The organism is Wolbachia endosymbiont (group B) of Cyclophora punctaria (assembly GCF_964028235.1).
Lineage (GTDB): Bacteria > Pseudomonadota > Alphaproteobacteria > Rickettsiales > Anaplasmataceae > Wolbachia.
Genome location: NZ_OZ034749.1, coordinates 1037941 through 1095611 on the forward strand (window position 1 = coordinate 1037941; position 57671 = coordinate 1095611).

Consider the following 57671-nt stretch of genomic DNA (forward strand, 5'->3'; position numbering starts at 1 on the left):
AAAAGCCTTATAACTTAAAAGCTTTACAACACTTTAATAAAAGAATGAAGTACAGCATGAAATGAATAATCGATATTGAAATATAGCAATAACTATGTTAGTTAGAATGTTATTAAAGGGTAACTGTGGAAAAAAGTGTGAAATTGACTGAAGATAAAAAATTGGCCTCTGATATTCTAAAAGAGGTTGCAGATACTAATAATAACGATAATGATAAAGTAACATTATTTGATATTAAAACAGCTTTACATGAGCGTGGTTTTGGTATTTTAATAATCATCTTCTCTTTACCGCTATCAGTACCTATACCTGTTCCACCTGGCTATACAACCATTCTTTCTATACCTTTAATCTTATTTTCACTGCAGCTTCTATTTGGGTTTGATTCTCCTTGGATGCCTAATTGGCTAGAAAGGAAATCTTTTCAACGTTCAACACTAGCTCTCGTGGTAGAGAAAACTTCACCTACATTAAAAAAAATAGAAAAGTTCATGAAACCAAGAATGTCTTTCATTTTTTGTGGTCCTGGTGAAAATATTTTAGCATTTATAATGCTGCTTTGTGCATTATCGATAGCAATCCCACTTCCTTTAACTAACTTCATTCCTGCAATTGGTACAACTCTCATTTCACTGGGTATCATGAGCAAAGATGGATTTCTTTCTATAATGGGAGTATTAGTATCATTGTGTGGGTTATTACTTACTCTTGTCGTAATAGTTAAAGGACCACAGCTTATATTTGGAGCATTTTCTTTTCTAAAAAGCTTTGTATATGGTTAAGCTTTACAACACTTTAACAAAAAAAAAAGAGCCCTTTACACCGATCGATAAAGATCATATAAAAATGTACGTTTGTGGGCCAACAGTATATGATACAGCACATATAGGTAATGCACGTTCTATTGTTGTTTACGATGTATTATTTCGACTGCTTAAATTTTGTTATGGAAAAGTTACTTATGTGCGTAATATAACCGACATCGATGACAAGATAATCAATGCAGCAAATGAGAAAAATAGTAATATAGAAAGCATTAGCAAATATTACACTAAAACTTTTCATGAAGACATGGAAAGCATAAATTGTGCAGAACCAACATATGAACCAAAAGCAACGGAAAACATAGATAACATTATCAAGTTAATTGAGTCTTTGCTGCAAGCTGGTCATGCTTATGAATCCAATAAACATGTATATTTTAGTGTAGAATCTTACCCTGAATACGGCGTTTTATCAGGAAAAAAAATTGATGAATTAAACTACGGTAGTAGAGTTGAAGTTGGTGAAAATAAAAAACACCCAGGAGACTTCGTACTTTGGAAACCTGCAAACGAAACTGACTATAAACTTTCAAGTCACTGGAATAGTCCATGGGGAGAGGGAAGACCAGGGTGGCATATAGAATGTTCAGCAATGTCATATGCTTACCTTGGCAAAGATTTTGATATTCACGGTGGCGGTATAGACTTGCAATTTCCTCATCATGAGAATGAAATTGCGCAGAGTAAATCTGCATTTGCTGAGTCAACGTTTGCAAAATATTGGATACACAACGGTTTTCTTACGGTAAATGAAGAGAAAATGAGCAAATCATTATTTAATATAGTCAAAGTAAGGGATTTGCTAGATAGTGGAGTCAGAGGTGAAGTAATACGTTATGCACTGCTCAAAACTCACTATAGAAAACCACTTGATTGGACAGAAAATGTTATCTCTGAGTCGCAAGAAACTTTAAACAAGTTTTATCGGTTATTACGTAGTACATGTATTAAGGAAAGTGATGCAGAAGTCTCTAAAGATTTTATAGAGGCTTTGAAAAACGATTTAAACATTCCTGAAGCTGTAGCCATATTGCATGAAATGGCCACAGAAATCAATAAGACAAGTAATGAATGTGAGAGGCTCAAATTAACTAAGAAGTTTGTTAAAAGCGCAAGGTTCATTGGTCTTCTTGAGTCAAGTTATCAAGAGTGGTTTGCAAGTGGTGTGAGTCATCAAGAAATAGAAAGGTTGATAGACTTAAGAAAAGTAGCAAAACAAAATAAAGATTATGATACTGCAGACAAAATAAGAGAGCAATTGAAACAAATGGGGGTTACAATTTCTGACAACGAAGATGGTACAACAACTTGGTATGGAAAATTATCTCCTATTGTTTATAGATAGCCTAGTATCATCGCTTATCTTACCCATACATCAAGGTTTTGTACTTTACACTATGTTATGCTTTAGGTCAAACTACGATCAACTACTTATATTACTTTTTGGAGTATTAGGATCCAGTCTTGGTGGAATAGCTAACTGGTATTTAGGTAGAATAACAATTTTTATCAGAAGATCACATCACAAATTAGAGAATGAAGACAAAACACCAAAAATTGTAAGGCACCTACTGATTTGTGCAGTTGCATTGCTTTCGTGGGTACCACCACTTGGAAGTGTGACTCAGATTTTATCCGGTTACTTCAAGTTAAACCTTTATATTCTTGTTCCCTTAATTATTTTATCTAACTTCCTCTGTTTGTTGTATCTAACGTTTACCATCTAACTAAACATCAATAAACAACTTTTCTTCTGGTCATATTGAGCTAAATTTCTTCTTCAAACTACCTTTTAAAATGCTTTTATTAGTTTTTGTCATAATACGATCAAATACTCCTAATAACCTCTTAAGTAAGCTTGGGGTTAGCGAAGAGATAGGATTAACAGATACGTTGTTGTTTTTATCATCACCATTTGCTTTGTAGTCTATTGAAATAATCCCCCTACTCTTCCCACCAGTCAGAAGTTTTCCGATTATAGGGATTTTCAACAAAGATTTGTTAATTGAGTATGCCGGTATTACTTGTCCTTCAACCTGGAATTTATAACCCTTAATATCGAGCGTACCACTAGTGCTAATGCCTAGTTCCGCTCCTTCAAGCCAAGATTCTTCAATTTCAACAGTGCCATCTTTATATGAAAAAGGTGCATTACACTTATAAAAATGTACACCTTCGTTCTTTATAGCATTTACAATACCAGGCAGTGAAGACATTGATAATAAAGTGGTAAGCAGTGGAGCATCTTTGATATAGAAATTGCTGATAGATAACATACCATAATGTTCTCCATTTTCTCTCTTAGAAGATAGATAAAGAGATAATTTGCCATTTTTAACTGATTTACCAATACCTAAAGAACGCAAAAGCATACCTGAATTATCCGCGTATATTTCAAGCCCTATTTCACTATGTTCTACTAGTATATTACTGTTATCTTCTAAAAACTGTCCTGTGAATTGACTTCCACTACAATCACCTTTAGCACAAGTTACATTTAGCTTAGCATCTTTTATGATAATTCCTTCTTTCATAATTATATTATCAACATTCATAGTAACTTCTATTTTGTTATTTAATCGATTACTATCTTTGCCAAGTAAACCTAACACATCACTTAAGTTGATTTTCTCACCGTGAATAATTATGACATTTTTCTCCTTACCTGATTCAATTTCTACACTAAAATTATTATCAGGTAATTTAAAGTTGCTAGAATTTAAATATAGATTTCCATTTTCTACTCTTCCGCTAAATTTTATGTCTAGATCATTTCCTACAACATCTAGTTTATCTATTAGTAACTTACCTGCTCCTTTTAGCCTTGTAGAAAATAAAACTTCATTGTGATCTTCAAAATGGTTTTTCCACCCTAAGTAGCTTGAACGCAACTCGAGCTCTGATAAATCTATATTACCATTAACATACCCTGTTTTGTCTTGATACATTACTGACTCTATATTTGCATTGATATAACCATCACCGAAATTAAGTATTTGAGCAGGTAAACCTCCAGTCAAACTCCAGGCAAAATTTTCATTTTTATTGCTACTTTTGAGGTCAAATAGCAGCTGTGTATTATTTACCATACCACTGCCATTTAAATCAATAAAATCTCTGCCGAAATCAAGCTTAATATCATACTTACCAAGACTTTCATTATATACGACCAAATTATCAATTTCAGAATAGAAATTTGCTGAGAAGTCCACTTTTTTACTATCACCATTTAGATTAAAAATACGAAAATTGAATATAGAATTTGCTATTCCACCTACTTTATCTCTTTCAAATTTTACCACATCATCCAGCTTAAATTTTATAGGCTCATATAACCCATAAGCATCACTTACAGCCTGACCATTAATGGTAAGAACAGAATCTTCTTTATTGAGAGAGTTCATTTCAATATGACCACTATTGATAGTAAAATTCTGAAACTTAGCTCTATTTACAATAATTTTGAGATTGTTATCCTTGAGAGTTAACTCACCGTTCAAGTTCTCTACTCGTTCAAAATCCTCATCAAATTGAACGCTGCCATTTTCTATATCAGCAACAATTACAATACCTGACAGATCATCATTTATTAAACTATCGATTTTACCGTTAAAACTTATAATTGTATTTATAATATTCCCATCAATATTATTACAATACCACTTTCTAAATTCATTGTTCACTAGACCATCTGGTACATAAGTACATAAATCTTTTGCAACAAGTTTACTAATATTAACTCTAAGCAAAGCATGATTTGTGCCAAAGTTCATTTTGCCAATCAAAGAAAGGTAAGTATCATTTAACTTAAAATGAAAGTTTTTTACGCTAATGATTTCATCACTATATGTCAAATTTACATTTACATTAGTCAAGGCTAAGTTTTTACCTGAGTGACTCTCTGTATTTAACACGTATATGTTTCCATCCATAACTTCATCCTTTCCATTAATTCTCATTGAGAAGTTCCCTTTGAACCCTATTTCTTTGTCCAAATTGTAACTTTTAACTAGTGTGGAAAACTCGTTAAATAGCCCCAACTTTAGGTTATAAAATGTTCCATACAAATTTAACAAATTATTGCGATTTTTTATCATAATAGATAAATCATCTAGAATCCCCTTTTTATCTTTTGTATGAACACGAATATCCAAAACATTAAAATTTTCCTCCTTTCCTACATATACTTTATCAATGAAGAATTCACCTTCCATATTTCTATTGATAGCAATGTTAGTAATTTCAATCCTTGAGTCTGCATTTAAGTAGAAAAAAATTTTTCTTATTGTCTTCAGCAGATTTTTTGTACTACTCATCTTATCTGTCATTACAGATGTTGTTATTCCTCTGGTCTCTTCCTTTTTGATATATATGTGTACATTACCAGCTAAAACCTGAGAGAACTTTTTGGAACTTAACTTAAAGTGTACGAAAAGCTCAGGAACTTCTATGGTAAAGTCAGGATTTGTTATTTTTAAATCTGTAATGACTAGCTTGCCATCTTTCTGCCAAATAACCGAGGTACTCTCCATGCTGACATCCGAATTGGTAAATATCTTTAATATTTTTTTCTTTATATAAAAATTAATATAACTAATATTGATTTCTAAAGGACCTTCCCCTTTAAAAGGGATAAAGAAGCAGAATATAAATAATAAAATTATAGAAAATGATAGAGCTATTTTTTTAAGCATCGATTATTGCTTTTCTTGCTAAGCTGTCGGCTTCTTCATTGTATTTATCACCATTATGCGCTTTCACCCACTTCCAGTTAATCTCATGTTGCAAAGCAACATCGTCTAATTCTTTCCATAATTCTATATTTTTTACTGACTTCTTATTACTTGTCTTCCAGCCGTTCATTTTCCACTTATTTATCCATTCTGTTATACCGTATTTAATATAGAGGCTATCCGTATACAAACTGATATTACAAGGAAATTTTAATACCTTCAGTCCATTGATCACTGCTGTTAACTCCATTTTATTATTTGTAGTATTTTCTTCTCCACCACAGATGTTCTTTCTATGATTTTGAAATAATATGATTGCTGCCCATCCTCCTGTCCCTGGGTTACCAGAGCATGCTCCATCTGTGTATATTGTCACTTCCTTTTTCTTCATCTTTAACTGTAGTGAATTAATAAAGTATATCGTTGCTTCTATAAAATCACAATTTTTATAGATATAGAGGCAATTTAAGCTGCACCTTTAAATTTTATTATGGAAATAAAAAAAAGTGCTACAACGAGCATTATTAGAAGAGAAAGTAAAAGATAGTTTTTATGTTCTTTCATGGTTAAAACAAATCAATAGAGCAGTAAATAACGCTGGCAAACAGAGAAAATAGATAAGAAATCGAATAAGAAAACATTTTTTTCTGCGAGCTATGACTCTTAAGCCTTATAACGGATGCAGCAAACCAAATAAAAACACACCCTTCAATAATTGCCATACTGAGGTAAAATAGAGCCTTTTTCAAAAATAGTGCTGGAAGTAAGCTAGTTAATACGAGTAACACGCTATAGATTAATATATATTTCCTCGTTTTTTCTGGACCATAAACGATATTGAACATTGGAATCGATGCTTTTGTATAATCTTCAGATCTATTTAAGGATAGAGCCCAAAAATGTGGTGGAGTCCACATAAAAATTATTAAAAATAGAATACAACTTTCCCAGCTTACAGAGTCAGTTACAACCGCCCAGCCAATCATTGGAGGAAAAGCACCTGCTGCACCACCAATAACAATATTCTGCGGAGTACGCCTTTTGAGCCAAATTGTATACACAAAAACATAAAATAATATGCTAATTGCAAGCAAAGCAGCAGAAACATGGTTCACTGCTATTGCCATGATAAATACTGACAATATTCCAAGAGTTATGCCAAATTCAAGCGCGCTTTCTGCAGAAACTCTACCTGAAGGTATAGGGCGGTTTTTTGTTCTCTCCATAAGCAAGTCTATATCTCTGTCATACCACATATTTATTGCACCTGCAGATCCTGAACCAAGAGCAATGCACATAAGAGATATTAGTGCAAGGAAAGGATGAATGCTACCTGGTGCAGCAACCATTCCAGCAATTGCAGTAAACACTACAAGGTACATTATCCTTGGCTTCAGCAAATGCCAAAAGTCCAATATTGTCGATTCAACGTTTAACAAAGCACTTATATACACTTTATTTTACCACTGGTGGCTTTTCGAAAGTATGAAAAGGTGGTGGTGAAGATACCGTCCACTCTAAGGTATCACCCCCCCAAGGATTATCTCCAGTTTTTTTGCCCCACTTAAAGAGATGTATAACTATAAATACAAAGAACATAACTGAAACAAAGGACATATATGAGCCAATTGAGGATATATAATTCCAAGGGATAAACGCGTCGGGATAATCAGGTATACGCCTTGGCATACCTGCTAATCCCAGGAAATGCTGGGGTAAGAAAGTGACATTGGTGCTAATAGAAGTGAGCCAAAAGTGTATCTTTCCTAAACACTCGTTATATTGCTTACCTGACATTTTGCCTATCCAATAATAAAAACCGGCGAAAGCTCCAAATAATGCAGCAAGCGACATGACATAGTGAAAGTGAGCAACGACATAATAGGTATCGTGCAAAAGCTTATCTATTCCACCGTGAGAAAGAATTATCCCTGTTATACCACCTCCAACAAACATGAAAATAAAACCTAATGCAAATAGCATTGGTGTCTTCAATTCAATCGCTCCACCCCACATAGTTGCAATCCAACTAAAGACTTTTACACCAGTTATAACACCAATGAAAATTGTGCTAGTGCTAAAAAATATAGCAGCATCCTCGCTAAGCCCAACAGTAAACATATGGTGAGCCCAAACCATAAAGCCAAACGTTGCTATTCCTATCATAGCATAAACCATTCCCATATAACCAAATACTGGCCTATGAGAAAAAGTTGACACAACCTGACTGATGATACCAAATGCAGGAAAAATAATTATGTAAACTTCTGGATGACCAAAAAACCAAAACAGATGTTGAAATAACACAGGATCACCACCACCAGCAGGATCAAAAAAGGAGGTACCTATATTACGATCAGTGAGCAGCATAGTTATAGCACCAGCAAGTACCGGTAAGGCAACAATTAACATAAATGATGTGAGTAAAATAGACCAAACAAATAGTGGTATCTTAGTGAGTGACATACCTTTTGCACGCATATTGAATATGGTAACTATAAAGTTGATCGCCCCAACAATTGATGACATACCAGCAATATGAAGTGCGAGTATAGCAAGATCAACTCCTGCACTTGGGTGGGACATAATTTGCGACAAAGGTGGGTATAAAGTCCATCCTGTTCCAGGACCTTCGCCAGCAAATACCGAGAGGATAAGCAAAATAAAAGATGAAACTAACAACCAAAAACTTAAATTATTCATACGAGGAAATGCCATATCTGGTGAACCAATCATGAGAGGTACGAACCAATTACCAAATCCTCCCATTAAGGCTGGCATTATCATAAAAAACACCATTATTACCGCATGCCCTGTAATCATTACGTTATATAGCTGGTAATTATTGTTAAGTATATTAATATGCATTAGCTGAGTACGAATAATTACCGATAATAATCCACCAATAATTCCAGCTAATATGGAAAAAATAATGTATAGTGTCCCTATATCTTTGTGATTAGTAGAAAACAGCCAACGTCTTATACCTTTTGGTGCATCACTCATATCTATACTCCAAACTTAACTTACTAATTTTTTATCTTCAATCCACTTATTAAAATCTTCTTTACTCACTGCTTCAACAACAATTGGCATAAATCCATGACCTTGACCACATAGTTCATAACATTGCCCATAATAAATACCGGGCTTCTTGACGTTAAACCATGCTTCATTCAGCCTACCTGGTATTGCATCAATTTTTATACCAAAAGCCGGTATTCCCCAGCTATGTATTACATCTCCTGCTGTCACTTGTAAACGAATATTAGTATTGATAGGTAAAATAACGTTATTATCAACAGAGAATAGTTTTAAATCTCTTTCGGTAAAGTCTTCTTTTCCTTTTATATAGCTGTCAAATGAAATACCTTGATATTCTGGGTACTGGTAACTCCAATACCATTGATGACCAATAACTTTTAGTGTTATGTCAGCTTTTGGCACTTTCTCCTGTAGTTTAATTAATTCAGCATTTTTAAAAGCCAATACCCCAACAATAATCGTTGGTATAACAAACCAGATAATTTCTACAAAGATATTATGAGTTATTTTACTAACATTTTTCACTTTGCCCTTACGAAAGCGAAATACTACATAAGCAAGCAGGGCCCATACAAAAAGCATAATTGCAATCATTACACTCATCACAAACGAATGTGACTTAACTATAACCTCCATTATCTCAGTTGCAGGCGCAGGAAATCCAAATTGCCAAGAAGTAGGAGCAGAAGCAATTGATATGTTTGAGTAAAACATTATCAATAATGCAAATAACTTCACCATATTTTTTGCTGTAAAACTAACTGTATAATAATATATATAAACTTACTATGCAAACAGAGATTATAGAATGTACACAAGTGTTTTGCTAAATATTGAATCAAAAGTAAATGATGATTAATGTTTTTTTAGCATTTAATAAATATAATAATACGATACTAACTTGAGGAAAAAGCATTTACATGAATCTATTTTAAGTTAAAATATTATAATATTTTAAGTTAAGTATTTACTTTAAGGAAATTCTATAATAAGTTTAATAGTGTCTGTTATTGCTAATAACCCTCTAGCCTCACACCTAAAAGCAGTAACAGACACTATTAAACTTTAGGTAAGTTTGTCTATTTATAATTCATTAAGGTAAAAATCTTACTAATTCCTTTAATTCTATTATACAGCTGAGTTTACTAATTAACCTTTAATGTTTACGTTAGCATTTGCATCTTAAATCAAAGATTTACATATTATAGAAAATAATTATAAAATAATACACTACTTGTGTGTAAATTTTTTTGCATATCAAACTCTGTAAACAAATTTTTTAGAAAAGCCAAATAAATTATCTCTCTATGAAAGATCTATCGAATGTTGCAATTATAGGTGTAAACAAGAACGATAAAAGAGTGCGGGATTGAGTAACTATATATACTTCTACTGGCATACCAGGATATAGGTATACGTTTTTAAATTGAGCAAGTTCTGATTTTGGTATCACCACTCGCACTGAATAATAACGCCCCATCCTTGGATCATCAAGAGCATCAGGGGAAATATGGTTTACTATACCGTTAATTAAACTTAAGCGACGTGCACTATAAGCGCTCAGCCTTACTTTAACTTTCAGCCCTTCTAGTCCGTCGATAGAGACTATATTGCTATCTTTCTTTTTTGCTGACAGTATCTCTTCTATGTTTCTGGTTAGAACTTTAGCATCTATTATTAGATCATCATCTGATGGTACTATACTCATGATTGGAACTCCAGATTGTATAACACCACCTTCAGTGTGGTATCTTATATCTGTAACTATACCATCTTGAGGTGATTTAATTATTGTACGTGCTAACGAATCTTCAGCAACCATCAGCCTCTCTTTTAAGTCTGCAATAGATGTATTAACTTCCTTAAGCTCAGCATTTGCTCTTTCTTGAGCATCATTCTTCACATTTATAATCTCTAACTCATTTTCTCCAATCTTTTGCTGTACTTGAGATATTGCAGAACGGTAATGTCCAACTCTACCCTCAATTTCAGCAAACTGTTTTTCTAAAGCTAAAATGTGTGGTTTGCTTATATGGCCACTATCAAGTAATTGTCTTTTTGTTTCTAACTCCTCCGTTATCAAGTCATATTGCTTATGGGCTGCATTTAGTTGAAAATTTAGCCCTGCTAATTCATCATTTAACTGCTTTATACGTTGTTGCAGTATGTCAGTTTTTCCTAATATACTCTTTCTCTGAGAGTTGAACAACTTTACCTGATTCTTTATCGCTTTATTTACAGGTTCATCGTTAGATAATCTTTTAACCTCATCAGAAAATTCTAGCGTATCTAAGTCTCCCCTAATTGCAATAAGTCTTGCTTCAGTTGCCAAAAGTGATAAGAGTTTTTCTTTAATTATACTCAAATTTGCCTTTTCGTTAACATCACTTAATAAAACTAAAGGCTCATCTTTTTTAACTGCTTGACCTTCTTTTACTAAAATTTTGCTTATTATTCCCCCACCCAAGTGTTGCACTATTTTTCTATTTGAAGAGACAATAACTTCTCCACTTGCATGCACTGCTCCGTCAATTGGAGCTATAGCTGACCAAATACCACCTATTCCAAAAAAGATGAATATCACCACTAAACCAAAAAATAGTGGTCCCCATGTGACTTTTAGGACTTCATTTACGTTATTACTCTCACGTTTAAAAATAAAATTTATCATCGCATCAATCCATGCGAACGTCTTATCCAAAAATTGATATTTCTTCTTTCTATTTCCTGCCCTTTGCATATCTATATCATCACTACCAATCAGGCCTGTCAAAGAAAGTCCAGCACTAAGCTTTTTTAACTTACTCATTATAATACTACTGCGAATTCTTGTTAACCAGGATAACACACAAAAACAAAGAATCTATACCTTAAGTACTTTACTTAGACTACGGAACATCAGAATAAACTATTTAGTAACAATTCTTATACTCCATTCAATGGTTCAGCATTAGGCTAGAAAATCAAAAAGGTTTTACAATAACCATAATAACTATAATTATTATTAACACTGTTACTGCTTCGTTTAAAACACGAAAATAAACGTGAGTTTTCTTATTCAAGCCCACTGCAAAATTTTTCCTATGATTTGCAAGTAGGACATGAATAGCAAACATTAAGAATAATGCTAGCGCTTTTACATGAAACCACCCTTCGCGATATGCTTCCCTAATAATCATTAGCATAATTCCAAAACTAAGGGAGAAAAGCATTGCAGGGTTTATGATATATCTAAGGAGTCTCTTCTCCATTATTTGAAGTAAGCTGTCATTTTCTGACCCTGGTTTTACAGATGCATGGTAAACATAAAGCCTTGGTAAATAGAGCATACCTGCCACCCACATAATTACAGAGATAACGTGAAAAGCTTCAAGCCAGTGATAGTAATCCATATAGATAGTATTATAAAATGTTAAAAATTTCTGGTATGATCTCAATTTAATAAAAGAAAGTCAATATGAAAGCAGAAAATTTCACTAAAGAACAGGTGATTGGATTCTACAGAAAAATGCTTCTCATACGCAGATTTGAGGAAAAAGCAGGACAATTATACGGAATGGGATTAATAGGCGGATTCTGTCACTTATCAATAGGGCAAGAAGCAGTTGCAGTTGGGACTCAAGCTGCATCAAAATCTGGTGATGCTTTTATCACAAGCTATAGAGACCATGGCTTAATGCTTGCATGTAACTCTGATCCGAATGTTGTGATGGCAGAACTAACCGGCAAAGAAACAGGGTGTTCAAAAGGCAAAGGTGGCTCCATGCACATATTTGATGTTGAAAAAAATTTCTTTGGTGGACATGGAATAGTAGGTGCACAAGTCCCAATTGGCACAGGAATAGCATTTGCTAATAAATACAAGAAAAAAGATAACGTTGTATTCACATATTTTGGTGACGGTGCTGCAAATCAAGGACAAGTATATGAATCATTTAATATGGCATCTTTGTGGAAGTTACCTGTGGTTTATATCATAGAAAATAACGAATACGCAATGGGAACTTCTGTACAAAGATCAACTTTAGTAACTGAACTATATAAAAGAGGAGAGAGTTTTGGTATTCCTGGAAAACAAGTTGATGGAATGGATTTTTTCTCTGTCTATGAGTTAACAAGTGAAATAGCTGAGCATGTACGTGGGGGAAAAGGACCTCTCTTGCTTGAAATGAAGACATATCGATATCGTGGCCATTCAATGTCAGATCCTGCTACTTATCGCTCAAAAGAAGAAGTTGAAGATATGAAGCAAAATCATGATCCTATAAGCACCCTAAAGCAGTATATAACAGACAATAAAATCGCTTCTGATGAAGAATGCAAAGCTATTGATAAGGAAATACGAGATTTAGTAAAAAAGTCAGAAGATTTTGCTAAAAATAGTAAAGAGCCAGGCATTGATGAACTATATACTGATGTTTATAAATTTGTTAGCTAATCAGTTGCCATCAAAATTATGTTTTGGCCTACTATAGATATTTTTTGGCAGCACTTAACTTTATTATATAACAGCCTAGTCAATAGAAACTGTAGTAACTCTTATATTATTGATATACAACGCTCTTGGATCATAGGTTAAATGAGTTTTATTTGACTTTTTGTGCTAGTTTGCAGAATATAAAGTTATTAATTGAATAAAATACATGACAAAAGAAAACTGGGAGACAGTAATTGGACTTGAGGTACACGCTCAGGTTTCTTCTAAGACAAAGCTATTTTCTAGTTCACTAACGGAATTTGGCACTGAGCACAATACTCAAGTTTCTCTAGTTGATGCAGCAATGCCAGGTACATTGCCAATATTAAATTATTTCTGCATAGAGCAAGGAATATGTACCGGTCTTGCACTTTCTGCAGAAATTAATAAATGCTCTTACTTTGATCGTAAAAATTATTTTTATCCCGATTTACCACAAGGTTACCAAATAACCCAGTTCTTTGAGCCAATAGTTAAAAATGGTAAAGTGTTTATCAATAATAATGAAAAAGAAATAAGAATCGCAAGAATTCACTTAGAGCAAGATGCAGGAAAGAGTATTCATGAAGAAAGCAAAACTTACGTAGATTTAAATCGTGCAGGTGTTGCTTTAATGGAAATTGTTTCAGAGCCAGATCTTCGTTCATCTGCAGAAGCTGCAGAATTCATGAAAAAATTGAGGCAGATTTTGCGTTACATCGGTTCATGTGATGGTGATATGGAAAAGGGGTCACTTCGCTGTGATGCAAATGTTTCTGTTCGCCCAAAGGGTAGTAGCACATTTGGCACTCGTTGTGAAATAAAAAACTTAAATTCAATACGTTATATTGTACAAGCTATAGATTATGAAGCACAAAGGCAGATCAAAATTTTGGAAAGCGGAGGAGAAATAAGTCAAGATACCTTATTGTTTGATGTCACTTTAGGAAAAACAAAAGTGATGAGAAGCAAAGAAGATTCAAGTGACTATAGATATTTCCCTGAACCTGATTTGCTACCTGTTGAAATAAGCCAAGACAAAATTGATTCTATTAAATCATCTTTACCCGAGTTGCCAGATCAAAAAAAACTTCGATACATAGAGGAATTAGGTATCAATGAATATGATGCAGACGTTATCACTTCTGATAAAGAAATTGCCGATTATTTTGAAAAATTAGCAAAAAAGCATGATTCAAAGATTGCAGTTACCTGGTTAACCGTCGAGCTTTTCGGTCGTTTAAATAAAACAAATATTGATATTGTTAGCTCTCCAATTAAAGCAGATGCTTTATCCGAACTCCTCGACTTTATCGTCGATGGAACGATCTCTGCTAAACTTGGTAAACAAGTTTTTGATATTATGTTTGAAACTGGAAAGCCTGCATCCCTTATTATAGAAGAGCAGAATCTCAAGCAAATAACTGACACATGTCAAATCTCAGAGATAATAGATAAAATCATCAATGACAACCAAGATAAAGTTCAAGAATATAAGGGTGGTAAAACAAGATTGTATGGGTTCTTTGTTGGTGAAGTCATGAAATCCACCAAAGGAAAAGCCAGCCCTGATGTCGTAAACTTGGTTTTGAGTGAAAAATTAAAATTGAGTGCCTAGGTGTACGGTCCCAGATCTTTTGCTATTTGCTTGACTTGTTTCTTTACATAGCTTCTAATTTAAATTCTGCTGTCTATTCTCTTTCATTCATAACCTTTTGCAAAAAGTTTTTGCTTTCTTCTCTGCTGGTCACTATTGCTTATATAAAGCAAGTACAGTACTGAATGATGTTGCAAGCACTCAGTTCAGCAATATTATCGATTTAAGACGAAGTTAAGATTTCGATTTTTTATTCAAACTCTTCTGAAAGTTTTTATACATATTGAAGACATCTTGATAATTTAGGTGAGTGTAAACTTGAGTAGTTTCAAGGCTTGAGTGGCCAAGCAGCTGTTGTATTGATCTTATGTCAATATCTTCCTGAAGCAAATGAGTAGCAAAACTATGGCGAAATGCATGTGGAGATAAAATTTCTGGTAAGTTTAAAAATCTTCTTATTTTTTGCAAACGATTAGCAACATAAGTTCTTCCCAATTTTTTTCCTCTTACCCCCACAAAAAGATGTCCCGCTTCGTCAAAGTGGGGACAAGCTTTTATATATTTTTGTATACACTTTTTTACTACTGGAAGAATAAATACCTGCCTTTGTTTATCTCCCTTACCTGTTACTATTAAACTTTCATTGCTAATATCACTAACCTTAAGATTCAGTGCTTCAGTGATTCTTAAGCCCGTACCATATAGCAGAACGACAATTGCAATTTCTCTTTTTACCACCCAAGGCTCGCCTAGATCAGGCAATTTCATTTCTTTCAATAGAGTTTCTATGTTAGATATTGAAAGTGCTTTAGGTAGAGTTCTTCTCTGAATTGGCCTTGATAAAGAAAATACCGCTTCATTATTTATTTCATAATTGTTTTTTATATATTTGAAAAAATTTCTGATTACTGACAATGCGCGAGTGTTAGATCTTGCATTTACACCTCTTGCATAACGAGAGGTAAACCAACTTCTCAGTTCAGGTATGCTTAATTTTTCTAAAGAGCCAACATTTACTTCTTCACCAATGTGAGTATTTAGGAAACTTATAAGATCTTTGAGGTCCCTCATGTATGACTCCAAAGTGTTTGGTGAGTAAGACCTGTTGTACTTTAGCCAATCATACCATTTTTCAATGATTGAACCGAGGTCCACAGTTACTTTTTAAAGAAAGCATCGATGCACGCATCCCTAAAGGCTTCATTTATATCAGGATGAGAGTGACAAATTCTGTATATATCCTCTGCTGCTGCACCATATGCCATTGCAACCGCTGCTTCATTGATTAGCGTATCAGCGTATGCTCCTATGATATGTACACCGAGTATTGTATCTGCTTTGCTACAAGTCAGAACTTTCACGAATCCCTCAGCATCGTCAGTGACTTTTGCTCTACCGTTTGCAGCAAATTGACATTTACCAACTTTATACTTTCGACCAGCACTTTTTAGTTCTTCTTCAGTTTTACCGATTGAAGAAACTGCAGGGTGGGTGTAAATGACTGACGGTATGATTTCATAATCAACGTGAGGCAATTGCCTTGCTAGTATCTCTGCAACTGCCACCCCTTCTTCCTCAGCTTTGTGAGCAAGCATTGCTCCACCAATCACATCACCAATAGCAAATATTCCTTTCACATTAGTTTCATATCTGTTGTTAACTTGAACGAAACCGCGATTATCTTTTTCCATTTTTTCATCAATACCAAGACCATCAGTACATGGTTTGCGTCCTGCTGCCACCAATACCTTATCCGCCTCTATAGTGTTTGTTTGATTATCTTTTACAGAGCAAACTTTCACACTCAAAGAGTTACTACTTTGTTTTATTCCCTCAACTTTAGTGCTAAGTAAAAATTTTATTCCTTGTTTTTGTAGACTAGAAAGTAGAGACTTACTTAATTCTCCATCCATTGCTGCAGCGATTCTGTCAAAAAATTCTACTACAGTGACTTCAGACCCTAGCCTCCTCCATACAGAAGACATTTCAAGCCCTATTGCTCCGGCTCCGATTACGACAAGTTTTTTTGGTACTTCAGTTAAAGACAATGCACCAGTTGATGAAATAATACTTTTCTCATCGATATTAATTCCTGGCAAAGAAATAACGTCAGAACCGGTTGCAATTACTATATTTTTTGTCTTCAGCACCTTACCTTCAACTGAAACTTCAAGATTGCCTTGATCAAAAGAAGTAATTTTTCCAAGTCCATTGATCTTAGTAATTTTGTAAAGGTTAAACAGATATTCTATGCCTTTTCCAAGTTCCTGAACTCTAGCGTCTTTATAGCCTATCATTTCTCTCAAATCGAGACTTACATCCTTAACTTTTATGCCAAGTTTTGATAGATTATTTTTCGCGCTAGCATACTGATAAGAGGAATGGAGTAATGCTTTTGATGGTATACACCCAACTCGCAAACACGTGCCACCAAAAATGCTATTTTTGTCTATACAAGCAACTTTGAGTCCAAGTTTTGCAGCAGCAATAGCGCATTTGTAACCACCTGGACCACCACCTATAATAATCAAATCATAATCAGTCATAAAAAACAAACCTATTTTCTAAAGAATAAACACCATTTCCTTCAGTCGTTATATACATCTTACCATGGGTAAATACTGGAGGATGAAACACATTACCGGGTATTTTAATTACCCTTCCTGTACTTTCAGATCCAGGAAAAGCAAATATTGAACCTTTATTACTTGTTACCCAAAGCGTATGGGCATACATAATTGGAACAAACAATTGCACATTCTCTATAAAATCAGATGTCCAAACTGTTTTTCCACTTTGTATGTCGATGCCAATTACCTTATTATCTTTAGTCACCATGAAAATTCTTCCGCCTTCTTTTTGTTTCTCTGCAGGAATAAGAGGGCTATAATATGACTCAATGTTTGATATACTTTTTACTTGTAGTGGCCTTGACCATAAAATATTTCCTGAGTTTACGTCAATGCTATAAATATAAGAGTTGCTCGTAGCTATTAAGATATTATCGTGTACTCTAGGTGTAGTAGTTACATCTGTAAGCTGTGTGTCTAAAAGATTTGTAGCTAATTTTTGGCTCCATAGTTTTTTACCTTCTTCATTAAAAGCTATTAACTCGCCATTTGAAAATGGTGCCATTATTTTATCATTAGAGACTGCTGGTGAGATGGAATATAAACCTCGAACCTCATTTATACCATTTTGATAAGCCCAAATGGGGCTGCCATCTTTTATATCAAATACATGTAGATAGTTATCAATAGTCAATACTACCAACTTATTGTTTATTACTATTGCTTTCCCTCTTGCCGGAGCTCTTAATTCTTTTTCCCATTGAATCTCCCCTGTTTTCGCATCTATTGTGTGTAGAATGTTATCCACTACAAAGAAAACATTTTCTTTGTAGCTCGATAAACTCATATTACCAATTTTTTTCCTACTTGAGAGGTATAATTTCCAATTTATAACTCTTGGGTTATCGATATCAAAGGAATATAAGGTACCGTGCTTGTCTGGTAAAATAACGCTATTTTCTGTAAGTATTGGAGCTACATATCCTTGAGATAATTTTTTATCTACTAAACTTATTCGTTCGCTTGCCATTGTATAGTTACTATACAATAACATTATCATGACAATTATTATTTTCATTATTTAGTGAAAACAAGATCCATTAATATACATACTAGAAACGTAAATCACAACGAAAATGTTCTTAATTGTGGATCAAAAGCATTAACGTAATGTCATGCCATTATGTAAAGATTCTCTTACTGTAATAATTTTTATCAAGTATTGGTTAAAACACATTTCGATAGCCCAGACTAACGCTGTCAGTAATATTACCATAATATGAAATGGAAATGGATGCAGCATTTTCACGATGAAAGATATTGTTGTAATGTCATTCATTTAAACTATGCATATCAATTTGAAAAATGTACATTGTCTTATGCTATAGTACCTAAAAGTAAATGCTCAACATACAAAATAACGCTTCACTTTGCAGGCAATGGATATTCTTGGCAGTACTTGCTCTTGCTTGTTCTGGACTGCTGTCAATAATTGTTATTTTTCTACGATTGCCTTTTATTTCTTCTCTCATTCCTTCTGCACAATATATCTTTGATAATGCACTGGTGATACACGTAAATTTGTCAATTTTGGTATGGATGTGCTCTATAATATCTCTGCTCTTCATCATAAACTTAAAACACACCAATCATTGGTTTAACTTCTCATGGATTCTTTCAATCCTTTCCATGCTGCTAATGTTTATATCTGCATTTGTTCCAAATACTGAAGTTATCAAAAGTAACTATATACCTGTATTACAAAACAAATTATTTTTACTTGGACTCAGTCTTTTCATTACCAGCATATTGATAAATACAGCTCTAGCCTACATATCAAATAAACAAGACTCATATCTTTCAATCGGACAAATTGGCCTGGTCATTATACTTGTGTCATCATTTCTTTGTGTTGTTTTAGCACATAAAAATATGCCTCCAGGTCTATATCACTCAGACAAGAATTTATTTTATGAATATCTCTTTTGGGGAGGCGGACATTTACTGCAGTTTGCCTTTGCTCAAGCAATGTTTTTAGTTTATTTGATCATACTGAATGCTCGCTATATTAGTCTAAATAAAATTACCATTTTACCACTATTTATAAACACAGTTTTGACCGTAGGTGCGCCGTTTATATACTTTATTTATTCGGCGGATAGTGCTGAATTGATACAGTTTTTTACCTGGCATATGAGAATTGCTGGAGCAGTTCTGCCGTGCTTTTTAACAATATTAGTGTATTGCAACACAAAAACTCTGCTCAATGATAAGGGCAATTATCTTCTCCACTCGTTTGTATTGTTCATTTATGGAGGTGTGCTTGGAGTGCTAACTATTGAAGGAAATGTCACTATCCCTGCGCATTATCACGGTTCTGTGGTTGGTATTACTATAGCTTTTATGAATTTTGTCTACTGGCTGTTACCAAAATTGGGCTGTAAAGAAATAAAAAGCTCCATAGTAAGATTACAGATTTATGCATATAGCTTGGGACATTTTCTCCACATTACTGGACTTGTTTGGCTTGGTGGATATGGTGCCTTAAGAAAAGTTGCAGATCTGCCAAGTATTTCATCAATGTTGGCACGTGCTTGTTTTATTACGGGTGGAGCTATATCAGTTATTGGTGGAATGTTATTCGTAATAATTGTGATTTTACATCTTCTTAAAGGCAAGGCTCGTACCAACTAACCCACAGAAACAAAACTAAAAATTTTAGTGTAAAATTACTATATTTACTTTGTACTATGGCTCAAACAACCTGCTTCAAATTTGGAAAGGCAATGAAATGAAAAAAACTATATCAAGCTAGACTGAATTCTTATTTGCTACTCCTTGTGGTTCTTGTGTTCCATTTACTTGAGAGCTAGGTTTCATTATTAAACCACCAGCTAAGAATGCAGATACTGTTGCTATAACAACGATTAACCACATGTCCAATTTAGTTGTATGTTCAAGTGTAATATACACTACTAACCCAACAGCAAGACCAGTACTAGCAGTAGCGATGTATGTTGCTTTTTCTTTTAGTTGTTTATTTGCTTCATTTTTGGTTTCTAATATTTTCTTTTCTTGCTGTAACTGCTGGATTTGAGTATTTATTTTTTGTTTCAGTTCATTCGATACTTCACTTTTTAGTTCATTTTTTATTTTATTTTTTAATTTAGATATTGCCTTTTCTGGGCTTTTTTTAACTTCTAGTTCCAACACGTCCTCAAGCAATTCTGCTAGTTTTATTTTTTCGTTGGAGGGCAGATAGTATGGATCATATAGAGCATTAACAAGATCTTGTAAATCAGAAAATTTAAAATCAGGCATAATAAACCTCAATACTAAAAATTTATCGTGTAATACATAAAAAACTAAAATCAAGAAATTTTGTATTATAAACTAAAATGTCAGACATTAAAATTGCTGTATTTGCTCAATTGTGCTAACTTAAAGCTTAAAACTGAAAAATATTTATGTTGGAAGAAAAATACAGCTTTAGAGAAGTTGAAGACAAATACAATGTATTATGGGAAGGAAGTAAAGTTTATAAATGGAGTAGTGAAAAGGGTAACACTTTCACTATAGATACGCCCCCACCAACGATATCAGGAAAGTTGCATATTGGCCATATATTCAGCTATTGCCACACAGACTTTATTGCAAGGTTTCAGCGTATGCTGGGAAAAGATGTATTTTATCCAATTGGGTTTGATGATAATGGCCTTCCGACTGAAAGGTTAGTTGAGCAAACCTATAAAACCCGCGCAAAAGAAGTTGGCAGAGAAAAATTTATAGAGATGTGCCATGAGGTTATTGAAAAATCAAAGCAAGAATTCAAGGAATTGTTTAAATCAGTTGGCATTAGCTATGACTGGGATTTGGAATACCACACGATCAGCAAGGAAGCTGTGGCACTTTCTCAAATGTCATTCATTGATCTATATAATAAAGAGTATGCATACAGAAAAATGCAACCTATTCTTTGGGACCCAGTCGATAAAACTGCAATTGCACAAGCAGAAATAGAGGATAAAGTCTTTGAGTCATTTTTGAACACGATAGTTTTTTCCACTGAAGAAAATGAGCAGATTAAGATTGCAACTACACGGCCTGAGTTGCTTCCAGCATGTGTTGCAGTTTTTTGCCATCCAGAAGATGCACGCTACACTCAGCTGATTGGAAAAATAGCCGTGGTGCCAATAACAGGAGCAAAAGTTCCAATAATAGCTGATGATAAAGTTAAAATAGATAAAGGTACTGGGCTTGTTATGTGCTGTACGTTTGGTGATGAGCTCGACATATATTGGCAGCAAAAGCATGGTCTGCCGATGAAAATTATTATCGATCAGGATGGTAGGATAAGTCTAGATTCAGTGTATGGTAATAATAGATCCCAGTGTCAAGGCACTGGGATGACAAAGGGGAGTGACATTCCAGTGCTTGACACTGGAATCCAGCCATTAGAGGAGACACACGCTCCAGCGCGTGACGCTGGAATCTACGATGAAATAAATGGCCTAAGGGTTAAAGAAGCAAGAAAGAGAATTATTGAAATCCTAACTGAAAAGGGCCTTTTGATAGAAAGTACTAACATTTCTCATTTCGTAAAGTGTGCAGAAAGATCTGGTGCATCACTTGAAATATTACCAACTTATCAATGGTTTATCAAGACTTTAGAGCAAAAAGCTCAAGTGTTAGATAAAGTAAAAAAGTGTAGTTGGCATCCAAAGTCTATGCGTAAACGCATGGAGGTATGGATAGAAGGGCTAAATTGGGATTGGTGCATTTCAAGACAGCGTTATTTTGGTGTGCCATTTCCGGTGTGGTATTCAAAACGTAAAGGGGAGGAGGGTAAAATCATTCTAGCTGAAGTAAAGGATTTGCCTATCGATCCACTCAAAGATTTGCCAAAAGGGTATATTAAAGAAGAGATTACCCCAGACCAAGATGTAATGGATACGTGGGCCACAAGTGCGATCACTACTCAACTAAGTGCACTGGCAGTAAACAGTGAGCTCGGTTTACCAAGCCATCGGTATGATAAGATATTTCCTGCAGATCTGCGCAGCCAAAGCCATGAGATAATAAGAACTTGGGCTTTTTATACGATTTTGAAGGCACATTATCATGCAGATTCACTGCCGTGGAAAAATATCATGATTAGTGGTTGGTGTTTGGCCGATGATAAAAAAAAGATGAGTAAATCAAAAGGTAATATCATCACTCCTCATGTAATGCTTGAAACCTATGGAGCTGACGTAGTACGCTATTGGGCAGCAAACTCAAGACTTGGAGTTGACACAGTCTACTCTGAAAATATCTTCAAAATTGGCAAACGACTTGTTACGAAACTTTGGAATGCTAGCAAATTTGTTTCCATGTTTATGGAAAAACATCAAGCATTGAGCATAAATTCCATCAGTGAGACGATGGATAAGTGGATATTGTCCAAATTATATAAAGTGATAGAAAAAACGACGAACAACCTATTACAGTTTGAATACTGCGAAGCTTTGAGCGCAATAGAAGAATTTTTTTGGAAAGATTTTTGTGATAATTACTTAGAGTTAGTTAAAAAACGTGCATATGGAGATGCATTGGACAGCGAGGCAAACATGAGTGCGAAACAGAGTTTGGCATATGTACTCAATATTATTTTGCGGTTATTTGCACCATTTTTGCCATACATTACAGAGGAAATATATCATCAGTTGTATAGTTATAACTCTGTTCACAATAAAAGTAATTGGCCTAACAAGGAAGAACTTATCTATGATAAGTATTCTGAGGAAATGGGAGATAATTTCGTACAGATATTAAACCTTGTGAGAAAAATAAAAGCAGATAATAACGTATCAGTTAAGCATCTTATACAAAAGTTGATGATAAAAGCGAGTGTAAAAGAGGATGAGTTAAATTATTCTGCTCAGCATGATTTGCAGTCAGTTTGCAATGCTGAAGTGATAGAATGGGTTGAGAGTACAGAAGCAGAGATTATAACTGAGAATGGAAAATTTACTGTAAGTTTATTGATTGATGTAACTTAGCATTCATATTACTATACTAATTATTTAGTTGTAAGATAATAATGATTGGTAATTCATATGATAATAAAATTGAAGAACAAAAAGATGATTATCATGACTTCATTCAAAGGTTTTTGTTTTTGCTCGGTAAGATAAAAGAAAAGAATAAATCAATTCACACTGCTGTAGCTAGTTTTCGCATATTATCTTTTTTAATAAAATACAATGCCAATTTTAATGAAGATGAAGTGTATAAAGCCGTTATCCAAGATTTCAATAATGTAAAGGAGGCGAGACTAGAGCTTCAAGATAAGGCTAAAAAAGTATTGAATGGGTATATTGAAAGTGGCGTTGAAACAGTGTCAATATATGGTAGTTGTGCGGAAGTTAAATTGGGAGCTAATAAAAACAAATTCAAAGTCAGTGAGTTTTTGAATAGTAATTTGTGCCAAGATAATGGAATTTCAGGGTTTTCAACTCTGCATAGCAATGGAAAAAATGGAATGCACGGTTTTGTTTCTGAAGAAGGAATAAGGCACTATGTTGTAACTGATGGTGCATACGAAATGACTCTGAATTGGTGTGATGAGGACGGAAAAAAGTGCACTATTATAATTAATATTGATGCTAATTGTATAGAACTTATCGAGCGTAATCGTGTTACTGATGATCAATTGAAAGCAAATAAAGATGTAAAAATAGGTAACTTATTCTTGTATCAAATAAAATTTAGAAATAAGGAGAAAGGCAATCATAAATCATCTGAGATTGTGATAGAAAATAGTAATAGAAATATTAACATTCAAACAACTCAAGAAATTGAGCGTGGCAGCAAAGAAGCTCAAATAGGCAGTACTAAAATGCAAGACAAAATTGCACAAGTTGTAGATGACAGCTTAAACGAAAGAATTAATAAATTGGAAAAAGAAAATACAAGATTAACTGGAAATAATCAAACTATATTAGAACAATTACAGCAAAAAATGAGAGAGGTGGAGGAATTAAATGGAAAGGTAAGGGAAAAAGATGAAGTTTTGGCTGAAGTAACACAAAAACTCAAGCAGCTAAGTGATTCGGTAGAGAGTGAATTTGAAAGGAGAAAAGTAGAGAAGGAAAAGTTAGAGGAGAAGTTAAGGAAAGCGCAAAAAGAGATACAAAAGTTAAGTAAAGAAAAAGCTGAATTAGTGCAAGAAAAGCAAGGCTTGGAAGAATATGCTAAAATTCTAGTTGTCAAAATACAAAAACTAGTTAATCAAATAGGGCGATCAGATCTTAAACTGGATGAATCAATAAATGAAAATAAAAGGTTAGAACAAGAATTGAATGATACTAAAAAAGATTTAGGTGATAAATATAGTGAAATCCAGAGATTAGAAAGTCAATCACATGAATTAGAATCTAAAAAAGTAACAGAATTGATGACATGTTTAGAAAAGAAAGAGAAAAAAATAGCAGAGTTAGAAGCGCAGTTGCAAAAAGAAAGTTCTGAAACTTATGATTTAATACTTAAATCATCGGATTTAGAAGAAGAAAAAAGACGATTACAAGAAAAGTTAAATGAAAAAACTCAAGAAGTGATTAAACTAACTGTAGATTTAGAAGAGCTAAGTAAGCAATCGGAAGAGAAAGAAACTAAATATTTCAGTAGGATTAAAGAGTTAGAAAAAATTCTTAATAAAGAAAGAAAAAACAGTGAAGAGTTGGAAAATTATAGCATCAATCTGGAGGAAGAAACTCAACCACTATCGGCTGAGAGCCGAAAGGTTGGATATAGCGCTGGAAGCGCGGTGAGAAGCTAAAGCTACTCCAATCTTATACTAGATATAGAATGAGGCTGATGTGCATCTGTATGTTTATTGATGTACTCATTAATGACTTCATCTGTGATATGTCCGCTGGTAGCACTAAAGTATCCTCTTCCCCAAAAACGCTTTCCCCAGTACATTTTATTTAGCTCTGGAAATTCTTGTTGAATTTTGCGTGAAGACCTGCCTTTGGCTCTTTGAACAAAATCACTCACAGCTATATGAGGAGGTATTACTACGAATAAATGTAAATGATCTGATGATATTACTCCGTTTTCTATCTTAATCCCCATTTCTTCAGATACTTCTGCTATGATTGTTCGTATTCTCTCCTTCATAGCCTTAGTTAATACTCTGTACCGATATTTTGTAATCCAGACTATATGGTACCTATGATAAAATACAGTGTGTTTTCCTTTGTCATATTCCGTCATAACTATACTTTATAAAGTACAGTTATGACATTGACAAACTAAAGTTTCTCCACCTAGAAGGTGGAGGCTTGTACCATCTTATGGAAAGTCAAATTCAACATGAAAAGTACAAAGAGTTACTATTTGAGAAGCATTCTATAAAAGAAGAAATTTCAGATTTGAATGATCAATCTTCATTAGTTCATCAGAATCGTGTGAGCTTAGCACAAGATTTGGCAAAAAACATGATATATTTGTTCAAAGAGAATGTAAGAGAAGGAGATAAAGTGATTATATCGCAGGAAACTGTATTAGAGATTTTGAATAGATTGGAGGAATTAATCAAGAATGTTGGAGTCAGTGATCAAGAAATAAAAGGAGTAATTGAAGAAATATCTGTACAAACTAATGATAGCCTTGTTCCTTCAGATATAAGTAATGGAGATTTATCAGCACTACCAAATAAAGAGCTGGATGAAGCTTCATATTCAGAAGATTTTGGATATTCTAGTAGATGTTCTACTCCCGTCTGATGCCACCTTGCATTTTGAGTTTAGTTAGAATATCAACTAAAGCTTATCACTGGTACAATTGTGATAAGTGTTCTCCTCTACAGGTAAGACAATTTTAATCAATATATACAAGACTGCTGAAGTTTTGTATATGGGTGATGAGCAATTTACTTAATAAATATAATACATTTTATTTTATAGCTAGTTCTCTGACTACTCTCACGTTACTTACATCTTTAGCGCTTATTAATGTACCTAGTTCTTTAATTCTCGCTTTAGCTGTATTATCTGTTTTGGCTTTTATGATTTTGTATAAAATAATTATTGACACTAGTAAAGTGGAGAAGAAATTTGCTCACAAAGAGCGTGAGTTGACTCAAGAAAAGCACAATTTATACGAGGAAGAAAGAAAATTTGGTCAAAAAATAGAAGCTGAGAGGAAATCTTTTCTTAAAGAAAAAAAATCTTTGGAGGAGAAATTAGAAGCAAAAATGATCCATATAATTGGAATAACAGACGAATTAGAAAAAGTAACGAAGGAGAAAGATGAGCTTGCTGCACAAGAAAAAGAACTACTCCATAAAATCTCATATTTGTGTAAACAGTTACAGGAAAAAGAAGCTAATCTAACTGAGAGGAAAAAACTTATAATCGAATTGAAAAGAAAAATAGACAATGATAAATATGAAGAATTATATAAGGAAGTAGAGAAATTATCTAAAGAAAAAGAGGAGTTATCTAAGGAAATAGACAAATTACGTAAAGAGAAACATATACTATATATGAAAAAAGAAGAATTACATAAAAGAAAAGAAGAACTTTGTGTGAAATTAGATGAATTACAATGTAAATTTAAAGAAATTGATCAGAAAAATAAAAACTTATCTCAAGAGTTAAAAAGGAAATTTGAAGAGCTAGATAAAGCAGACGGTTTAATTAAAAATCAATCTTTTGAGTTAGACAGAATAAGACAAGATTGTAATAACGAAGTGAAAAATTTAAGAAATTCACTTTTAGAGCGAGACAGTCAAATAAAACAACTTCAATACGTGATAGATAAGATAGAAGAATCGATAAGAGAAAATGAAACAATTAAAGATTATAGCAAAAAAATAATATTAGGGGAGACTCAGAAAATAAAATTTATATTAGGGCAGCTTGTGCAATTCAAGCCAATTAAAGGTTCCAAAACATCGGAGGAAACGTCTGATTTTTTACAGGAAGATCTTGGATATGCCAGTCGTTCACCCACTCCGACCAGATTATCGTGTTCAGTGTCTGTACAAAGCATTGCAAGTGGACCAACCCCTAAATATGGATTGTAAAATGCAACAATTACTCTTATTATAAAAAAAATTATACAAGATAATGAACCCAATAATATGCGCACTAGATACACAAGATTTGAATAAAGCTATATCTTTAGCTAATGGTCTGCGTGATAAGGTTGGCATGGTCAAGCTTGGGTTGGAATTTTTTGCTGCACATGGCCCTTCTGGAGTGAGAGAAGTTGCAAAATGCAATATACCAATTTTTTTAGATCTGAAATTGCATGATATTCCAAACACTGTCGCTAGAACGATTGAAGCAATCAAGATTCTAGATGTTGAAATGCTAACATTGCATATCAGTGGTGGAACAAAAATGCTTAAAGAAGCACTAAGTGTAGTGCAAGGAAAGAAAATAAAGCTAATTGGAGTAACAGTACTAACCAGCATGATCAATGAAGATCTGAGTGAACTCGGAGTAGCAAGGGAAGCAAAATCACAGGTAATTTTGCTGGCAAAGCTTGCAAAAAAGATTGGACTACATGGAGTAGTTTGCTCTGCACTAGAAGCTCAAGAAGTGCGCCAAGAATGTGGTAAAGACTGTAAAATTATTACTCCAGGAATCCGTATGAATTCAACTCATAATGATCAAAAAAGGACAGCAACACCAAAAGAAGCAATAAATTCAGGAGCTGATTATATCGTAATTGGCAGACCCATTACAAAAAGTGACAATCCCGCAAGTAGTGCAGAGTTAATATTGAAATCCCTTACTGATTGAAGCAGGGCAGATAAGGTAGCATAGGGTAAAAGCAACAAACGGTATGTATCCGTTCAGCAGGGTGGCAAAACAAGGTAGACGAGAAAAGATAACTAAATGGGTGTCATCCCAGTGCTTGACACTGGGATCCAGATATAAAAAGTATTTGCAAATTATGCAGTAAACAATAGTCCTTAAGGACATATGTCAAAAACAATGTCCAAAAACTAGATCCCAGTGTCAAGCACTGGGATGACATCATAGACACGCAAAGCTACTTGTTTCGAAAACAGTATGTTAAACTAATTTTGCCCGAACACAAAGGCAGTGCTTGACGCTGTTTACTATGCAAATTGCCACAATGTTCGTACAGCTGTGACTGAAATGATAAAAAGAGGATAATTAAAGGATACCATTTATTGTTTTAGCAAATTTGTACAGCTACGTACTTTATTTGCACATTCTTCTGAACAGATACGCAGCGAAAAAAAATGCTTAACACAAAAAAATGGATGCTGTATAGTGCTAACAATTAAGTATAATATTTACCGTGGTGTAATACTACACTACCTTTTTTTACTTCAACAAGTAATCATTATTATTTTTTTCTCACTACCAAGTAGCTTACGTTCATTTGTATCTACCATGAAGCCAATGCTAAAATCCAGAAAAAAGACCAGTGAATGGCAGGCGCGAGCATTATACGTATACAGTTGTATGAACGTTGTTTACCATGAGGGCGCCATCCCAGCACTGGGATCCATATTGTAAACAAGCGTTTGAGTTATAATAAGCTGCCATTCACCGGTCTTTTTTCTGAATGCAGTTTACATGATAACAAAAAGGTACTGAGATTAAAGATTACCTTCAAATTACAATACTATTCTAATTTTATTTTTAAAGGAGGCTATTATGTCACTTACTGATATCGCTCACCGTGTTAATGAACTCGCTTCATCATGGGAGCAATTTAAATTAATAAATGATCGCAAACTAAAAGAAATCGAAAGCAAAGGACCTGCAACGATCGAGCAGCTATGCAAGATAAATAGTAATATTGATAATTGCAAAGAGCGCTTAGATTTTATTGAAACCTCAGCTCAACGCCCAGAGATTAGCACAGATTTTAATACAGGTGATAAATATTTTTCTGATTATATTCGCAAAGGAATGGAAAACAGGTTATCACATAAAACCCTAAGTGGAGATGACAATGATATTGGAGGGTATTTAGTTACTCCTCATATTGTAAAACGCATAAACAAGCGTGTAACTGATTCATCTCCAATGCGGCAGATATGTTCCAATCAAAGAATCTCTACTGAAACGCTGGATTATATTATAGAAGATTGTGACCGTGCTGGTGCAGGTTGGAGTGGTGAAGTAGTAGACGACGAAGATGGTGGCTATAAATCCAAGTATGATTTTGCACAAGACACAAGTACACCTAAAATTCAAAAGATTTCCATCACAACTTATGAGCTCTATGCTCAGCCGCAAATATCACAAAAATTGCTCGATGATGCATTTGTCAATGTTGAAAATTGGCTTGTAGAAAAGGTTACCGAAACTTTCAGTAAGAAGGAGAATGAAGCCTTTATTAAAGGTGATGGCACTTTTCAGCCTAAAGGAATTTTAACTTACGAAAATGGAAATGGTCATAATAAGATAGAGCAAATTAAAGCTGATAAGCTAGACAGCGACGCCATAATGATATTGTACTACTCTCTAAATGAACATTACTCTAAAAATGCATCATTTTTGATGAACAGGAGTACGTTAAAGGACGTGAGGCTACTAAAATCTGAAACAGGTCAGTATCTTTGGCAGCCGAGTTTATCGCTTGAAACACCAGATACTTTAATGGGAATACCAGTATATCAATCTGCTGATATGCCACCTACAATGATTGCAGTAGCGGATTTCAAACAAGCTTATAAGATCGTAGATAACAGAGGAATGAGAATACTTAGAGACCCTTATACAAACAAACCTTATGTTAGATTTTTTGTCACTAAGCGTGTTGGCGGGGAGGTTGTCAACACCAGTGCTATTAAATTGTTGAAAATTGCGAGCAAGTACTAAAATTTTTATGAAATAATTGACATATTATACTTTTTATGTAATAATTAAATTATTATTAATTTAAGGAGTAAAATATGTTAAAAAAAATAAAAGAGTTTTTTAAGTGGATTGCAGGAAGAATTGCATCAGTCTGGAACAGCATTAAAAACTTGTGGTCTGGTCAATCGGAGCAAAAGATTCTAACGAGAAAAGATGTGATGACGAAACTAATAAATGGTAAAGCCAATTTTTCTTTTGCTATTGTAGAAGATAATAGTAAGCGGTTAGTAATCCATATAAGGGACAAGGACATACTAGAATCTCTGGATTGGAGAAATATTAATTATGAAGATCCATCAAAATATCGTGTATGTGTCAAACGTGACAAAGATATATTCAAAATTACTTACAGCGAACTTGTTGCCGTGAACAATAATTTTGTATCCTTTATAGTGAACTCGGTAGACGATGGTAAAACTTCGTCTTGTGAGTTAGAAGGAATGAAAAAGATGTTGGGTTTAAATAGTAATCGTGAAGTTAGTATTATAGAGAAAATATCTCAGAAACCTGAAGTTGTAAGTTCTACATCTAAAGTGCCTGCAAGTGATAGCAAGGTACTAAGCTCAGAAGCTGGTAAACCTAGTAAGTTGCTAGATAATCTATCTAGAGAACAACTTATGAAGTCAAAACTTATTATACCAACTTTCTAAAGAGTATCTTTTCTTCACAAAAGAGCACCTCCTTTGGTGCTCTTTTTTTCTTTATAAGTTTTCTCCATAGGAGAAAATTGACTAATTACAATTTGTATCTTCCTCGTATCAATTTTCAATAGATTCATCGATGTATAGCTATAGTTTTATCAGTGTAAGGCTAAATATGCTAAGCTTATAAAGATGACAAAGCTTCAAAAAAAGCCTAACATAGTGGAAAAAGCTTTATGAAAATCAAAGTTGGAGTAATAGGCTGCTTAGGCAGAATGGGTAAGAAAATACTCAATGAATTAATTACAAATACCAAAGTGGAAGTAGCAGGTGCTGTTGCTCGCTTGGGCAGTGAGTATATAGGCTTAGATATTGGGCCTATTGTAGGAAATAATTGCAATTTAGGAATCAAAATTACAAGTTCTATTAGTGAGGTATTTGAGTCGTCCGATGTTGTAATAGATTTTACAACAAAAGAATGTATGCTAGACTGCCTTAAGGCGGCCGTGAAATTTAAAAAACCGCTAGTTAGTGGCACAACTGGAATAGAAGATCTAAATTTAAAAGAATATGCTGCTAAAGTTCCAATATTATGGTCAGCAAATATGAGTATAGGAGTTAATGTGTTGCTGAAATTGGTAAAAAAAGCTGCCAAGCTTTTAGGTAATGAGTATGACGTTGAAATTTGGGAAATGCATCACAATTTAAAAAAGGATTCACCATCTGGAACAGCTATAGAGTTTGGTAAAGCAGTTGCTAACGCTGCAAAAGTGGATTTTGAGCTCAATCAATATTCACATAATAATTCAAATATAAGAGGGAAAGGGGGAATAGGCTTTGCAGTATCTCGTGGAGGTGGAGTAATAGGAGATCACAGTGTCATGTTTGTCAATTCCGATGAACGAATAGAATTAAATCACAAGGCAATTAATCGTACAACGTTTGCTAGAGGGGCGGTTCAGGCAGCAATATGGTTGTGCGAGAATAAACAGGAAATACCAGGACTTTATTCAATGCAGGATTTAGTATGAGCGATAAATATGCTTTCGTTAAAAATTTAAATCTTTGGTATGGCTCTAAACAAGTTTTATTCGATATAAATTTGAATATTTGCAAAAAGAAAGTCACAACTTTTATCGGACCTTCTGGGTGCGGTAAATCGACATTTTTGCGTTGTTTTAATCGTATGAATGATTACGTACCTGGATGTAGAGCGACTGGTGAACTGGTAATCGATGGGCTGGGTAATATATATTCACGTGATATGGATGTTGTATTGCTCAGAGCAAAAGTTGGTATGGTATTTCAAAAACCCAACCCTTTTCCAAAATCAATATATGATAATGTTGCTTATGGGCCTAAATTGCATGGCATGGTAAAAAATAAGCAAAAATTAGATGAAATAGTAGAAAGTAGTTTAACTAAGGTTGGTTTATGGGAAGAGTTGAAAGATAGATTGCAAGATAGTGCACTAAATTTATCTGGTGGCCAGCAACAAAGATTATGCATTGCTCGTGCAATTGCAGTAAAGCCAACTATTTTATTAATGGATGAACCATGCTCTGCTCTTGATCCAATGGCAACCAATGCAATCGAAAATCTTATACAAGAATTGAAATTGAGGTTCACCATAATTATGGTAACTCATTCGATGAAGCAAGCTAAAAAATTAGCTGACAGCATAGTTTTCTTTTGCAATGGCAAGATTGTTGAATTCGGAAGTACTCAAGAAATCTTTGAAAATGCTCAGTCTCTTTTAACGAAGGAGTATATTCTGGATCATTAGCTTAATAGTTGATATTTTAATTTTTTCTATGTATAATTTTATCAAGTTTGTTGTGATAGGGGGTTAAAATGTTTAGTACAAGTGAAGCAACAAAAAAGTTGTTTAAAGCTATTGAATTTCAAAATGCTAGTGGTGAAAGAATAAAACCTGAGGAAGCTTGGAATCATTTTCAACAAGCATTGAAAGAAGGAGCGAATGTTAACGCTTTTGAGGATGGGATGACACCTTTGATGTGCATTGCTTCAGCTTTTGTTACTAGTAATAACGAGGAACATCAATATTTAGAGCTTATGGCTAAGTTGCTTGTAGAACATAAAAAAATCGATTTAAATATTAAAAGCAAGCAAGCTGTTATTAAGAAAAAACCAAAGGAACATGATGGTTATCCAGTGTACGAATTTGAGGGGAGAGAAGTAGTAGATAAGGGTATAAGGGGTTGTGTATACCTTGACAATTTACAACCTGTTAATGAAGGATTTATACCTCAAAATTATGCTCGTGCAGAGGAGGAAATTAAGACCGGCAAGAAGGAAAAAAATACAGCTCTACACATTGCTTGCAAGTTGGGAAATGTAAACATGATAGAAATATTACTTACACATCCAAATATCAAACCTAATATTAAAAACTATGAAAACAAAAGTCCAAGAAATTGTATTGCAGAACATGTTAAGGAAATAATAGAACCAGAGTTCATAAAGGTAGAAGAAGTTGCTCAAAAAAGGAAACAAATTAATTATGCTTGTGCTTTTTTGTTATCTGGAGTACTTGCTGCTGGTATATGTTTCGCAGTTGATAACCCAACTCCGCTTGTTGCAACTTCGTTGCTTTTTCTTGCAATAGGATGCGGTTATCTGTATAGAGTAAATACAGTTATTAATGATGTAAGTTTCTCTCAAGTTATTGTGAACGAACGTGCTAGTGATGTATCTGTTCAGGTAAGGTATCATTCCAGCACTTGATGCTGGAATCAAGTTTTTCATTTAATCTCATTGAATTTAGCATAAGCTCAGTTTACTTGTAAATTTTTCTGGATCCCAGTGTCAGCTACTCGGATGACAGGAGTATGAAGTGGGGCTACTTGACCATTTAGTTGTCTTTTCTCATCTACCTTATTTTATCACTCTGCTGAACAGATACCTTTACTTTTTATAATTTCATTGGCAATAATACGGCTTTCAAAATCGACACTTATTATGTCAGATAGTGAGTTAATATCAGAGTACTTGTCAAAGTTTTCTATTGTTGATTTTACTACCTCTACTACTTCTAAAAAGCCAATTCGTGATTTCAAGAATTCATTAACAGCTATCTCATTTGCAGCGTTCAAAACAATACTATTTGTATGTGGAGAAGAAGAATTTAACACTTCCATGCTTAGCTTTAGTGAAGAAAAACATTTGTGGTCTGGTTCTTGAAAGGTCAATTTTCCTTGCTTTGTTAAATCTAATTTATGATTTAAAGTTGATCTTTCTGGCCAAGATAAAGCATATGCAATGGGAATTTCCATATCAGTTTCTGCAAGCACAGCAAAGCTGAATCCATCGTGATAAACGACAATTCCATGTACTATCGATTCAGGGTGCACTACTGCTTCAATTCTATTTGGACTAATATTAAACAAATGATGTGCTTCTATTATTTCTAGTGCTTTATTCATCATTGTTGCACTATCAACTGAGATTTTCTTTCCCATTTTCCAAGTAGGGTGACTTAGTGCCTGATTTACTGTGATATTTCTTAATTGTTCAAGGCTATAATTTAAAAATGGTCCACCAGAGGCAGTGAGTATAATCTTTTCTACACATTTATCATCATTTTGCAAAACTTGAAAAATTGCGTTGTGTTCAGAGTCGATGGGAATTATTTGTACGCTCCTTTCTTTAGCTTTTTCAAGCAGTAACTTGCCACCACAAACAATGCTTTCTTTATTTGCTAGGGCAATAACTTTAGTACCGCTTTCTATAACCTTTATAACTGGCTCAAGGCCTGCGATGCCAACTATTGCAATAACTGAGAGATCAACGGGTAGAGAAGCAACATTTGCTAGACCTGGAGCACCAACTTCTACTTTGACGTTTGTACCAAGTAGATCTTCTTTTAAATCTTTGTAGAACCTTTCATCAGAAATGGCAGCATATTTTGCATTAAGTAGATTTGCCTGTTGTGCTAGCAGAGCAAAGTTAGAATTGGCACTTAGTGCTTCCACCTGATATTCTTCCTTTCTCTTTAAGAGCAAATCTAAAGTCTTTTTTCCAATGCTTCCTGTTGATCCTAAAACTGAAACTTTTTTCACTAATTACAATAAAATCTTCTTAGTTATTTAGTAACCAAGCTCATGATCATCACCAACAGATGGTGAAGGACCAGGTGAAAAAGATTGGCCATGATGATCACCTGCATCATGCATATCATGCAAACCATCGGCACTTTGAGCTATTTCATTGTTAGAGTGGGGATAATCATCCGGATGATGCCCCTCATCACCGTAGTCCATACCCATTCCTTCTGATGGCATATCTTCTCCACCACCACCTGAAAAATATTCAGCAAGACTTTCAAGAAATTTTATGCCAAACATATTACCTGATTTCCCAAATAACGTTACTAGACTGCTACCACTTACCAAACCTTCGAATACATTATTATAAGCAGCAATTGCTCCTTCATGAAAGTTGAACATCCACTTCATTCCATCCACAATTGTTGCAACAGAGTCACTATGACCAAGACCGAAACCACTTTTCTCACTAGCGGCTTCCTGGTGTTGCTGCTGTGCCTGCCATTCTGCAATATTTGGACCTTGTGCTTCACTCATAAACTTTTATTCTAAGCCTTAAGCTATTATTTTACCAAAAACACTGTAAAATATCAATTGTTTAAGAGAGGTTATCATAAAAATAGCTAACACTAAGCTATTTTTATGATTCTGATTACTCTATACCAAAACATCGATGATGTGCTGTAGTAACAAAGTGATGAAGGAAGGTCCTTGAGGTTTAAAACAGCTTCTATTTCTTCTTAGAAGACTGCTCCTCTCTCTTTCCTTTTTATTTTATTATCTTAATGTTAACTTACTCAAAAATTATTGACAAGTACTAATAATTTAGTTATTATTAGTACTATATTAATAATAAGGAAGAGAAATGCTTACTAATGATTTATCTAATAATAAAATACCTGCACCGCCACCACCACCTTCCCCACCTCCGGGTTGGAAAAACACTTGTAAGCATAACGATAAAGATGGAAAATCTCCTAGTGTTATTGCAGAAAAAAGCAGCAGTGGCAATAAGCCAAGAAGAGATCAATCTAAGAGTCCTGTTCAACAACCAACTGTAAATCCTACAAATAGTAAACTATTCCGGAAAAAACAAAAAGAACATAATGCGAATGGCGAAACTGCAGATAAAGGAAGCAATATTAGACAGAGTGAGAAAAATAGAAGCTCAACTCCCAAGAATGTATTTCCTAGAGTTTTTAGTTCTCAACAAGATAATTGTAATAGTAACAAACCTTCCAGTAATTCAGGAACTAACAATAGTACTCAATCAGAAAAAGGGCTATTTGAGAATTCTATTCAACTTGCAACAGAACAAAAAATCGATACTCCCATTTTGATTAATACTTTAGTTGGAATAAGTAAGACAGCTGCCTTAAAATATTCAATTGCTACTTTGTTGCTATGTATATCTAGTGTTACAGCTGTTATATATACATATCTTTCGATTTCAGTAACACTAAGTGATCCAGTACTTTTCACAGTTATTGCTTTTGTTTCTGCATCGGTTATGTTGAGCTTAGCTGCATATCTTATCAATTCACACCTTTCTGCAATAAACAGCGAGAAAGGAGTTGATCCTGGTAGAAAACAATCACAAGATTTACAGAAAGCAAAGGGACTTGAACACAGCAATACTTATACATCCAGGAGGTGGCAAGCAACAAGAAAGTGGAGGTTTTCATTATCACTTCCAGTAACGCTTGGAACACCCAGTGCACCGACACCACTTACTCTAAAGAATAATACTACTAATAAATCCATACCCCCTGAGTTGTTCAAAGTGTTAAAAGAACGAAGGAAAGCAATTGATGAAGAGGACAACGTACAACAGCAAAACAACGAAGTATGTCAAAATCAATCACAAGATAGTAGTTTACAGAAAGCAAAAGAACTTGAACATAGCAATACTCCTACACCATCATTTCCAGTAATGTCTGGAATACCCATTGTACCACTACTACCTCCGCCACCTCCTCCATTGCCACAAGGTGCTGTTTCACCACCATCTCCTCCTTCAGCTCCAGATGGAATTAATTCATTGAAAAAGACCAATGGTTCTGATAAGCCTGGTGCTGAAGTTAGTAATAACGCTAATCAATCGGATGCTAAAAATGCTATGCTTGCACAGATAAAGCAGGGTGTTAAGTTGACAAAAGTTGTCGATCAGCCTGAAGCTGCTAAAAAGCCAAGTAATAACGGAGGTGGAGATCTTATGAAGAATGCATGGGACACAATGAAGAATTCTCCTCTTCTAGGAGAAGGAACTAAATCCTCAGATAGCAAAAGTGATGACGAAGATGATGATCAAAATCGTACACCCGATAGTGAGTGGGAAGATGAGTCTCCAACCCCGCAATCAGACAGTAACAAAAGAAGCGAGAGTCCTGACAGTGGTCATGAATCTGATGATAATGTAAAACCTAAATCCACAACTCCACCACGTTCTACACTAAAGGCAGAGAAGCCACCGATATCGCCTAAGCCTGTTAATTCAAAAACGAAATATGAAGCTTCTCCTGCAGCACAAGCAAATAATGTTGACTCAGTGAATAGTGAGGTGCAAAAACCATTTTCTTTGGTTGATCAAAATTATGGTGGAAAAGCAAAACCATTTCAAGTTCAAAGTGTCATAGATCGAGGTAAGAGCAGTAGTGCACCCTTCTTAAAATAAGTTTACCTACAGGTCTGATTGTATTAAGATTACTTAGTACAATCAGATTTATCAAATGCGCTTATCTCAATATTACCTGCCAACTTTAAAAGAAACCCCTGCTGGTGCTGAGATTATTTCTCATCAATATTTATTACGTGCAGGCTTAATCAAGCAGACAGCATCCGGCATTTATTCTTGGCTGCCGCTTGGTCTTTTGGTACTTAAAAATATTGAAAATATTATCAGAGATGAAATTGGTGCGATTGAAGTGTTGATGCCTTGTGTGCAGCCAGCAAGTCTTTGGCGAGAGTCAGGACGTTACGATGATTACGGCAAAGAAATGCTGCGCATTAAGGATAGGCATGGGAGCAATATGCTTTTTGGTCCAACACATGAGGAGGTGGTAACTGATTTGATTAGAAATACGGTAAAAAGTTACAAAGATTTACCACTTTGTTTATATCAAATTCAGTGGAAGTTTCGTGACGAAGTAAGACCTCGTTATGGCGTTATGAGAGGCAGGGAATTTCTGATGAAGGATGCATACAGTTTTGATGTAGATTACGAAGGTGCACTGAATTCATATAATTTGATGTATACAACTTACATAAAAATCTTCAAACGCATGGGACTTACTCCAATTGGAGTTCGAGCTGATACGGGTCCAATTGGAGGAAATTTGAGCCACGAGTTTCATATATTGGCAAACACTGGTGAAAGCACTTTATATTATGACAATAAATTTTCTGAACTACTAGAGAGTGAAGATATTGAAAGTCTGAAGAGCATATATGCAGTTGCAGACGATATGCATGATCCTAAAATTTGTCCTATACCGCAAGAACAGTTAAATGTTAGTAAAGGTATTGAAATAGGGCATATTTTTTATTTTGGCGACAAATATTCAAAGCCTATGAAGGCAAGTGTTACTTCTCAAGATGGAAAAAATGTTAATATGCATATGGGTTCATATGGTATTGGAGTTTCAAGGCTTGTTGGCGCAATAATAGAAGCTTTCCATGATGATAAAGGAATTATCTGGCCAGAGGCAGTAGCTCCTTTTAAAGTTGGTTTGATCAATTTACAAACGAAAGTAACGGAGGCTGCAGATAAAATATACAAAGCTTTGAAAAGCGATGAAGTGCTTTATGATGATACGGACGAAAGTGTAGGAGTGAAATTTGCCAGAATGGATCTGATAGGCTTGCCGTGGCAAATAATTATTGGAAAGAAAGCAGTAACTTCAAATATAGTTGAAGTAAAAAATAGGGCAACTGGCGAGGTAGAGGAAATACAAGTTGAAGAAGCAATAAATCGCTTTAGCACAAAATGATATACGGTATTGGCACTGACATAGTATATATACCCAGAATATTGAGAATATCACAAAAATACGGGGAAAAATTTCTCAATAAAGTCTATACTAAGAAGGAGATAGAGATAAGCAAAAAATATAATAGCCAAGAAGTAAGAGCAAAATATTTTGCTAAACGCTTTGCTGCAAAGGAAGCTTTTGTTAAAGCGCTAGGCACTGGATTCAGCCAGGGAATTATAATGAAAGATATAGAAATATACAGTAATATCAGGGGAAAACCACATCTTGCTATCACAAAGGATTTCATCTCGAAAGACTACAAGATACACCTTTCTCTAAGTGATGATCAAGATTATGCTACTGCGTTTGTTGTAATTTGCGTTGAGTAGATATTGTTTAGTACATACGATTTCAAAAATTTTTTTGAAATTATACTTTGACCTACACAGATCGACCTTTCTGTGAATCCTGGTTTCTGCTTTCTTCAACTTGTTTTGCAAAAGACGTCTCTTGTGTATTCATATGTTGAAGTGGTTTAGCAATTTCGCGTACAACGGCAGTAACTGTAGTTAAAAACGCCTTGAACAGTCCACCTAAAACTCCACCAACTGCTTCTCTACCGTACATACGAGCTTGCTTTTCATTGTCATCAGCAGTTTCCCCTGCCCTCCTTCTTGGATCCATTCTATGAGCAATAACTGAAAACAACACCCCCCTAATTGAAGACTTCACTCGTGCTTTTGCCTTCTGAACATCTTCATCACTTGCTACTTCATGTTTTTCCCTACTATTCATTAGCTCCTTTTGTTGTTGAAAACTTAAGATCTCTTCCATCAGTTGTTTCTTTCTCTTTTCCAGAACTCTTTTCTTGGACTCTGATTTATCGCGAGTGTGTTTTGTGGTTTCAAGTTCTACATCAATATCCTCAGATGCTGCTTGGCTATATAAGGTTTCTATGAGCCTATCTATACTTCGCTTTACTTGCATAGTCCTTTCGTAACTATCTAAATTATCAACTCCTTCATCAATTTGACTTAAAATATCCTCGAAAGGTTTTAAATACTCTTTAAATTGCTCTTCGAGCTGATTTTCATTCTTCAAATTCCTTTCTCTTCTGTCATCGCTATTCTCTTCAACATTATCATCGCCTTCTTCGAAAAGATCCTCATCGTTCATAATTTTTTTTAGTTTATTCCCACTTATTATTATTGTATATGAAAAAATTAAATTAACACTAATGAAAAGTGTTCACAACTTCAGCACTGGCTAAAACTACAGTGAAGCTGTCAAAAGTGGCAGGATCATAATATCTCTCATACAATTCAACCGAACACCTGAGTTTTATCTTCTCCTTAGCATTAAAACTAATCTCATAATCATTATTAGAGTTTAACATTGCAGAATTACGCAATAATTCATCAGCCAATACTGAATTTAAAATGCCATTAATTTTTATTGTAATCTTTCTACTTCCAGCACAATCAAGCACTTTTCTCCAGCCAAAAGAGGAAATCTCTTTCATCTCCTCTTTGTTATTACGCAAAGTAAACCTTAAGTTTCGTATATTATTCAGCACAACAAAATTATTGTCATGACCTTTAATTTTCAGCTGTAATTTGCTCATCGCTACCTCCTTGTATTAAAATATCAAAATTAATTGTTGAATGTAAAACTTCATCATGCTGATTTATAGCACAATTACTTTCCAAAATGGTCTCACTACTAATGCTCTTTACCACCAAGCTAATATGCTTTATAGCAGCAAGCATGCTGCTTATATGATAAGTATATATGTCGCATGAAAATCTTACTTTTGTAGCAAAATTAGATAGCATATGCAGGTTAACATAATTTACTATGCGCAATCTCAGATAAGGAATAGTAACCTGCTTAGGCAGGTAATCATAGATGTTAGTAACATATTTCTTTAAATCAGAGTTTGCTTTTAATTCTGCATAAATACTATTATACAACTCATTTATAATTTGAATTTTTTCCATCTCACAGATACGGCTAAGAACATTGCAATTTGTAGGTACAACAGATGGTGTCATCACATGCCCAGACACTGGTTCACTTTATAATGATGTCATTCCAGTAGCTCTTTCTTGTCATCCCAGTGTCAAGCACTGGGATCCAGGAATTTTATTAAGTTGGTAAGCATAAAAGTAGCCGTTTTATTTTAAAATACAACGTTTTGATGATCATGAAAAAACTGGATCCCAGTGTCTGAGCACTGGGATGACATCGAAGGGGATACTCGGATGACACCATCTGTTGTATCTGCTATTGAATGACAAACAGGAACTACAAAACAACCTTTGGTTCGCGAAATGGAGAATACACCTTCTTCACTTCAGATAAATGGCTACTTACTTCTGATTCACGATTTTTATAGAGAGCAGAAACATGCTGTATAATACCTAGCTTTATTTGCTCAGGAACACTATCATAACCAGCTTCATATACAACATCAGCTCTTATTATGCTCAAATAATTGAAAAATTCAATATAGCTTCCTATATCACTAAAATAATAACTAAGTTTTCTATTCTTATCAGTAGCCAATATTATTTTATTCACAGGACCATAGCTTAAATAGATTCTACGAGGTATATAACCTTCATATGAAACTTGCCACGTTTGCTTTACTAGAGACTTTTCCATATGCCACTGAGCATAATCAGTTGCCATAAAAATAAAACTTGAAATCAACTTATCATCTTGATCATTTTCAATTCGTAAAAAAGATTTAACCTCTCCTAAAGTTACTGGAAAAGATTTAGGCTTAGACTTACGTTGTATATTTATGATTGGATACTTTAGTCTTGTTGACATAACAACCCTCCTTTTCTATATATAGCTAAAATAAGTAAGACTTATCCATAAAAAATCTTACTTATTTTAGTTATCACTTAATATTAAATTGCAACAGCAACTCTATCGTACAAGTATATTGAGAAGAGAACGTGTTAACGCTGTTTCTCCTTTTTTATTGATCAAGTTTACTAAGCCAGATTTTAGTAGATTGACATTCTGAGAATGAATGTTATTGAAAGTGGAGTTTATTTCTTTAGCAAGTAGACTGCGAAATTTCTGCACACTTTCATATGCGATATTTTCAAGTTCATGTGCAAACTTATCTTGAGCTACAGCTGATATGTCTTCAACTTTCTCGTTGAACTCTTCTAGCTTTCTTTCCTTACCTTTAAAATTTTTCGTAAAAGTTTTCATATTAATTGGCCTCAACTATTCTTATAATTATAATGACAATAAAAAGACTACCGAAGTAAAAAATTAGCACTACAATACTGCAAACAACAGCAGCACACCAAACCGGTTCACTTTATAGCGTAAATTCAAGTATGTCATTCAAGTAGCCCCTTTGATGTCATTCCAGCGCGTGACGCTGGAATCGAGTCTTTCAACCGTTGTGTTTTAGCATAAAGCAACTACTTTTGTGCTTACCAACCTAATAAAATTTCTGGATGCCAGTGTCTGGGCACTGACCATTTGCTGTCTTCAAAAATGAATGTTCGTACAATTATGTGTCACGTGCTGGAACATAAGGTGTCATTCAAGTAGCCCCTTTTTTCTCATCCCAGTGCCCAGACACTGAGATCCAGGAACCAGCGTCACGCGCTGGAAAATGACACCCTCTATACAAACGTACTGTTTTAAACGTTTTATAAGCCCGTTTCAGCTTATATTAGGTAGAAATTATTGTGAAGACATAAAGTGCACATAGCGGAAAGATTTATAAGACGCCAACTGTATAATACTTTTGTCGTTTAATCTGAACAGATTGAAGGTAATAAAACACTTTCAATTTTATAGTAAGGAAGCTGAAAGATTTGTCAAGTAGTTTTCTTACCTTTTACAGGTACAATTTACATGCTACAATCAAATTTTCATAACTAGTGAATAAAAATGCAAAGAGATAAAATTAAAGTAGAAATAAAAAAGTTATCACATGGCGAAAGCCTGCCTCTTCCCTGTTATGCAACTATGCAGAGTGCTGGTATGGATCTTTATGCTGCATTGGACGACTCTATTATTTTAAATCCACTTGAAAGGTTACTTATTCCAACTGGCATTGTGATTGCAATACCAAACGGTTTTGAAGGACAAGTTCGCCCACGTTCTGGGCTTGCTGCAAAACATGGAATCACTGTCTTAAATTCTCCGGGCACTATAGACTCCGATTATCGAGGTGAAGTTAAAGTTTGCCTAATCAATCTAAGTAATCAGCCATATGAAATAAAAAGAGGAGAGAGAATCGCACAAATCCTCATCACTCCTGTATCTCAGGTAATTTGGGATGACAGAGAAGAATTCTGCACAGAAGAAACCGTCCGCAATGAAGGGGGCTTTGGCTCAAGCGGTAGGTAGTTCATTATATGTAAGTTGACTGTATTGATTTTTTGATATATAATATTAATATATTATTAACTTATTTTAAGAGGAAATTATGTCAATTTAAAAAAAACACCGTCACAAAACAAACATTGCACTTGAAGCACTTACTTCTCTATGCGTCATAGGTGCAGTAACAACACTTTCAGCTCCATATTGGGTGTCTTCAACTTCGATTTTAGCGCCACTTGCAGTTTTTGCAGCTACACCACTTGGAATGAGTCTACTTGCAACTGTTGCCGTTGCATTGGTTAGTTTAGCAATATATTCCATCATCAAAAACAATAAAATATCTGAGCCTAAAACTCTGAACATTGTTATTATAATGAATAAAAAAGATCTATTTGTGAAAGTAAAAAATGAAGATTTTGAGTATATCAAAAAACACAACCAAAATAAGAATCAAGATGGCAGTGTTATCTCCGATGAGTATCTTATATATTTTAGCTTAGAAAGTAACAGTTACTACATTACTGCTACAAGTAAGGAAATGGATAACAATGATGGATTATTAAAGATAAATTCATTAGGAAGAAAAAATGATCAAGGTGAGTATGAATTAATAGATGAATATAGAAAAAAGTTAGAAACGTTAGGTTTAGGCGTTGAAGAAAATGGTCCTAAAGAACTCATCATTAAACTTGTGCCAAGCTCAATTATTAGATCACCAGAAATTGAGCAACAAGAGAAAGAAAGATCATTATCCAGACAAGTATAAAAGGGGTAGACTAAATAAGCCTGCCCTTCATTTTTTAGTGTTAGTTATTTAAGCTTATTATAGAAGCTGTCTCAAAGTATCCGTTCAGATGTATGACTAATGTGTAAATATCGAAGCAAAAGTGGTATCATCCCAGTGCTTGACACTGGGATCCAGTTTTCTTGATAAATTTACCAAAAGTGTTTCATTCTATAACGCAAAATCCATACTTACCAAACCGAATGCATTACTTGCAATCTCGATCCCAGTGTCAAGCACTGGGATGACAGAAAAAAGAGCACTGCCATCATATTGGATAACACCATTTATTTCTATAGCTGTCTTTTCTATCTTATTTTGCCACCCTACTGAACGAATACCTTACGAGAAGTTACTAAGGATTTTTATTTAGTCTGACTGCATCCTTTACCTTATCTAACAACCCATTAATAAAGCCAATTTTGTTTGGAGCATCAAGTAAATCAGATGCAATGTTAGTATATTCATTAATAACAATTGGTGCTGGTGTATCAAAATCAATTAACTCACATACTGCAATACGCAAAATAGATAAGCTTATAAGATTTAATCGTGAAAGTGACCAGCTTGGGTGTAAATAAGACTCTATTATTTTATCATATTCTTCACTGCTTTTTATAACCTTACATAACAAGTTTTCTAAGAACTGATGTTCAAATTCTTCACATTCAAATATATCTTTCAACGTCCTTATGTAGTCCTTAAGCTCACAATTTTCCAATTTAAAAGTGCTTTTGTTGTAACTTACAAAAATATTTGAATAAGCAATTTGTACAGCAAGAAATCTTGCCGTACTTCTTTTTATGCGCCACTTTTTATCTACTGGTTTTTCCTCCATTATTTTAATTTATTGTGTAGATCTATCATATGCAAAACAGTTGAGGCTGCATGGCCACCAACGTTCTTTTTATTTTTGTCAGCTCTAATTAGTGCTTTATCTTTGCTGCCAGCGGTAATTACGCCCATACCAAGGGGTATTGCATAATGCATAATAACTTCATTTAAGCCTTCGATTACTCCTTTACAAACGTATTTATAATGATCAGTTTCACCGCGAATCACGCACCCAAGAGCTAAATAACCGTCATAATTAGCATTCTTGCTTTTTACTGCAAAGAGAATTGTAGCTGGTATCTCAAATGCACCAGGAACTTCAATTATGTCATAGCTTGCATGACTTTCTTTTAATCTATCAACTGCACCTTCAAGCAAAAGGTTCGCTATTTCAGTGTGGTAAATTGAATTAACTATTAGTATTTTCGACATTCATCCCCACTTTTCTTGTTAAAAGCAACTTTATTAATGATTGTTGAACCAGAGTTATAATATTACTAAATATCCAATATATTACCAGGCCGGCAGGAAAAGAAGAAAAAATAAAGACAGAAATGTAAGGTAAAAACTTCATAACATTTACTTGAATATCATCTTTACTGGTTTGATCTTTCTCACTTAGCTTCTGCTGAATTATCATGGTAGCGCCGAAAATTATAGGTAAAATGCCTATAGAAATAGGAAAGTTATAATTAAACAACCCAAATAATGTAAAAATGTTTGTTGGATCAGAAGCTGAAAGATCCTTAATCCATAAATAAAAAGGGGCGTGTCTCATCTCTATAGTAACAAATAATACTTTATACAGAGCAAAAAATACTGGTATTTGTATGAGCATAGGGAAAATGCTCGACATTGGATTTACATTGTTTCTCTTGAACAACGCAATTGTCTCTTTGTGCTGCTTTAAGCTGTCATTTTTGTACAACTCTTTTATACGAGTTAATTCAGGCTGCAGGCTTTTCACCTTGAACATCGAAATATATGATCTATTAGATAAGGGAAGCATCAAAAGTTTGATTACTAAAGTTAGCAATAATATTGCTAAGCCAAAATTTTTCAAAACAAAGTTAAAATATTCAAGCAGTAAAAACACCGGCTTGGTTATAAAATAAAGAACACCAAAATCTACAGCCTTATCAAACAAAGGTATATTGAGAGTGTCTTTATAAGAATCAAGTAAATTCAATTTCTTTGCCCCAGCAAAAAAGTAGTTCAGAGTAGAAGCACTTGTACCAGGGAGTATGTGTGTGTAAGGTCTAACAAAATCTGCTTGAAACTTATCAATGTTATTAACATTCGTGTGTTTAATGCTCACATTTATTTTATCTGATTTCTCAGGTATGATGGCTGTAAGCCAGTATTTATCAGCAAAACCAAACCAATTTTTTCCACTCGTGCTTGCCTTTATTAAACGCTTCTTAGAAATATCCTTATATGTCCACTCCTCTAGCTTATTGTTAAATGCACCTAGTACTCCTTCATGTGATATCCAATAGGATTCGTTAATATTATCACGTTTACGATTGATTTTACCATAGGGAACCAAAACTACATTATCTTTTGTATTGTTTTCAATAATTTGCTCAACTTTAAACATGTAGTTATCGTCAAGGCTAATTTTCATTCTAAATAAAATGCCATTTTCATTATCCCAAAATAAATTGACCTCTTTTTGATTGAGTTTATCTGCTTGCCATACTGTTTTAGAATCTGGAACTTTAATCTTTTCATTCGGATCGAGCCACCCAAATTCTGCGAAATATACATCTTTTGATTCTGCAGGTGACAGTAACACCACTTGTGGAGAAGAAGAACTCGGTTCTAAGTGGTAGTTAGTTAGGATTAAGTCATCAAACCTTGCACCTTTCAGAGAAATTGATCCTTCAAGCATGTTATTGGTTAAATTAACTCTCTGTTCTCTAGTAGAATTAATAATTTCAGAACGATTTTGGTATATCATAGGAGCAAGGTCGTTAGAAGATTCGATATGTTCAATATTTTCAATCGATGGTTGGCTTTGGCTCGTGTTAAGAAAATTATCATAAATAATATGCCATAATACTATAATTAATATAGAAAGAATTGTTGCTAAAATTAAATTTTTTGCTTCTGACATGAAATTAAATCGAACATACCTCCTTAAAGTATATATTAAATATTGTACTAAAACAATAAAATTTACTTATTTTTAATAATAGCTTTTAACGCTAATCTTAAAAATTTACTCTTATGGCTTCAAATTTTAATAATATGAATGCAGCAAAAAATCTAGTTATTTGGCTACTGATAATAGTCATTACTGCAATGTTTATTGATTCACAAGGGGATAAACTAAGCAATAGGTTTCTGAGCACTTTTCTACCGTACAAAGGAAGGGTTCAAAATGGCGGAAGTATTGAATTTACAAAGTCATACGATGGACACTTTTATATTCAAGCTCAAGTCAATGATCGTAATATAACGTTTTTGCTTGATACCGGAGCAACTGATATTGTTCTATCGCAAAAAGATGCGTTACATGCTGGTATTAACTTACAAAACATTCAAGACTTTAAAATATATGAAACTGCAAAAGGTCAAATAAAAGCTGGAGTGGTTCAAATACCTCAAGTTAAAATAGGAAATTTTTTAATTAATGATGTGCACGCTAGTGTTAATACTCACTCTATGTCCCATTCATTACTTGGTATGAGCTTTTTGAGATATTTTCATTTCACTATTAGGGATAACAAGCTAATATTATATCGTAGTTAAACGTTCTATACTCTACTCAACGCTCTGCAGGTCAATATAGGAGCAGAGATAAATATTGCGGAACAGGTGCCGATTGCAATGCCAAAAGAAATGATTAAGCAGAAGTCTCTGACCACACCTGTACAAATCAGCACTAAAGGAAGAGCGGCAAGAAGAGTAGTACCTGAAGTTAACATAGTGCGAAATAGCGTCGAATTAATGCTGGCATCAACTACTTCACCTATTTTTGCATTTTTTCCACTTTTTTGATACTCTCGAATCCGATCATATATAACCACTGAGTTATTGATTGAGTAGCCAATTACGGTAAGGAGAGCTGCAACTGATGAAATATTAAACTCAATACTCGTTAAACTGATAAAGCCAAGAGTTAAAATCACATCATGGATCAGTGCCATTATTCCACCAAGTCCACACTGCCAGTTAAATCTAAGCCAAACATAAAAAAATATTCCAATAATTGCAATTAACATGGCTGATATCCCTTCAAATATCTGCGTTGAGCCTATTTGTGGACCAACATAATCTATTTTGCGATAAGTTACTAAATTACCTAATTTGCTCTCTAATATACTTTTAACCTTTTTAATTTTATCTTCATCTCCCTCATCTTTAAACCGCACAACTAAGTTATCACCAGCTTTTGAACTCTGTATCGTAAATCCACTCTCTTTTAATATACCGAGAATAGCATCATCCTTGCTTGAAGATTTTATCTCTATCAAAATTCCACCTGTAAAGTCTATACCCAAATTCATTCCACGCAGCATAAAAGTAAGCATTGAAAAAATGATAAGAATAACGCTAACAAGTGCTGTCAAATTTCTATATTTACTAAATCTTATATCAAGATTATCTGGAATAAGTCTAATTGCCATAGTTCCTACTTAAATTGTGATTTTATATACTTTTTAAGCAATCGACTAGCTATTTTCTCTTAGCTTATACTAATAATGATCTTTGATTTACTTAATCTACTTGAAAAAGATATTTGATCAAAAAAATGAAAACAGCCTGGTTGTCATTAATAAAGTGCTACTTAAACATCTTTTTTAATCGATTGATTTCATCAGCAAATTTTGGGTCAGTTCTTATGAAATTTTCCACTTGTTTGACTGCGTGTATAACAGTAGCATGATCTCTACCACCAAAATTTCTTCCAATATCTGGTAAACTTTTTTGCGTAAACTTCTTTGCGAAATACATAGCTATTTGTCTCGGCCTCGCAAGACTGCGAAGCCTTCTATTAGATTGCATATCTGCAACCTTTATATTGAAAAATTCAGCTATTTTTCTCTGTATTTCTTCTATTGTAATTGACCTATGATTTGACCTAAGAAGATCAATTAGGGTCTCACTAGCTGATTCTACTGTCATGCTTCTTCCAATTAAAGAGGTATGAGCAACCTTATTTAATGCTCCTTCTAGTTCTCTTATATTGGATTTTATATTCCTTGCCAAAAATTCTAGGACATCCTTTGGAACATACATATTCATTCGTTCCACTTTCGCCTGCAATATACCAAGTCTTAATTCAAAAGTTGTTTCATTAATATCTGCAACTAATCCCCAACCAAGTCGCGATTTTATTCTTTCTTCTACTCCATCAAGATCACTAGGAGACCTATCAGCTGATATAACCAATTGTTTATTTTGGTCTATCAATGCATTGAAAGTGTGAAAAAATTCTTCTTGTGTACTATCTTTACCACTGATAAATTGCACATCATCTACCATCAATACATCTACTGATCTAAATTGCTCTTTAAATAACATAATATCTTTGCTCCGCAGCGCCGTAATATATTGATACATAAATTTCTCTGCTGATAAATATACCACTTTTCTTTTTGCTGACGGAGAATTGACTATGTACCAAGCTATAGCATGCATTAAATGTGTTTTACCAAGTCCCACTCCACCATATAGAAATAAAGGGTTGCTTCCTGATATTGGATCTATAGATTCCGCTACACGCTTTGCCGCTGTAAATGCTAACTCATTTGACTTTCCTACCACAAAATTATCAAAAGTGAATCTGGTATCTAGTGGTGAACCAAGATTATGATTATTTTCCTCTCTATTTTTTAGTATCGTATTAGAATTTGAATTTCTTTCTTCAATTAATTGAATATCAATAGAACATACACTTTGATCTTCGCTTTGCCATAATGATAATATTTTTTCCATGTAGTGAACTGTAATCCACTCCTTTATAAATCTTGTTGGCACAGACAACAAAACTTCTCCATTTCTGTTGCTGATAAATCTTAGTGAACTCAGCCAGCTGTTATATGTTGCTTCTCCATAGAGATTATGGAGATAATTTTGGATTTTTTCCCAAGTAACATTGTGGTCCGTTACTGTAATAATCTGATCAAAAAACATAGTAGAAACCTTAGGGTTAGTTAAGTTCATATACCACACCAAGAAAGAACAATAATCAGAAAGATGCAAGATAATCAATAGCTTACTGTAAGATAAAAAGCTAACACTACTTAATACATACCTAAAATTATGAGGATTTTTTGACGAGTTGTAAAGAGTATAAAAGCACTAAAATTGATCATTTTTTTGAAATAAAAACAATCAATTTGTAAATGTCGCTTGTACCGAGGATTAGAAGTATGTTATTAAAAAAATAGTAATATATTATGTATAAATAAGATATTAAATTTACTGATAAATAAGTAAAGTACTTGTATAAATATAGCTGATTTAGTATAAATTTATTGAAGTAAATTTGTGATTATATTAAGTAATTTGAGTCATAATACTGTATTCGGTATTGAACTGGAGTTTTACACTGAGGGAATAAAAAAAGAATATTTATTTCTGAATAGCATCAAAAATAAAATAGCTTCTCTTGGATTTTTTTGTGAGAAAGAGAGTTCTTTAAACCAATATGAGATAAAAAGTGACTGTTATACGAGCTCTGATAATTTAATTATGCATTTTGAGTTGGCAAAACAATTACTTACTGAAGTAGGACAAAAACTTGGGGGTAATGTTTCTTTTAAAGCAAAACCTTATTTGGATAGAGCAGGCAGCGCACTAAATGTACATGTTAGCCTCATGGATTCAAATAATCATAACTTATTTTATGGCAATAAGCAAAAATATAGTGACCACCTGATTCACAGCATAGGTGGATTATGTGCAATGATGAAAAAACATATGCTATTTTTTGCTCCAAATGATGATTCATATTTAAGATTTCAGTACCCAGATATTCATACTCCAACTACGATTAGTTGGGGAGTGAATAACAGAACTGCTGCGATAAGAATTCCCTATTTTGGCAACGATTCCAAAAGATGCCGCCTAGAGCACCGTGTTCCTGGAGCAGATTGTAACCTTGAAAAAGTACTCACAGCAATAATTGAAGGTATAGTTTTTGGTATAGAGAACAAAATTGCTCCGCCAAATAGAGTGTATGGCATTGCATCTGATCCTCAATATAAGATGGAGAGTTTGATATAGCAACTACCTGTTAAACCCTAACCCATTAAACTCCTTTGAGGTAATTGGCCATTCTAGCACTTTCCTCACATCATTATTTACATTCCCATACTGTAATAGCAAGTCTGCAGCAGATAGTTTCTGCGTACTTTTAGATGATCCAAGCCCTATATTGGTAAGGTTGCTCGGTGGCTGCTCAGGAAGTGGATTACCAAGTGCATCCATGTGTTTAGGTAAAGGTTCCATAACAATATTTGTAGCACTAGAAACGAAATGACTATCTGTAGTATCAGCACTTTTAGAAAGTGAATTACCTTTGAAATCCATATGTTTAGGTAGTCCATTTTTCATTTCTTCTTCTGCTCTTTTATTTTTTAATTCTTCTTCTAGCTCAGTTTCAGTTCTTTTTGGTTCTTTTACGGTATCTTTTTCTTCACCTTCATCAACACTGCTATACCCTTCATCTTCTGACATATCATCAGTTTTAACAGACTTAGGTCTTGCTTTATTAAGCAATGAAAGTAATGCGTAAGTAACTGCAGCAGCAGTAACTATAATGGCTATCTTTGCAGCAATGTGAATCACTGTCAAAAATACTAAAGTTGATGAAACACCAACCAACCCAGATACGATCATTTTATTCTTGCCTTCTGTCACACTTAAAACTGCTACCATAATAATCCCTCAAATACCATACTAAAGTCATATTATATAGAAATTTTCTTACGCTTGCAAAACTGTAAAAATTTTAATCATTTACATAAAGACATATAAGGATTAATTAATATATAATTTATCTTAGCTATAATATGATATAAATACGTATAATGTTTGGCATGAAAAGCTTACTTGTAGAGAGGAATAGAACAGTAATATTATTGCTTATCGTGATTTTTACCTTCGGCTCATACACTTATATAAAGATGCCAAGAGAAAGCAATCCTGATATACAGATTCCTATAATTAGCGTATTTGTTGGGTTTCCTGGTATTTCTGTCGAGGATAGTGAAAAGTTATTAGCTATTCCAATAGAAAATGAACTAAGGTTCATTGAGGGCGTGAGAGAGCTAAAGGCACTTGCAACTAATGACGGTGCTCACATGATAATTAAGTTTGGTACAGAATATGATAACAAAGAAGTACTTGATAACGTCCGTTCAAAGCTTTTAAACATAAAATCAAAATTACCTATTGAAGCAGAATCTCCGATAATCAATGAAATAAACTTGAGCTTATTTCCGATACTAAACGTTGGCTTGATTGGTAATTTGCCGGAAAGAGCTTTAACTGAAATAGCACTCAAACTAAAGAAAGAAATAGAATCTCTGCCAAATGTTCTTAAAGTTGAAGTGGCAGGTATGCGTAAAGAAACAGTGGAAGTTATAATTGAGCCCACAGTTCTAACAAAATATAACATTCAATCAAATGAGATATTTCAAGCTATATCAAACAACAACAGATTGGTAGGAGCTGGATCACTAGAAAACGATACCGGTAAATATTCGATTAAAATATCAGGGTTATTAAAAGACATAGAAGATATTATGAATATTCCTATTAGATCTCAAAGTGATGCAGTTTTGAGAATCAAAGATATAGCAAAAGTATACTTTGGGTTTGAAGATCACCAAGGATTTGCTCGTATTAATGGACTACCTAGCATTGTACTAGAAATTTCAAAACGTAATGGAAAAAACATAATAGACACGGTAAATCAAGTAAAATACTTAATGGACAAAGCAAAAGATCAATTACCTGAAAATTTAAAAGTAGTTTATTTGAATGACCAGTCAAAAAATGTACGTGATGTGCTTGAAGACTTGGAAAATGGTATAATATTTGCCGTATTACTAATACTAACCATAATAATGCTCTTTATGGGAAAAAGGGCTGCTATTCTTGTTGCACTATCAATACCTGGCTCCTTTCTCATAGGAATAATGGCTCTTTACCTAATGGGTATTACTCTAAATATAGTTGTGCTCTTCAGTCTAATTATGGCAGTTGGGATGCTGGTTGATGATGCAATTGTAATCAGCGAATATGCTGATAGAAAGATGATTTGTGGGATGGATAAAGTAGAAGCCTTTTGCACCTCAGTTCATGATATGTTCTATCCAGTTTTATCATCAACATTAACTAAATTAGCAGTGTTTTTCCCTCTGTTACTCTGGCCCGATACAGTCGGTAAATTTATGCAGTACATACCAATTACAATAATTCTAACTTTAACTGGATCGCTAATTATGGCTTTGGTTTTTATACCAACACTTGGTGCAATATTTGGTGAACCTTCAATAACTTCAAAAAAAGAAATAATAAGAATGAGTGCTATAGAAAGTGGTGAGGTAAAAAATACTGGGCTTATAATAAGAACTTATGTACGTATGTTAGAGAAAGTCTTAGATCACCCCAAAAAATTTGTATGTGTTGTTGTATTTGTTTTATTTTTGTCTAGTATATTATATTTTACTTTTGGTCCTGGATTAAAGTTCTTTCCGAATGTAGATTCAGATAACATTTTAATCAGCGTTAAAGTAAAAGAAAGCTTATCAGCCAAAGAACGAGATTTGATACTTAAGAAAGTAGAAGAACGTATTTTGGGTGTTAAAAAAGAAATTTATGTTTTTTATGCTCGATCAGGAAAATTTTCAGACAACGTTATTGCCAAAATTCAATTGGAACTTGTAGATTGGCGCTGCAGGCGCAAAGCTAAGCAAATACTAAATGATATAAGGAGTAGTGTACAAAACATAAAAGGAGTAATAATTGATGTACAGGAACAAAAGTCAGGACCATCAGCTGACAAGCCAATACAAATTAACTTAAGCGGAAGTGCATCCAACTTGAATTCAGTAGCAGAGAAAATCCTAAAAATTATGGACCAACCTTCATCTGGATTTATAAATATTCAAGATAGTAGATCAGCACCTGAAATAGAGTGGAATATGAGTATTGATAAGAGTAAGGCTACAAGCTCTGGAGTAAGTGTTGCAACCATCGGTGATTTTATAAAGATGGTTACAAATGGAGTATTAATTGGAAAATATAGACCAAATAACGCAGATGAAGAAATTGATATTGTACTACGCTTTCCCAGAAAGAATCGCAACATGAAAACTATAGATAACCTTTTTATCAATACAGCAAATGGACCATATTCTATGAGTAGCATAGTGAAATACGTTCCCGAAAAAAAGGCAAACAAACTAAGTAGGATTGATGGATCACGCACAGTAACAATCTCTGCTGACGTTGATACTGGCTATCTTGTTGATGAAAGAGTTAAGTTCATTCAAAATTCGATTACTCAAGACTGTAGTAAAGGAGTAAAGATTGATTTCAAAGGTGACAAGGAAGATCAACAAAAATCAGGAGCATTTTTATTAAAGGCTTTTATATTAGCAATTACATTGATGATATTGGTGCTAGTGGCACAGTTTAACAACATATACTATACATTTATCGTAATGACAGCAGTGTTTTTATCAACAACATGTGTATTTTTCATTTTCTTTCTTATTCAGAAAGTTTTTGTAGTTGTCATGTGTGGAGTGGGGATAATTGCTTTAGCAGGAATTATAGTGAATAATAATATACTATTGCTTGATGCCTTTCATCAGCAAATTAAGGTGCGCAAAAATAACATTAAGCAATGTATAATAAACGCTTCAATTTCTCGCATCAGGCCAATACTACTTACCGTTGCAACTACAGTTCTTGGTTTAATACCGATGATTACTAGGTTAAATATCAGTTTTTTTACGCTACAAATCACATATGATGCTCCATCAAGCCAGTGGTGGGTTGATATTTCAGCAACCATAGCAAGTGGAATATTGGCTGCAACGGTCTTAACTTTATTCTTTACTCCGGCATTGCTTATCATACAAAGACATGAAAAAACTTGACTTAAATTAGCAATCATTTAACATTTAAGATAGCGTTCTTTACCTGTTGAAGCTATAATTATAACTAATTAAATTGGATTTATTTATATGATTGCTAATCGTAAAAGCAGTGTTAAGCAGAAAAGCAACAAGAATAACATAGTTGGAAGCCTTGATGTAATAAAAACAGCGGGAGAGCTCTCACTTCAAAAAGGTTTGGATTTTAATATTATAATAAATGCACTTAAAAGTGCTATCGAAGCAGTAGCTCAACAAAAGTATGGTAGCAAAAGTAAAATTGTAGTTAATATAGATAGAAACACAGGCAAAGTTACCTCATATAGACAACTAAAAGTCATTAATGATGAATCAAATGAAAATGAGTGTGACTTAATTAAGTTGACACAAGCTAAGTTAATAAAAGAAGATGCAAAAGTTGGAGATACTATTAGTGAGTTGATTTCTCTTAACACTGATCTTGTTTCAGCAAGAATTGCCCAGCAAAAGATTTCTGAAATAATCAAAAATGAAGAGTTAAAAAAGCAATATGAGGAATTTAAAGATAAGGTAGGAGAAATGAGGTATGGCATCGTTAAACAAGTAGAATATTCAGATCTTATTATAGACATAAACGGAATTGGAGCATACCTCCCTTTACGAAACTTAATTGGTGGTGAGTCATTTCGTGAAGGCGATAAGGTTAAAGCTTACATACAAGCTGTTAAGCGCTCTGACGATGGACGTCAAATCATTCTTTCTAGGACTCATGAAGGCTTTTTAGAGGCATTGTTGAATCAAGAAGTACCAGAAGTTGCTGACGGATTGATAACAATTAAAGGTATAGCTAGAGACGCTGGTTCAAGATCTAAAGTTGCTGTTTTTTCATCTGATAAGAATATCGATCCAGTAGGTGCTTGCGTTGGAGTTAAAGGAGATAGAATAAAAACTATTATACACGAATTAAACGGTGAAAAAATCGACGTCATACATTACTCATCAGATTTGGGTCAATTTGTTATTAAAGCCATTACTCCTGCAGAAGTATCAAAGGTCATTATTGACGAAAATGAAAATTGTATAGAGTTAATAGTTGCTGAAGATCAATTGAGTTTAGCTATAGGAAAAAAGGGTCAGAATGTAAGATTAGCTTCAGAGCTTGTTGGATGGAAAATTGAGATATTAAGCACTCAGCAAGAATCAGAAAGAAGAAATAAAGAATTTAGTCAATGTTCAGTTTTATTTGCTGAAGCTTTAAACTTAGAAGAGATTATGGGCCAATTATTGGTAACAGAAGGTTTTTCCAGTGTAGAAGATATATCTAACACTTCAATTAAGGAACTTGCTTCAATAGAGGGCTTCAATGAAGATATTGCAAATGAACTTCATAATAGAGCAAATAATTACCTGAAAGCAGAGAATGATAGAAAAATAGAAGAGCTAAAAAATTTAGGTATGGAAGACGATGTAATCAACTTAGCCTTATCAATAGATAATAAAATTGCTCTTAGTAAACATAATATTAAAACTTTAGAGGACATAGCAGATTTATCAAATTATGAGTTTTGTAGCATAATCTCTTCCTCAACTAATAATAAAGAAAATCTAAAAGATACAGCAGATTTAATAATCATAGAAGCACGTAAAAAGCTTGGATTAATATAAAAACAATATGAATAATGAAGATATCAGTAATAAAAAATTAACCCTACAAGGCTTAAGCAAGCTTAAATTAGACATTAATTTAAACTCTTTAGATAGTCAAAGTACTGGTACTACAATAGTAAAAAAAAGAAGAAAAATTCATTCTGCAGAAGAATATAGTTTATTTGACGAGAGTAAATTAGGCTCTTTAACTGAAAAAGAACAAATTTCCCGCATTAATGCTGTACAGAATGCTACTTTGCTGAAAGAAAGGAATCAGAGAGAACAAGAAGAGAAAATAAAAAAAGAAGAAAGCAATCAAGAAGCTGAAGATAAAAATGAATCACACTCTGTACCTAAAGAAATAAATAAGGAAGTTTTAAGTAATACTAACTCAGTTGAACAAAAAGAAGATAGTATTGAATATGAGAACAATGATAAAAAGTCTTTTAAAGCTAGCAAAGATATATACTCTAAGCATTCTAAGCTAGTAATTACACAGGCAATAGATGAAAGAAATGAACACCTCCCTGTATTTAAGCAAAAATTTGGTATAAGAAGTAAACAATCAAAGTTTACTAAGGGTAAAAATATATCAAGAGAAGTTATTATACCAGACAAAATAACTATCAGAGAGTTATCTATTCGTATGGCAGAAGAGAGCAAGAGTGTGCTAAAAATGCTCAAAGAAGAAGTTGGGGAGAGCTATAGAGTAGATGATCTAGTAGATCCAGATATAGCATGCGAAATAGCAAAAAAATTTAGTCATACTGCTAAACGAGTAAGTGATGCTGATAAAGAAAAGAATTTACTCTTCATAAGCAACAGAGAAAACTTACCTAAAAGACCAAAACCACCTATCGTTACTTTTATGGGACATGTGGATCATGGTAAAACATCATTGCTCGATGCATTTCGTGAATCTAATGTTGCAGAAAGAGAGTCAGGTGGAATCACTCAACATATAGGTGCTTATCAATTAACGACAAAAAATAAGCAAAAAATTACTTTCATTGATACACCAGGGCATGAGGCGTTTACTGCAATGCGTGCACGTGGTGCCAATATTACTAATATAGTTGTGATAGTAGTTGCAGCTGATGATGGAATCATGAAACAAACAGTTGAA

The 57671-nt window shown here is 33.9% G+C and carries 54 protein-coding genes (2 of these 54 only partly in view); 27 read left to right on the forward strand and 27 right to left on the reverse strand.

Annotated features, from left to right (window positions below; all coding sequences use genetic code 11):
• From ABWU33_RS05045 to ABWU33_RS05060, 4 genes are all read left to right on the forward strand, one after another.
• On the forward strand, positions 1–18 hold the final stretch of the coding sequence (locus ABWU33_RS05045) for an exopolysaccharide biosynthesis protein (protein WP_353280460.1). The gene continues 636 nt to the left of window position 1, outside the view; the window shows 18 of its 654 coding nt (coding positions 637–654); its start codon lies beyond the left edge, outside the window; its stop codon occupies positions 16–18.
• A gap of 107 nt (positions 19–125) precedes the next feature.
• The gene (locus tag ABWU33_RS05050; RefSeq protein ID WP_353280462.1) at positions 126–782 is read left to right on the forward strand and encodes an exopolysaccharide biosynthesis protein; all 657 of its coding nucleotides are present in this window, start codon (positions 126–128) and stop codon (positions 780–782) included.
• The gene (gene cysS / locus ABWU33_RS05055) at positions 775–2169 is read left to right on the forward strand and encodes a cysteine--tRNA ligase (RefSeq protein ID WP_353280463.1); all 1395 of its coding nucleotides are present in this window, start codon (positions 775–777) and stop codon (positions 2167–2169) included. The genes ABWU33_RS05050 and cysS overlap by 8 nt, the downstream gene beginning before the upstream one ends.
• Positions 2138–2551, forward strand: coding sequence for a YqaA family protein (locus tag ABWU33_RS05060; protein WP_319606902.1), 414 nt, complete (start codon positions 2138–2140; stop codon positions 2549–2551). The genes cysS and ABWU33_RS05060 overlap by 32 nt, the downstream gene beginning before the upstream one ends.
• Positions 2552–2581: 30 nt before the next feature.
• On the opposite strand, the gene ABWU33_RS05065 is transcribed toward ABWU33_RS05060, so the two are convergent.
• The 7 genes from ABWU33_RS05065 to hemJ all read right to left on the reverse strand — a co-directional run bounded on the left by ABWU33_RS05065 (position 2582) and on the right by hemJ (position 11994).
• Positions 2582–5518 (reverse strand): AsmA-like C-terminal domain-containing protein, encoded by a 2937-nt coding sequence (locus tag ABWU33_RS05065; protein WP_353280466.1) that lies wholly within the window; start codon positions 5516–5518, stop codon positions 2582–2584.
• Complete coding sequence (gene rnhA, locus ABWU33_RS05070; protein ID WP_211908228.1) at positions 5511–5948, reverse strand: ribonuclease HI; 438 nt, start codon at positions 5946–5948, stop codon at positions 5511–5513. The genes ABWU33_RS05065 and rnhA overlap by 8 nt, the downstream gene beginning before the upstream one ends.
• A gap of 175 nt (positions 5949–6123) precedes the next feature.
• Complete coding sequence (locus tag ABWU33_RS05075; RefSeq protein ID WP_211908226.1) at positions 6124–7011, reverse strand: heme o synthase; 888 nt, start codon at positions 7009–7011, stop codon at positions 6124–6126.
• Between the two features lies 1 nt (position 7012).
• A complete protein-coding gene (ctaD, locus tag ABWU33_RS05080) occupies positions 7013–8563 on the reverse strand; it encodes a cytochrome c oxidase subunit I (RefSeq protein WP_353280469.1) in 1551 nt (516 codons plus the stop codon).
• 15 nt (positions 8564–8578) lie between these two features.
• Positions 8579–9343: a cytochrome c oxidase subunit II gene (gene coxB / locus ABWU33_RS05085; protein WP_353280471.1), complete on the reverse strand. Its 765-nt coding sequence runs from the start codon at positions 9341–9343 to the stop codon at positions 8579–8581.
• Between the two features lie 556 nt (positions 9344–9899).
• A complete protein-coding gene (locus tag ABWU33_RS05090; RefSeq protein ID WP_250120420.1) occupies positions 9900–11411 on the reverse strand; it encodes an HlyD family type I secretion periplasmic adaptor subunit in 1512 nt (503 codons plus the stop codon).
• Positions 11412–11565: 154 nt separating this feature from the next.
• Positions 11566–11994, reverse strand: a complete 429-nt coding sequence (gene hemJ / locus ABWU33_RS05095) for a protoporphyrinogen oxidase HemJ (RefSeq protein WP_353280474.1) — start codon at positions 11992–11994, stop codon at positions 11566–11568.
• Positions 11995–12059: 65 nt separating this feature from the next.
• On the opposite strand from hemJ, the gene pdhA reads away from it, so the two are divergent.
• Positions 12060–13040: a pyruvate dehydrogenase (acetyl-transferring) E1 component subunit alpha gene (gene pdhA / locus ABWU33_RS05100; RefSeq protein ID WP_010401363.1), complete on the forward strand. Its 981-nt coding sequence runs from the start codon at positions 12060–12062 to the stop codon at positions 13038–13040.
• Positions 13041–13245: 205 nt separating this feature from the next.
• On the forward strand, positions 13246–14676 hold the full coding sequence (gene gatB / locus ABWU33_RS05105; RefSeq protein WP_211908216.1) for an Asp-tRNA(Asn)/Glu-tRNA(Gln) amidotransferase subunit GatB: 1431 nt from the start codon (positions 13246–13248) through the stop codon (positions 14674–14676).
• 213 nt (positions 14677–14889) lie between these two features.
• Here the strand turns inward: gatB and ABWU33_RS05110 are convergent, their stop codons facing one another.
• From ABWU33_RS05110 to ABWU33_RS05125, 4 genes are all read right to left on the reverse strand, one after another.
• The gene (locus ABWU33_RS05110) at positions 14890–15810 is read right to left on the reverse strand and encodes a tyrosine-type recombinase/integrase (RefSeq protein ID WP_010401376.1); all 921 of its coding nucleotides are present in this window, start codon (positions 15808–15810) and stop codon (positions 14890–14892) included.
• A gap of 2 nt (positions 15811–15812) precedes the next feature.
• The gene (lpdA, locus tag ABWU33_RS05115; RefSeq protein WP_264337491.1) at positions 15813–17201 is read right to left on the reverse strand and encodes a dihydrolipoyl dehydrogenase; all 1389 of its coding nucleotides are present in this window, start codon (positions 17199–17201) and stop codon (positions 15813–15815) included.
• Positions 17194–18303 carry a PQQ-binding-like beta-propeller repeat protein gene (locus ABWU33_RS05120; protein ID WP_250120418.1) on the reverse strand — a complete coding sequence of 370 codons (1110 nt, stop codon included), beginning with the start codon at positions 18301–18303 and terminating at the stop codon, positions 17194–17196. Before ABWU33_RS05120 ends, lpdA begins: the two co-directional genes overlap by 8 nt.
• A 313-nt stretch (positions 18304–18616) precedes the next feature.
• A complete protein-coding gene (locus ABWU33_RS05125; protein WP_230440362.1) occupies positions 18617–18796 on the reverse strand; it encodes a hypothetical protein in 180 nt (59 codons plus the stop codon).
• On the opposite strand from ABWU33_RS05125, the gene ABWU33_RS05130 reads away from it, so the two are divergent.
• The gene (locus ABWU33_RS05130; RefSeq protein ID WP_353281067.1) at positions 18717–19919 is read left to right on the forward strand and encodes a cbb3-type cytochrome c oxidase subunit I; all 1203 of its coding nucleotides are present in this window, start codon (positions 18717–18719) and stop codon (positions 19917–19919) included. The two genes, ABWU33_RS05125 and ABWU33_RS05130, sit on opposite strands and share 80 nt — an antisense overlap.
• A gap of 117 nt (positions 19920–20036) precedes the next feature.
• Here ABWU33_RS05130 and ABWU33_RS05135 read toward each other — a convergent pair whose 3' ends face one another.
• Positions 20037–20546, reverse strand: a complete 510-nt coding sequence (locus ABWU33_RS05135) for a hypothetical protein (protein ID WP_246433196.1) — start codon at positions 20544–20546, stop codon at positions 20037–20039.
• A 146-nt stretch (positions 20547–20692) separates the two neighbouring features.
• Here ABWU33_RS05135 and ABWU33_RS05140 point away from each other — a divergent pair, with 146 nt between their 5' ends.
• Positions 20693–23266, forward strand: coding sequence for a valine--tRNA ligase (locus ABWU33_RS05140; protein WP_353280478.1), 2574 nt, complete (start codon positions 20693–20695; stop codon positions 23264–23266).
• 41 nt (positions 23267–23307) lie between these two features.
• Complete coding sequence (locus ABWU33_RS05145) at positions 23308–25044, forward strand: hypothetical protein (protein ID WP_353280479.1); 1737 nt, start codon at positions 23308–23310, stop codon at positions 25042–25044.
• Between the two features lie 2 nt (positions 25045–25046).
• Here the strand turns inward: ABWU33_RS05145 and tnpA are convergent, their stop codons facing one another.
• Entirely contained in the window at positions 25047–25484 is a 438-nt protein-coding gene (gene tnpA / locus ABWU33_RS05150; protein WP_265024376.1) for an IS200/IS605 family transposase, read from the reverse strand.
• Between the two features lie 80 nt (positions 25485–25564).
• Between tnpA and ABWU33_RS05155 the strand changes: the two genes are divergently transcribed.
• The 8 genes from ABWU33_RS05155 to ABWU33_RS05190 all read left to right on the forward strand — a co-directional run bounded on the left by ABWU33_RS05155 (position 25565) and on the right by ABWU33_RS05190 (position 33516).
• Positions 25565–25996: a hypothetical protein gene (locus tag ABWU33_RS05155; RefSeq protein WP_353280480.1), complete on the forward strand. Its 432-nt coding sequence runs from the start codon at positions 25565–25567 to the stop codon at positions 25994–25996.
• A 137-nt stretch (positions 25997–26133) separates the two neighbouring features.
• Entirely contained in the window at positions 26134–27300 is a 1167-nt protein-coding gene (locus ABWU33_RS05160) for a hypothetical protein (RefSeq protein ID WP_211908204.1), read from the forward strand.
• A gap of 43 nt (positions 27301–27343) precedes the next feature.
• A complete protein-coding gene (pyrF, locus tag ABWU33_RS05165) occupies positions 27344–28024 on the forward strand; it encodes an orotidine-5'-phosphate decarboxylase (RefSeq protein WP_211908203.1) in 681 nt (226 codons plus the stop codon).
• Between the two features lie 891 nt (positions 28025–28915).
• The gene (locus tag ABWU33_RS05170; protein WP_353280483.1) at positions 28916–30088 is read left to right on the forward strand and encodes a phage major capsid protein; all 1173 of its coding nucleotides are present in this window, start codon (positions 28916–28918) and stop codon (positions 30086–30088) included.
• Between the two features lie 74 nt (positions 30089–30162).
• Entirely contained in the window at positions 30163–30777 is a 615-nt protein-coding gene (locus ABWU33_RS05175) for a hypothetical protein (RefSeq protein ID WP_353280485.1), read from the forward strand.
• Positions 30778–31004: 227 nt separating this feature from the next.
• Positions 31005–31799 carry a 4-hydroxy-tetrahydrodipicolinate reductase gene (dapB, locus tag ABWU33_RS05180; RefSeq protein WP_353280487.1) on the forward strand — a complete coding sequence of 265 codons (795 nt, stop codon included), beginning with the start codon at positions 31005–31007 and terminating at the stop codon, positions 31797–31799.
• Entirely contained in the window at positions 31796–32554 is a 759-nt protein-coding gene (gene pstB / locus ABWU33_RS05185; RefSeq protein WP_353280489.1) for a phosphate ABC transporter ATP-binding protein PstB, read from the forward strand. The genes dapB and pstB overlap by 4 nt, the downstream gene beginning before the upstream one ends.
• Before the next feature lie 68 nt (positions 32555–32622).
• On the forward strand, positions 32623–33516 hold the full coding sequence (locus tag ABWU33_RS05190; protein WP_211908200.1) for an ankyrin repeat domain-containing protein: 894 nt from the start codon (positions 32623–32625) through the stop codon (positions 33514–33516).
• A 158-nt stretch (positions 33517–33674) separates the two neighbouring features.
• Here the strand turns inward: ABWU33_RS05190 and dxr are convergent, their stop codons facing one another.
• Together dxr and ABWU33_RS05200 are read right to left on the reverse strand one after the other, a co-directional pair.
• Entirely contained in the window at positions 33675–34850 is a 1176-nt protein-coding gene (gene dxr, locus ABWU33_RS05195; RefSeq protein WP_353280491.1) for a 1-deoxy-D-xylulose-5-phosphate reductoisomerase, read from the reverse strand.
• A gap of 27 nt (positions 34851–34877) precedes the next feature.
• The gene (locus ABWU33_RS05200; RefSeq protein WP_010406678.1) at positions 34878–35372 is read right to left on the reverse strand and encodes a hypothetical protein; all 495 of its coding nucleotides are present in this window, start codon (positions 35370–35372) and stop codon (positions 34878–34880) included.
• Positions 35373–35700: 328 nt separating this feature from the next.
• Between ABWU33_RS05200 and ABWU33_RS05205 the strand changes: the two genes are divergently transcribed.
• The 3 genes from ABWU33_RS05205 to ABWU33_RS05215 are packed head-to-tail and all read left to right on the forward strand — an operon-like array spanning position 35701 to position 39195.
• Complete coding sequence (locus tag ABWU33_RS05205) at positions 35701–37509, forward strand: hypothetical protein (RefSeq protein WP_353280493.1); 1809 nt, start codon at positions 35701–35703, stop codon at positions 37507–37509.
• A gap of 55 nt (positions 37510–37564) precedes the next feature.
• Positions 37565–38824 carry a proline--tRNA ligase gene (gene proS, locus ABWU33_RS05210; RefSeq protein WP_250119936.1) on the forward strand — a complete coding sequence of 420 codons (1260 nt, stop codon included), beginning with the start codon at positions 37565–37567 and terminating at the stop codon, positions 38822–38824.
• A complete protein-coding gene (locus tag ABWU33_RS05215; protein WP_007302804.1) occupies positions 38821–39195 on the forward strand; it encodes a holo-[acyl-carrier-protein] synthase in 375 nt (124 codons plus the stop codon). Before proS ends, ABWU33_RS05215 begins: the two co-directional genes overlap by 4 nt.
• 52 nt (positions 39196–39247) lie before the next feature.
• Here the strand turns inward: ABWU33_RS05215 and ABWU33_RS05220 are convergent, their stop codons facing one another.
• From ABWU33_RS05220 to ABWU33_RS05240, 5 genes are all read right to left on the reverse strand, one after another.
• On the reverse strand, positions 39248–39982 hold the full coding sequence (locus ABWU33_RS05220; RefSeq protein WP_264337483.1) for a hypothetical protein: 735 nt from the start codon (positions 39980–39982) through the stop codon (positions 39248–39250).
• 58 nt (positions 39983–40040) lie between these two features.
• On the reverse strand, positions 40041–40430 hold the full coding sequence (locus ABWU33_RS05225; RefSeq protein ID WP_211908190.1) for a phage tail tube protein: 390 nt from the start codon (positions 40428–40430) through the stop codon (positions 40041–40043).
• Positions 40405–40806, reverse strand: a complete 402-nt coding sequence (locus ABWU33_RS05230; RefSeq protein WP_250120432.1) for a DUF3168 domain-containing protein — start codon at positions 40804–40806, stop codon at positions 40405–40407. The genes ABWU33_RS05225 and ABWU33_RS05230 overlap by 26 nt, the downstream gene beginning before the upstream one ends.
• Before the next feature lie 307 nt (positions 40807–41113).
• Complete coding sequence (locus tag ABWU33_RS05235) at positions 41114–41644, reverse strand: head-tail connector protein (protein ID WP_250119939.1); 531 nt, start codon at positions 41642–41644, stop codon at positions 41114–41116.
• 102 nt (positions 41645–41746) lie between these two features.
• The gene (locus ABWU33_RS05240) at positions 41747–42040 is read right to left on the reverse strand and encodes a hypothetical protein (RefSeq protein ID WP_353280497.1); all 294 of its coding nucleotides are present in this window, start codon (positions 42038–42040) and stop codon (positions 41747–41749) included.
• Between the two features lie 696 nt (positions 42041–42736).
• Between ABWU33_RS05240 and dut the strand changes: the two genes are divergently transcribed.
• Positions 42737–43198, forward strand: coding sequence for a dUTP diphosphatase (gene dut / locus ABWU33_RS05245; protein WP_211908186.1), 462 nt, complete (start codon positions 42737–42739; stop codon positions 43196–43198).
• A 102-nt stretch (positions 43199–43300) separates the two neighbouring features.
• Here the strand turns inward: dut and ABWU33_RS05250 are convergent, their stop codons facing one another.
• Positions 43301–43537: a hypothetical protein gene (locus ABWU33_RS05250; RefSeq protein ID WP_353280499.1), complete on the reverse strand. Its 237-nt coding sequence runs from the start codon at positions 43535–43537 to the stop codon at positions 43301–43303.
• Positions 43538–43547: 10 nt separating this feature from the next.
• On the opposite strand from ABWU33_RS05250, the gene ABWU33_RS05255 reads away from it, so the two are divergent.
• Positions 43548–43940 (forward strand): hypothetical protein, encoded by a 393-nt coding sequence (locus ABWU33_RS05255; RefSeq protein WP_246433190.1) that lies wholly within the window; start codon positions 43548–43550, stop codon positions 43938–43940.
• A gap of 373 nt (positions 43941–44313) precedes the next feature.
• Here the strand turns inward: ABWU33_RS05255 and nusB are convergent, their stop codons facing one another.
• The 3 genes from nusB to yidC are packed head-to-tail and all read right to left on the reverse strand — an operon-like array spanning position 44314 to position 46911.
• Positions 44314–44796 (reverse strand): transcription antitermination factor NusB, encoded by a 483-nt coding sequence (gene nusB / locus ABWU33_RS05260; protein WP_211908184.1) that lies wholly within the window; start codon positions 44794–44796, stop codon positions 44314–44316.
• On the reverse strand, positions 44796–45224 hold the full coding sequence (locus ABWU33_RS05265; protein WP_211908182.1) for a 6,7-dimethyl-8-ribityllumazine synthase: 429 nt from the start codon (positions 45222–45224) through the stop codon (positions 44796–44798). The genes nusB and ABWU33_RS05265 overlap by 1 nt, the downstream gene beginning before the upstream one ends.
• Positions 45202–46911, reverse strand: a complete 1710-nt coding sequence (gene yidC / locus ABWU33_RS05270) for a membrane protein insertase YidC (protein WP_250119942.1) — start codon at positions 46909–46911, stop codon at positions 45202–45204. Before yidC ends, ABWU33_RS05265 begins: the two co-directional genes overlap by 23 nt.
• 113 nt (positions 46912–47024) lie before the next feature.
• Between yidC and ABWU33_RS05275 the strand changes: the two genes are divergently transcribed.
• A complete protein-coding gene (locus ABWU33_RS05275) occupies positions 47025–47549 on the forward strand; it encodes a TIGR02281 family clan AA aspartic protease (RefSeq protein ID WP_010401102.1) in 525 nt (174 codons plus the stop codon).
• Positions 47550–47554: 5 nt separating this feature from the next.
• Here ABWU33_RS05275 and secF read toward each other — a convergent pair whose 3' ends face one another.
• Together secF and dnaA are read right to left on the reverse strand one after the other, a co-directional pair.
• Complete coding sequence (gene secF, locus ABWU33_RS05280) at positions 47555–48427, reverse strand: protein translocase subunit SecF (RefSeq protein WP_353280502.1); 873 nt, start codon at positions 48425–48427, stop codon at positions 47555–47557.
• Positions 48428–48584: 157 nt separating this feature from the next.
• Entirely contained in the window at positions 48585–49967 is a 1383-nt protein-coding gene (gene dnaA / locus ABWU33_RS05285) for a chromosomal replication initiator protein DnaA (RefSeq protein ID WP_250119943.1), read from the reverse strand.
• Positions 49968–50294: 327 nt separating this feature from the next.
• Here dnaA and ABWU33_RS05290 point away from each other — a divergent pair, with 327 nt between their 5' ends.
• On the forward strand, positions 50295–51032 hold the full coding sequence (locus ABWU33_RS05290) for a glutamine synthetase (RefSeq protein ID WP_211908175.1): 738 nt from the start codon (positions 50295–50297) through the stop codon (positions 51030–51032).
• A 3-nt stretch (positions 51033–51035) separates the two neighbouring features.
• On the opposite strand, the gene ABWU33_RS05295 is transcribed toward ABWU33_RS05290, so the two are convergent.
• A complete protein-coding gene (locus ABWU33_RS05295) occupies positions 51036–51686 on the reverse strand; it encodes a hypothetical protein (protein ID WP_211908173.1) in 651 nt (216 codons plus the stop codon).
• A 161-nt stretch (positions 51687–51847) separates the two neighbouring features.
• Between ABWU33_RS05295 and ABWU33_RS05300 the strand changes: the two genes are divergently transcribed.
• The 3 genes from ABWU33_RS05300 to infB form a co-directional block, all read left to right on the forward strand.
• Positions 51848–54922, forward strand: coding sequence for an efflux RND transporter permease subunit (locus ABWU33_RS05300; protein WP_353280505.1), 3075 nt, complete (start codon positions 51848–51850; stop codon positions 54920–54922).
• Positions 54923–55009: 87 nt separating this feature from the next.
• A complete protein-coding gene (gene nusA / locus ABWU33_RS05305) occupies positions 55010–56563 on the forward strand; it encodes a transcription termination factor NusA (RefSeq protein WP_211908168.1) in 1554 nt (517 codons plus the stop codon).
• A gap of 7 nt (positions 56564–56570) precedes the next feature.
• A protein-coding gene (infB, locus tag ABWU33_RS05310; protein ID WP_353280508.1) for a translation initiation factor IF-2 crosses the window boundary here: on the forward strand, positions 56571–57671 show its 5' end (the start). 1221 nt of this gene lie beyond the right edge of the window; only the first 1101 of its 2322 coding nucleotides appear in the window; its start codon is at positions 56571–56573; its stop codon lies off the right edge, out of view.

What these genes read in the sequence shown, in the direction of transcription:
- yidC (WP_250119942.1), bottom strand. Translation starts at nt 46,911, where the DNA reads ATGTCAGAAGCAAAAAATTTAATTTTAGCAACAATTCTTTCTATATTA.
- ABWU33_RS05190 (WP_211908200.1), top strand. Translation starts at nt 32,623, where the DNA reads ATGTTTAGTACAAGTGAAGCAACAAAAAAGTTGTTTAAAGCTATTGAA.
- ABWU33_RS05170 (WP_353280483.1), top strand. Translation starts at nt 28,916, where the DNA reads ATGTCACTTACTGATATCGCTCACCGTGTTAATGAACTCGCTTCATCA.
- nusA (WP_211908168.1), top strand. Translation starts at nt 55,010, where the DNA reads ATGATTGCTAATCGTAAAAGCAGTGTTAAGCAGAAAAGCAACAAGAAT.
- ABWU33_RS05140 (WP_353280478.1), top strand. Translation starts at nt 20,693, where the DNA reads ATGTTGGAAGAAAAATACAGCTTTAGAGAAGTTGAAGACAAATACAAT.
- hemJ (WP_353280474.1), bottom strand. Translation starts at nt 11,994, where the DNA reads ATGGATTACTATCACTGGCTTGAAGCTTTTCACGTTATCTCTGTAATT.
- ABWU33_RS05300 (WP_353280505.1), top strand. Translation starts at nt 51,848, where the DNA reads ATGAAAAGCTTACTTGTAGAGAGGAATAGAACAGTAATATTATTGCTT.
- proS (WP_250119936.1), top strand. Translation starts at nt 37,565, where the DNA reads ATGCGCTTATCTCAATATTACCTGCCAACTTTAAAAGAAACCCCTGCT.
- dapB (WP_353280487.1), top strand. Translation starts at nt 31,005, where the DNA reads ATGAAAATCAAAGTTGGAGTAATAGGCTGCTTAGGCAGAATGGGTAAG.
- ABWU33_RS05220 (WP_264337483.1), bottom strand. Translation starts at nt 39,982, where the DNA reads ATGAACGATGAGGATCTTTTCGAAGAAGGCGATGATAATGTTGAAGAG.
- pdhA (WP_010401363.1), top strand. Translation starts at nt 12,060, where the DNA reads ATGAAAGCAGAAAATTTCACTAAAGAACAGGTGATTGGATTCTACAGA.
- ABWU33_RS05155 (WP_353280480.1), top strand. Translation starts at nt 25,565, where the DNA reads ATGGAAAGTCAAATTCAACATGAAAAGTACAAAGAGTTACTATTTGAG.
- ABWU33_RS05295 (WP_211908173.1), bottom strand. Translation starts at nt 51,686, where the DNA reads ATGGTAGCAGTTTTAAGTGTGACAGAAGGCAAGAATAAAATGATCGTA.
- ABWU33_RS05235 (WP_250119939.1), bottom strand. Translation starts at nt 41,644, where the DNA reads ATGTCAACAAGACTAAAGTATCCAATCATAAATATACAACGTAAGTCT.
- tnpA (WP_265024376.1), bottom strand. Translation starts at nt 25,484, where the DNA reads ATGACGGAATATGACAAAGGAAAACACACTGTATTTTATCATAGGTAC.
- pstB (WP_353280489.1), top strand. Translation starts at nt 31,796, where the DNA reads ATGAGCGATAAATATGCTTTCGTTAAAAATTTAAATCTTTGGTATGGC.
- ABWU33_RS05175 (WP_353280485.1), top strand. Translation starts at nt 30,163, where the DNA reads ATGTTAAAAAAAATAAAAGAGTTTTTTAAGTGGATTGCAGGAAGAATT.
- ABWU33_RS05090 (WP_250120420.1), bottom strand. Translation starts at nt 11,411, where the DNA reads ATGAGTAAGTTAAAAAAGCTTAGTGCTGGACTTTCTTTGACAGGCCTG.
- pyrF (WP_211908203.1), top strand. Translation starts at nt 27,344, where the DNA reads ATGAACCCAATAATATGCGCACTAGATACACAAGATTTGAATAAAGCT.
- coxB (WP_353280471.1), bottom strand. Translation starts at nt 9,343, where the DNA reads ATGGTGAAGTTATTTGCATTATTGATAATGTTTTACTCAAACATATCA.
- ABWU33_RS05225 (WP_211908190.1), bottom strand. Translation starts at nt 40,430, where the DNA reads ATGAGCAAATTACAGCTGAAAATTAAAGGTCATGACAATAATTTTGTT.
- ABWU33_RS05265 (WP_211908182.1), bottom strand. Translation starts at nt 45,224, where the DNA reads ATGTCGAAAATACTAATAGTTAATTCAATTTACCACACTGAAATAGCG.
- ABWU33_RS05065 (WP_353280466.1), bottom strand. Translation starts at nt 5,518, where the DNA reads ATGCTTAAAAAAATAGCTCTATCATTTTCTATAATTTTATTATTTATA.
- ABWU33_RS05120 (WP_250120418.1), bottom strand. Translation starts at nt 18,303, where the DNA reads ATGAAAATAATAATTGTCATGATAATGTTATTGTATAGTAACTATACA.
- ABWU33_RS05255 (WP_246433190.1), top strand. Translation starts at nt 43,548, where the DNA reads ATGAATAAAAAAGATCTATTTGTGAAAGTAAAAAATGAAGATTTTGAG.
- ABWU33_RS05205 (WP_353280493.1), top strand. Translation starts at nt 35,701, where the DNA reads ATGCTTACTAATGATTTATCTAATAATAAAATACCTGCACCGCCACCA.
- secF (WP_353280502.1), bottom strand. Translation starts at nt 48,427, where the DNA reads ATGGCAATTAGACTTATTCCAGATAATCTTGATATAAGATTTAGTAAA.
- lpdA (WP_264337491.1), bottom strand. Translation starts at nt 17,201, where the DNA reads ATGACTGATTATGATTTGATTATTATAGGTGGTGGTCCAGGTGGTTAC.
- ctaD (WP_353280469.1), bottom strand. Translation starts at nt 8,563, where the DNA reads ATGAGTGATGCACCAAAAGGTATAAGACGTTGGCTGTTTTCTACTAAT.
- ABWU33_RS05250 (WP_353280499.1), bottom strand. Translation starts at nt 43,537, where the DNA reads ATGTTCAGAGTTTTAGGCTCAGATATTTTATTGTTTTTGATGATGGAA.
- ABWU33_RS05135 (WP_246433196.1), bottom strand. Translation starts at nt 20,546, where the DNA reads ATGCCTGATTTTAAATTTTCTGATTTACAAGATCTTGTTAATGCTCTA.
- ABWU33_RS05275 (WP_010401102.1), top strand. Translation starts at nt 47,025, where the DNA reads ATGGCTTCAAATTTTAATAATATGAATGCAGCAAAAAATCTAGTTATT.
- ABWU33_RS05060 (WP_319606902.1), top strand. Translation starts at nt 2,138, where the DNA reads ATGGAAAATTATCTCCTATTGTTTATAGATAGCCTAGTATCATCGCTT.
- ABWU33_RS05145 (WP_353280479.1), top strand. Translation starts at nt 23,308, where the DNA reads ATGATTGGTAATTCATATGATAATAAAATTGAAGAACAAAAAGATGAT.
- gatB (WP_211908216.1), top strand. Translation starts at nt 13,246, where the DNA reads ATGACAAAAGAAAACTGGGAGACAGTAATTGGACTTGAGGTACACGCT.
- rnhA (WP_211908228.1), bottom strand. Translation starts at nt 5,948, where the DNA reads ATGAAGAAAAAGGAAGTGACAATATACACAGATGGAGCATGCTCTGGT.
- dut (WP_211908186.1), top strand. Translation starts at nt 42,737, where the DNA reads ATGCAAAGAGATAAAATTAAAGTAGAAATAAAAAAGTTATCACATGGC.
- ABWU33_RS05215 (WP_007302804.1), top strand. Translation starts at nt 38,821, where the DNA reads ATGATATACGGTATTGGCACTGACATAGTATATATACCCAGAATATTG.
- nusB (WP_211908184.1), bottom strand. Translation starts at nt 44,796, where the DNA reads ATGGAGGAAAAACCAGTAGATAAAAAGTGGCGCATAAAAAGAAGTACG.
- ABWU33_RS05230 (WP_250120432.1), bottom strand. Translation starts at nt 40,806, where the DNA reads ATGGAAAAAATTCAAATTATAAATGAGTTGTATAATAGTATTTATGCA.
- cysS (WP_353280463.1), top strand. Translation starts at nt 775, where the DNA reads ATGGTTAAGCTTTACAACACTTTAACAAAAAAAAAAGAGCCCTTTACA.
- ABWU33_RS05160 (WP_211908204.1), top strand. Translation starts at nt 26,134, where the DNA reads ATGAGCAATTTACTTAATAAATATAATACATTTTATTTTATAGCTAGT.
- ABWU33_RS05240 (WP_353280497.1), bottom strand. Translation starts at nt 42,040, where the DNA reads ATGAAAACTTTTACGAAAAATTTTAAAGGTAAGGAAAGAAAGCTAGAA.
- dnaA (WP_250119943.1), bottom strand. Translation starts at nt 49,967, where the DNA reads ATGAACTTAACTAACCCTAAGGTTTCTACTATGTTTTTTGATCAGATT.
- ABWU33_RS05200 (WP_010406678.1), bottom strand. Translation starts at nt 35,372, where the DNA reads ATGAGTGAAGCACAAGGTCCAAATATTGCAGAATGGCAGGCACAGCAG.